Origin of the sequence: Vibrio injensis, assembly GCF_001895205.1 — a bacterium.
Classification (GTDB): Bacteria; Pseudomonadota; Gammaproteobacteria; order Enterobacterales; family Vibrionaceae; genus Vibrio; species Vibrio injensis.
On the sequence record NZ_BDJF01000017.1, the window covers coordinates 1 to 57,671 of the forward strand.

Sequence of the window (57,671 nt, forward strand, 5' to 3'; positions counted from 1 at the left end):
AATAACGTGGCGATGATGTCGGGAGCCGTCTGGAGCTGAAAGATGCGGCTGTTATGGCGCAGCAATAAACGCTCTAAAGCGGGTACCAGCGTTAATCCATAAAAGGTATGGCGATGGCCAATGTTGCCTTGGCTAAATTGACGGACAATACCATGCACCCGCTGCACGAGTAAGCCATCACGCCACATTTCCAGCTGCGCCGTTTTATCAACAACGTCTAGCGCGGTTAAGTCTGAGCGACGACTGGCAAGCTGGATGTGGTAACGAAAACCATAACAGTGCTGACCATCCTGCTGGCTGTCCGACAGCGATTCGACACCTTGATATTTACGCACCATCAAGACATCGTCTGCCAACCCATCCACTTTTAGCCGAAAACGTAACCTTGCCATTTTGTGTTCCTTTCTTTTTTATTGTAATGTTAGATAAATTACTATTTGATAAAAGGTGTTATTCAATCATCTGAAGCTTCTGTTCAAGCTCAGCCATTTTCCAGGTCAAATTATTTAATCGATATTTTAAAATCATAAATTCTTCACTTGCCTGAGTTATCTGACCTTTTTTTATCAGATCCTCTACATAAGCCACTCGACCATAGATGGGTGATAAGCTGACTGCAAAATCTTCTAACGATTTGGTTTTTCTTTGCAATTCAGACAATCTCCCTTGCTGAGCAAGTAATGAGATATTGGCCATTTTAGTTCGTGTTTCACTAAACTGTTCAATAAATCGCTCAGTTTGTCGCAGAGCCTCTTGTTTTGTTGCTGAAAATTGTTGTTCAATTTCTATCACAGTATCTACATTTGGATAAACTCGTAATAAAGTATCTAATAAAGCTCTCGCTTCAACACGAGCCGCCCCAAAAGGTAAATCCATATTTTCTTCGATAACCTGTCGGTATAAAGGTACGATATCAATAGATAGTTGGTTAATTTTTGCGGGTGAGTTTTCCTGTTCGAATAGCATCACTTTTTCACTACTATTTAATATTGGCATTAACCTAGATTGCGCATAAGACTGAGCTTGAAGATCCGGTAAATAGGCGACTAAACCATACAGCAGTGCAGAGATTAAAACCCCTATAGAAAAATAGATGGTATACATAACGTACGAACGTTTTCTATACTTCTCCTGAACAACCAAATCAGTTTGTTCGTGACGTTTAAGTAAGGACTGATATTGCGTTTCTAAACGATCAATATGCTCAAAAATAGCAAATCCTACGCCATCAAAATCAACTAAATTATCTGGCTGTTGAGATTCTAAAATAGCATAAATACGCTCAAGAAATCGCTCACAACGATAGAGATCTCGTAAAGATTCATAGTTTGGATATAAATCCTTTAACTCTCTAACAACACGAGCATTAACCCAATCTAACACTTCTTTACGCATTTTAGCTGATTTTATATCTGGTTCTGATAAGTTACTTAAACAACTATTAAGTAACTCTAATCCATTTGCATAACCGACTAATCCTTGTATTTTTAAACAAGCAACGGTGTAATAACTACATAATAAAAGATCAATACCTGGACCTTTCGCTAAGGTTTCACAGGCATCTTTTACCAATGACCAATCAGTTCCACCAGAGAGAGGGTTGTTACGACGGTTGATCTCATCTCTGATCTTTTGATAAAGATCGATATTCCGGATACCAGAAGCATCATCTATTAAATGAAAACGAACTTGATCAGTAAATACAAAAATGGACATAGCTACAGCGTCCTGAGTTATTTGAGGAGTAATTCATCATCACTCCTCATAAAGGTTTAATATAGTGTTTTAGAGAGTTTAAATGATTTAAACAATCGTTCTGTAAATGGATTCACATCGGCTTCAGAATTCAGTCGGTAGATCATTTCTCCACCATCCACGATGAATTTGAAATCAACCGAAGTAGGGCTAGCTCCGACAACATCCCCTTGATCAAGTAAACGAAAGAACGCCCATGGTCCTTGAATATTAATACTCCGAGGAGACATGTTATTTTGAGTTGGTATCAGTGTAACTCTAGATACGGCTGATTCACGTAATGTATTTGGCCAAATTAGTTCTACACTCTCTCTAGGACCATGACCATAAGCCAAATATTGACCATCAACATTGAGTACACTGCGACGTTTATTATTACTGAGGCGTAATGGCTCAATTGAGAAGCTAACATCAACAATTCCTTTACGATTAAAGAATGCCTGCTGTATCTTTTTCGCTTGTTTGAGCTGTTCAAGGACATCTTTACGAATGATAGACTGGGCACTGTCATCATCGTGAACAGCGATATTTTCCTCAACAAACATTCTTAACTGATTATTGTAGAAGCTATCCAATGTACCGTTAGGCGCGAAGAAAGCCTCAAAATCAGATAATGAGCTATCTTTACTAGAATCGGAATTAAACGGATATCGCCCAGCCAATTTTTCTTCAAAGACTTTGTAAACATCATCATGCCAGCGAACTTCTAAATGCTTTATGGCTTCTTGTTTGACAACATACCAACTTTCATCAGCCAGTTTGGCTATCATGGTGTCTAATGGTTTAGGTAAACCAGAAGCAACCCGCTTAACCGTGTAAATAGGGTCAGAATTGACTAATCTAACACGTGCTTTAGTGGCATCAAGAGCAGCCATTCCAACATCAGGAGCTTGTTGAATGGCTTTTAGGTAGTTTTGCAACTCTTCAACCGCAAGAAGAACTTCGTTAATATAAGCAGGTCGATCACCAACTGGTTTGAGTAGCGTGTTAAGTTCAGCGAAAGGCGCATAAATCAAAGAAGCAACCTGATAACGAGGATTTCTGAGTAACTCTCTTTGTGCGGCTTCATCTCTAGGAAGCGTAGTATACATTTGTGTATTACTTTCTAATGCACGCAGTAAACGCTGCATAGGTTCAATATTACCGGTCAAGTTTTCTAATACCGATACAGCATCATTAATATCACGGAAATATTTTACGTTAATTTCATTTAACGCCGTTCGCCACGTATTCGCATAATCGGCCACATATAGATTTCTTATTTTTTCACGTAATGCTTGTTTATCTGCTTCACTAAATTGAGCTGATTTAGATTGACCTAGTACCCAACTATCAATCAAAGCTAGCTCAGATACTGATTCAGACTGAGGCATAAAGTAGTCTTCAAAGCCTTTTTTGGTAAGCATTTGTGGTATATATAAGGCGCTGCTATTAATGACTCTTTCTTCAAAAACGACATCAAATACTGGGCCAATAAGATTACGTAAATTTACCGATGGACCGAGCACCGTCTGTGCATTTAATTTTAAATTACGATAGACCCGTTGATCATTAGGCATAGAGCCAAGATCGTTCTGAACTTGAGCGATCACCCGATCATAGGGCTTCATCACCATATCAGCATTATGATCCCCATTCTCCCTGTGACCAGCAAGATCAGTATGCAGCATGGCATAATCTAAGTGGCCAAGTAGCTCCTCTTGAATTGAGCGCTGTCCTGCAAACTCTTGTTGCCAATACTTAGCAAAATAATCAAGGACATAGTCTTTATAGCGACCACTTTTATCAACCATCATCCTATAAACTCTTAATATTGCCAACTTTTCTTCATCCGTTGTTGCCTTATTAAGCTGGACAACGACGTCGGCCATGAGTAAAGGTAAAAATCGACTTTCTAATAAATTAAGATAAGTCGCCTCAACCATAGGTCCAATAGTATGACCTTGATATAAGCCAAAATCGGAAATGTACTTCGGTTTATCTCGAAAGAAACCAAACTCTAAAGTCGCTTGACGAATTTTATTTAATGGCTGCAATACATCTTGTTGAGATGATAAATAAATATTCGATGGGAACTCATTTTTATACTCATTAACTTTAGTCAATACTGCATCGGATTGTTTTACGTTATTTAGATAATAACGATGCCAATTGCCAATTAATAAAACGGTTGCAATAGAACAAGCTAACAGTGACAAACCAATTAAACGACGTTTTTGCTTAGCTACTCGAAAATTATCTGACGCCAAGCCTGCTTCAGGATAAATAATGTTATTAAATAGTTTCTGAGTAAAATAAACGGTTGAGTTTTTTGCTTGTTGAGCCTTATTAATAGCATGTTCTAAGCCATAACGGCGTGATGCTGCATCATCAAAAGCATTAGTCGGCACCCCTTGTTGATATACAGAGGTAAAGTAAGCTCCACGAACTAAAGCAGAGGTAGAAAACTGATCGCTGGCGAGAGCATCATTAAAAAACTGCAATAAAATATCTTTCAGACCAGAGATTTGGCGAGTAAAACTGTAAATAGCATTACGTTCATCCAAACTCATTGGAGTCGATACTGCATGAGGTAAAGCATCATTAATTCTTTCTATAAATTGGCTATAATCATCGGTAAACTCATTGAGCCAATTATCTAAGTCATTGATCGAATCCAACGAGAAGGTAAAACCTAATACATCTTCACGCTGACTGCGTGAATAGTTTTTAAAGAACGGTTCAAAACCATGCAGTAAATCTAATTTGGTTAACGCAATGTAAACTGGTAAACGAGTGGAGAGTGTCTCCATTAATTCACGCAAACGCGCACGCAACAGGTTAGCATAAGCTTTGCGTTCCGTGGCGGTTGCAGTGGCCAAATGAGAAACATCTAATGTTAATACGATACCGTTGAGTGGTCGACGACTGCGTGTTTTTTCCAACCAATTAACAAAATGAAGCCATAACCGGCGTTCCATAACACCATCATTTTCATCACTCTGCTTACCTTGTGTCAGTAATTCACCATCAGGATCAATAAGTACAGACTCATCACCGATCCACCAATCAAATGAGTACGGATTCTCACTTTTTTTACCCGATGCTCTCATCACGGAAGAAAAAACAAAGTTTTGTCCAGAACGGTTAATTAAGCTAGTTTTACCTGCATTTTCTAGTCCCAACACCAAATACCATGGTAAAGCATAGAGGTAATTACGTTTATTAAGGTTTTCTTTCATGCTAAGCATGACTTGATTTAATTCAACCTCTTGACGCTCTTCATAAGCTTTTATAGGGTCTTCGCGTAACTGCTCTTCACGTTTTTGTTCTGCTTTAAAACCCTGCAGTTTCTGCCACTGCCAAATGCCCCATATAGCCAGAGAACCTAGAGTAAATAAACTACTTGTCACCGCTCGCGCTGCTACTGAGTCAAGTGGCTTATTACCCGAAATCTCCACCCAAGGGCCCATCCACCAAATGGCCACATTCAACAAAATAAAAATACTGAATAACAAAATAGGCATTGCAGCTGCGATACCAGGCTTTAATTTTCTCGCGATCCCAACAATATATTTCCACATGGGTTTTTGTCCTTCGTTTACTCTGACGTTGTGTATCGTTCTAATTGCTCAACTAATGAGGGTTCCCAATCTGTCACACTCATTTTTGTAATTTGAGTGTGTAATGTTTGGTACTGCTCTTTCGCCATCGCATCTAAATTATTAGTATTTAATAAATCAGCAGATAATAGTCGCCAATAAAACTTATCTCTTGGTTCACTAGCGCTCACTAAGCCATCATTTAGCATAGACAGGGCGACAGCAATGCCCCCCTCTTTCGCCAATGTCAGTGCTTCTTTTCGCTTTTCTTGCCAATCACCAGCGACTTGCCCTTGAGTAGTCGTTTGTTGCTGACTCAATAACCATTCTTTTACACTATGATTAACAAAAGGCTCTCCACCTTTAAACTTCAAATCGATTAATGTGGGCAAACGAGCGATAAATTGCTGAGTTTCCGTCAAAATCGCCTCACACCACTCTTTTTTACCCAAGCTATGCGCAATCTGATAGCTCATCATCTGTCCTTCGAACCAATAGGGTGCCATCGTCAAACTTTGTTCGACTTTTCTCCATAGTGCTAAATCCGGACTGCGCATTTGATCGTGGTATTCTTTTACTCGCTCTTGTGCCATCGCGCGGAGTAAAGTCTCACCATGCACATCGTGTTCAGGTAAAGAGGTTATCGACGACCATACCGCATAACGTCTGATACGTATTGCCAAGGCACTTCCAAACTCCTGTTCCGAAAGAAACTCTGCCACTTTAAGTAAGGTTTGCTTTGTTGCTTTATCACTTGAGCTATCTATGGAGATCACACTGGGTGTCGTTACCGATTTTCGCTCAATATCCTGAGTTGGTTGAACGGTTTTTGTTACTTGCTCTCGCTCAATAGTACGCTGCAGCTTGCTATGAATTTGGCTCATAAGGCTATCGATACTATCGGACATGAGTCCAAGTCTCGTGACTGACGCTTTCCATGACTCCAGAGCCACCGTTAAATCATCACGTTCTTGCATATCAAATTGAGAAAAATCTAATTTATCAATCACTAACGATAAGCGTTGAACAATTTGACTAAAGAATTTACGGCGAGGCAGCGCCCCTCTTTTTCCTGGCGCAGGAAAACACTCCTCCCAATATAAAGTCATAAAGTCGTTTAGGATTTGTAGTGAAACGATAAAACGCGCAGGAGAAACTCGATAATGAAGGCACTGCAATAAATAAATAAGCAGTTTAAGATCTTTGCTTCTCTCACTGAGTAATTTAAGCGAACTGTGTTCAACTTCATCCCATTGAACGCTGGCATGAGAAAGTGACCCTACCTTCATCATTTGATCTTCAACAAAGTCAAACAATGGATCGTCAATCAATCTTTCACCAACAGGGTTAGCCTCTTGGATTGGTTGAGTGACACAACGTCGATAATCAGTTAATTCCATTTGGGCTCCTTACCAACCACAACGTGTTCTTAATGCACCCAACGATTGCGAAAGCTCACTAGTATCAAATCGCAAACCATCGATAAATGGAGAATTAGAACGTAGCATAAGCATTTTTCCACTAGCCATGGCTCTCATCATATCAATAGCTGGCATTCCTCTTCCTGATGAAAATAACAGCCCCAAATCGTCACTGCGCCAATACTGGACTTCCGTATTAGCAATAGAAAGTTGGATACGAGGATCATCAATCGCACTTGGCAGAGCCAATTCTACTCGACTTAAATTATCGATACAGCTCATCAGCAATACTGGTTTAGCATTATCCGGAAAGTGAGTGGTTTGATTTAAGGCGAGCAATGTAATCCAGGCGTTCGTTTTCTCACCCTCTCCTTCGGTTGTCAGATGATAAGCATCTCCCTCTTGATATTCACTCAAACTATTAAACGCACGCTGCCATGACAATGGCGTATTATTTTCTATCACTCTAGGAAGCATTTGATTCACTGGTGTCGCAAATAAGGAGTCAAAACAATTAAGCCTATCCAAACGTGAGGTAATGACTGTACAGGCATTTGCTTGCTCCAACACTTGATTAGATGCACTGACAGAGGTCATCGAGAGACTAAAAAGCACACTGATGAAAAATAGGAAACGTATTTTACTCATGGGGTTTTAATCTCCAATTTTTGGCATTTGTAAGCCAATGTACGTTTAGGAATACCCAGACTTTCCGCGACCTTAGCTCTATCACCAGAAAAATATTGTAATCTTTCACGGATGATTCGAGATTCAAACTCATTAACAGCTTGCTTTAGATCTCCAATGGCGACATGATTTAATTTCTTGCCCTCATCCTCAATAATTTCTTGTGAAGAGAACGAATCCTCTGACACAGTAGTCATGCTCGATAAACGATGACTAAAACACGGTTCTTCTATTTGCGTACCATCAGCGGTTTGTGCACAAGCAAACTCAATAAGATGCTTCAGCTCTCTAACATTGCCTGGGAAGTCATAAGACTTAAGGCAGTCGAGCGCTTGGTAATGTAACCCTCGAATATTAGTTTTATGTCGCAAATTAAAGCCATCTACAAAATATTGACTGAGTAACTCAATATCATCGAGCCTAGTAGCTAAAGGAGGCAAGATAATAGGATATTGAAATAAACGGTAATATAGATCCTGACGAAATGCTTTCTTACGCACTTGATCCAGCAGGTTGACATGGGTTGCAGACACTAGACGAAAGTTAGAAGACTGCTCTTTCTTACTTCCAAGAGGCCTGAATAACTGCGTTTCAAGGACACGTAGTAACTTAGCTTGCAGCGTAAGTGGCATATCACCTATTTCATCTAAAAACAGGGTTCCGCCATTGGCTTGCGCGATTAAGCCTTGTTTATCCTTATCAGCACCAGAAAACGCCCCCTTACAATAACCAAATAATTCACTCTCTAATAAATTTTCAGGAATTGCAGCGCAATTAATCGCGATAAAAGGCGCCTTATTTCTAGTAGAGAACTGGTGTATTGCTTGAGCAACCAATTCTTTTCCTGTACCTGTTTCCCCTTGAATCATAACTGATAGCTGTGAGGGCGCTGCATTAATAACCTGTTCACGTAATTTATGCATTACGGAACTGTTTCCGATCAATGTGGTTGCTAAATTAGCAAGCAATGTGCGATGAACATGATCATTACGTACATCAGACAAAGACTCTGATAGTTCATAACGACTTTGTTCCTCACGTAGAATTTTATTCAACAATAACCATTGATGATTAAATACCTCTAAATATTTAATAAATGGTGGCTGTTCAAACAATCCTCTCAACACACTATGCTGGCCAATTAAGAACAATATGGCATGAACTTGATTATCATCATTCATTAGTGGATGTATGACGACGCTATCTTGCCTACCGACTCGATCAGTCAGTTGACTAAAATAATGGTTAGAACGCCAAAACACCAATTCATTGATGGTCAAATGCATTCGCTTAGCTGATTGTAAAACATGCGCAAAAGGACACTCAAAATCAGTGACAGACCAACTGAAATTGAGTGAATCATTTTGAGGCACTAAAGTGCGACCATCTGCGCTAGGAGCAAGAAAAAGACAGGTATCTAATCCTTGCTCTCGCTGGATTATTTCCACGAATAGCGCGGCTAATTGGCTAGTTTTTTTGGCTACAATAAGCTCGGTTGCAAAAGCTAACCAGTGGTTCATTATTACTCAACCTCTCCAATAAACTCACCATTTTCGGCAGCTAAATAGATACGTTGAACTGGCTGCTTGTCAGCAAGTTTATTTAATAAAGCTAATGAAATGGGCGGTAATAATTGCCCTTCGATAATCGCTTCAAGCATACGAGCTCCATTTTCAGAACGTGTCGCACGATTTAAGATCTCTTCGATCAAGCTATCTTTAATCACGACCTCTGCTGAGTACCGTTGTTTAAATAGTTGTTCGAGTCGAGTCAATTTACCTCGTACAATCTGTTCTAAAACCTCTTTATTGAGTGGTAAGTAAGGAATAATTTCCATACGAGCAAGTAATGCAGGTTTAAAAAATGCAGCTAATTCAGGATATAGCTGTTCATCCAATAATTGAGGTTGCTGAGCATAATCAACAATAGTTTGATAACCGAGATTGGAAGTAAGGAAAAAGACAATATTTTGGCAATCAATTAATCTACCTTCACCGTCAGCCAATTCACCTTTATCAAATGCCTGATAAAACAAGTTGAGCACTTCGGGATGCGCTTTTTCTACTTCATCTAATAACACAACAGAATAAGGCATTTTACGAATGGCTTCGGTAAGAATACCACCTTCACCATAGCCTACATAACCAGGTGGAGAACCGATTAAACGTGAAACCGTATGTTTTTCCTGATACTCAGACATATTAATTGTGGTTAAAAATTGCTTTCCACCGTATAATTGTTCAGCAAGTTGGACAACCGTTTCTGTTTTACCCACACCGCTAGGACCAACCAATAAAAAGGCTCCTTTGGGACGTCCAGGGCGACGCAAATCTGCACGAGCGGTTAAGAGATGGTGATGAACTCGCCCTATAGCCGTGTCTTGTCCTTTAATGACTTCACTTAAAATAGAGGTGAGATGAGTAATTTTATGTAACTCATCACTGTTCATTTGATCAACAGGCACACCTGTCCAATCAGCAATCACTTCTGCGATCTGTTGGGCATCAACTTGTGGATGCATTAAACGTTCCGAATGCGGAATATTATCTAATGTTTGGTACTCCGCTCGTAGTTGGCTCAATAACTCATCACGTTCCACTTGAGTTTCTTCACTCTGACTACCCGAGTCATCAAGAAGCTGTTCGCGCAGTGTAATAATCCGACCAATGATCGTTTTCTGCTCTTGCCAACGTTGCGTTAACTCTGCTTTTTCAGCTTCATCGCTGGCTTCCTGATTACATAACTCGTCTAAACGATGCGTATCTACAACTTGGCCTAAGTATTGAGCACGCTTAAGCATATCAATTTCTAACTGTCGTTGATGACAGGCAGTTTCAAGTTGGGCTAAACGCTTAGGAGGAGTGGTAATATTAATAGCAATACGTGCACACGCCGTATCCAACACGTCAATGGCTTTATCCGGAAGTTGCCTACCTGAAAGGTAACGAGCTGAGAGCTCCGCGGCAGCTTTCAATGCATCATCAGTAATCAATACGTTGTGGGCTTTTTCGTAAACACGATTCAATCCGCGTAGAATATCGACGGCTTGCCCAATGCTTGGTTCTTCTAATTTCACCAATTGAAAACGACGAGTCAGAGCTGGATCTTTTTCAAAATATTTTTTGTACTCTTTCCAAGTGGTCGCTGCAACGGTACTCAGCTCGCCTCGAGCAAGGGCTGGCTTAAGCAAATTAGCCGCATCACTCCCACCTTCTTGATTACCAGAACCAATTAAAGTGTGGGCTTCATCGATAAATAGAATGATGGGTTTCGGGGAGGTTTTGATAGCATCAATAACGCCTTTGAGGCGCTTTTCGAATTCACCTTTTACCGATGCCCCTGCTTGTAGTAAACCCAAATCAAGCGAACACAACTCCACGTTTTGCAGTTGCGTAGGTACGTTACCTGAGGCGACACGAAGTGCAAGACCTTCAATCATCGCACTCTTTCCGACACCAGCATCGCCGACCACAATAGGGTTGTTTTTACGTCGACGGCATAAAATATCAATCATTAAATTGAGTTCGTTTTCACGACATAAGACTGGATCTAACTCACCATTACGAGCTTGCTCAGTAATATTGGTACAGTATTTATGTAAAGGAGAAGAAGATGCCGAATCCAGCGGCATCACCCCCTTAGAACCTGATTTATTTTTATCAACCACCGATTCTGCAGAATCTTGTAATAAGGTATCAAAGCCTTTTTTTAGGCTCTCTTTGTTAATATTGTCAAAAATACGGATCAAATTTAGTGGTAGATAGCGATCCGCCCGCATTAACGCGGCCAAAAATATCACACCGGAACGGAGTTGATTTTGATTAAGCTCTGTCGTGGAAAGTAGCCAAGCTTCTTGCAATAGCTCAACCAAAAGTGGGGAAAATGCCGGATAAGTATCCAACACTTGCTCACGAGCATAACTAGCACTAATCGCATGCTTAATCGCGTCCACATCTAAATTAGCTTGCTTAGCTATAAGACGTACATCTGAAAGTGGGTTTTCAAGCAACACATGCAAAAAGTGCTCATAAGTCACCTCTGGATGCTGACGTTCAATACATAAAGACGCAGCTTGCTCCAGTGCTAGCTTACTTTGTGCATTAAGTTTTGAAATTAACGTGGGTAATTCAATACGGATCATTATAATAACCTAGCCTTTATAATTAGAGTATTTGGTTTAATTGATTTAAAACATCAGAGGATTTAGTATGTAACAAATAAGAATAACCTAAAAACACACCCCCCCAAATAATTAAGAAGCCGAGCAAAACTGACCAAATAGGCAACTGTCGACTTAACTTATATTTAGATTTCACAACATGCTCAGTCGCAGAGGTTAATTCTTTTGGCTCATTATCATCAAGAGAGTTAATAATATTATGTAAACGACTGATCACTTTTTCACGCTCATTACGACCATTATCCATTACACGATATTTACCTTCAAAACCTAAAATCAAACAATGATAAATAAACTCTAGTAACAGGCGGTAACGTTCAGGCTCACCTTCTAAACGGCTGAGAATAGTAAATACCTTTTCACCTCCCCACGTTTCATTGTGAAAACGCGATAACATTGAATGCTCAGCCCACAAGCTTGAAGATCCCCAATCAGTTCCCATAACCGCTTCATCAAGAACAGCACACAAAATATAGCGATAAGCCATCAATATAGCGTGATCAAAGCCTTGTTCAGTCAATTCAATCTCAATAGCCTTGATCTCTTCAATTGCCTGTTTATAAATTTGCTCAATATTGGCACACTCAGTCAAGCTTCTTACACGCAACGCTAGACCAAATAAAGGAGTCGCAGCATCAATTAAGCTATTTGAATTATTGCCTCGTAATTGAAACCAATAATCTTGGTCATGATTCATTTGTTCAGCACTATCGAACAGAAGCCCACTATATTGAGTATTTTTTTTATTCACTTCCATGATTAGTTCCTAATTGCCCAAAATTGAAGATCAAGATCATCGAACGCTCCCGCCACATGGAAAGCAAAGCCACTTGAATGGGCCAACATCGCCCATGCCGAACTCGTTTTATCCAACTGATAATAAGTATAACCAGCGTGATACGGCAATTGTCTAGGAGCGACAGGCAATGCTGTAATTGGAATACCTGGCAGTTGAAGAGAAATAAGCTCACGGATTTTTTCCACCGATGATACTTTCGTCTGCTGGGTAAATAATCGACGTAATTCATCAAGTGGCATGCGAGCTTTCACCGCAATAATGAATTCAGCACTTTCGATCAACTGAGGGTCATGAATTGGGGCAACCATTAATCCATACTTACGCTTGTCTAGTTGAATAGAAACCGCTCTCGGTTCTAGAACAATGCTTAGGCTTTGTCTTAAACTACGAATTAAAGGTTGAAAAGACTGACTCGGCATTTCATGATTATAACTTGGAATCGTTGGTGGTAATCGACTTTCATCAGTGAAGGTTGCCAATTCTCCACAAACACTCGCAAGGCATTCAAACAAACGTTCAGGATGTAAACTACGTAGCTCAGCTAAGTGTTGCATCTGTGGTTGTAAACGGTTTAGTGCTTGTAACAACATAAAATCCGAAACATCAGCCACACCACCTTGTGATGGTGCACTAATACGTTGTGCAATATTTTTGGCACGCTCTCGCATTAATCCTGAGATTTCATTAATAAAACGGTGAAGTGACGGATTACTTGCTACATTAATATGACACGGAATAAAATCAGGGTCTAAAACAATACTTCCATCAGGACGTTTCTCCATAATACGCGCAACCGCAATAGAGGCATAAGAGCTACGATCTTCTTTTTCGAGCATTAGCTGAATACGAACTGGAGAGACATCTAACGTTGTCGTATCGCCTCTAACGGTATGCACATCACGCACTTCTAAACGGCTGCTAACAAATCGGCCAGTCCCTCTTTCTTCAGGCCAATTAATCTCCATCAATGAATCACTGCGTAATGGAATAGCTAGGTAGACGAGTTGGTTAGCAAGAGAAGCATCTTCAATTTCTAAAGCATCAGGTAATACGTCTTCTTGAGGAATACGAAAAACCGTCCCATCAGGCATAATACCAACTGCACGTTCAATAGCGATACGACCGAAAGAGAGATACTCAGGGTTAAGTGATAACTCAGAAACACCATGTAAATAGCGACTTACGGATAAAATTCGCTCATCTATATGATATTCTAAAAAACGTTGTTGCTGCTGGAAATGCTGGGGCTTAATAAACAGTCCTTCATTCCAAATGACACGATTACGCGCAAACATCTTGTTACTCCACTCTTTTCAGTTTTACATCGTAGTCTTTGAAATACATCAAAAGATGATACTCCCTACCCTTATTCAATACTTTTACTGCTTTTTTCCATTCACTTAATTCTGGTTCAGAAAAATGCGCCATCACTCCGATATAATTAGTATTTTCATTAATTTCAAAAGAGTTAACGAATTTAAATTGATCGGGTGTCAACACATAATCGTAAATAGCAATAAAATTACTACGCAATGCTTTTTTATAATCTGCTTTAATTTGGTCATAATCTGCTGACATAAACATTGAGTCATCTCTAAGCTCAAATACTTGTATTTCTACCGGGGAAGCTTCTCCCCAAATATTTGGATTAGTTCCTTCATCACTAACCAAACTAAATGTAACCTTCGTAGGCTGTTTAGCCGGTTCATATTTTTCTGATGAACTACACGCGCTTAACATCGTCAATAGTATCAACAGAATAAAAGACCTTTTATTCACACTATAGCTCCAATTGCTTTTCGCGAATTTTCTTATCGTACGACTGCTCAAAGATTTCCCAAAATAACTTTTCAAAACCCTTCTGACGATGAGAGGTCAACTCTTGGTAATAATGGCAGTACATATCCCATGCCCATGAGTCTGATGTTTGGTTTTGCTTATCACTATTTCGTTTATAATGCTCAAAACGACGTAATAGTACTTGTGGGGAGAATGCATTAAGAATTTGATTTAAAGCTTCACTGGTTGCGTGTTGCATTGCTTCATTGTGATTACGAATATTTTTTAAACTCTCAGAAATAGCGGCAGGTGCAGATAAATGGACTAAGCTTTTATCTGCATCATAGAGTGTTCGAATAGTTTCTGCATAAGATAATCCTAAGCGAAGTGGGTTGTCCTCTATCGGTTGCAAGTTACGGTTCATCATACCGAAGCGGCTTTCACTGGCTTGTTGATGCAACTCTAGCAAACCTTTCACACAAGCTTGTAATGATTGTCCAAGTTCTTCCGATAACATATGCATTCTAGCCATATCATGGCTGTTCGCTACTTCCACCCCCAATCCTGTTAACATCGGACCGGTGAGTAAATGATTCACGCTCGTTGGCTGTGCACTCTCTACTTCTTTTTGGGGTTGATAATTTTTAGCGACTTCTTCTTCTAATAAATCTAATACATTTTCGTCCATATTTAAGCCCTCTGATGCGTTTTCATTACTGTGGTTAGCATTAAAAGATGTTGATTGCTGAGAAGCCTCATCCACTGATGCAACATTTTCAATGCGATTCTTTTTACCTAAACCAAGAATTTTCTTTAAACGAATGGATGATGTCATTTCGTACTCACTATCTGCTTGTGGTGTAAATTGAAGCGATGCACTTCCTTCATCATAATTAGATGCTAACCATTCTTTTTTTTCAGCGTTCTTTGGTAAGTCATCTAATAATGATTGCTCTTCATTTGTCTCATTTATTAAATTATCTAGAGCAATTAGAGGGTCTACAAAGGTTGTTTGAACATCAACATCAATACTACGCATTTCATGCCAATCAGCGTCTTTAAGTAATTCTATCCCATTATTTTCGAACAATTCCTCAAGAGATCCATGAGCTAATAAATCACTCTCGCCAATAGACTCCAAAATGATTCGAATTAAATAAGATCCAATCCTAACCTCATCTTTATGCTCTAACTTGGCAAACGATCCTCTCCCTAAAGGCATGTGAGAACCATTGATATAGGTATGACCACATAAATCCTGAAGACAGAAAGCACCATCTATAACACTAACACCACAGTGTCTAGGATGTATTTGACCTTTTGAATCAATCAGATACCAATCTACATTATTATTTTCAGATCCAATAATTCCACCTTGCGTTGTAAAAACACATTGTGCTGATAGTCCCGACTCAAGTAATTGGGTATTGGTAACTATCATAGAAAGCGTCCGATTCTTCTGCATGTTTTACTGCCTTACCTGTATAAGCACATTCTTGTCAGAGGCTTCACTACCTAGAAAAGATGACCAACCTAGCGCTACCCCACTATCACGAGATAAACTCATCACCGGAACTTCACTTTCATCCATCGTTAATTCAAGATCGTACGCCATTTGCTCTCGTAAAATAAACTCAACTAATTTACATAGTGGCTGATACTCTTTACCTGACGGTAAAAAGTCTGCGAATCGTTCGCGAGTTAAGTTTTTTATACAAATAATGAATTTACCATTACAGTCCATTACTGATTCACCTAACATAGTATTAATACCCAACTCACCATTCTGCTTACCTAGACTCATTTGCTGATCAGTTGCTATATTGACTTTTCTTCTTATCCACTGGCGAATACTAACCTCTTTTAAATCGAAGCAATGAGCTATGATTCCCGCCACAACCTGAGGAGAACGACTTCGTCCAGCCAAAGTACCCGCATAAGCGAGCATCTTGCACCAGTTAATCGGAGTTTCTCCTCGAAGATCTGCATCACCTAAGCCTACTAAAGAGAATAACTGTGATGAAAATTGATCCTGAGCTCCAACTTGAAAACGCACGTAATAGCGATATTTCCGCCATACTCGATAAACTAAGCTAATCAGTCGATTATTAAAAAAATCTAAAAACGGACGTTTAAATCCTCCGGGCTCTTCTTCCACTAATTGCTGTAAAAAAAAACCAGGGAGAGGAGACTGTGCACCAGTTAAACCAAAAAAATTTGTTTGCAGAATTAAGCGATCATCTTTTCGTTCATATAGCTCTGTTACATCCGAAGGTGCAAAGCCTAAACTCGGGTTCGCACTGAATACCAATTGACAAGTTCGTTCCCAATCTTCTGATTCCGGATTAGAAGAGTAAAGTTTTTGAAGTAGCTCAACCAATTGATAAAAATTATACACTCTTACATCATTAGGTAACTGAGCAGAAGACTCTTGCAACATCGGCATCTCTATATTAATGGCTGCATTCCTGTTTGTGTTCCCCATGTGTACTTCTCTTGATTAGATGCATTAATAACTATTAACTCATGAAAAGAGTTAATACTGGCATAAAGAGCAAAAAAGTGACTGAGTACCGTACCAAACAGGTATAACTCTCCCTCTGAACCAAAGCAATTTTGATCAATGTGAATCGTAGATTGCAAACCTCTTACAGGTAAGCCGCGCAAGATTTTATCAACGGGCTGTGATTCAATTTTTTGAATACCCTCAAGGCGTAAACGCGCAACTCGTTCTGCTTGTCGATCAACCAACGCTCTAAAGTCGTAAGCACGAAGTACACTACTTAATGCATCTTTTGAAAGAAGAGAAAGATAATTGAGCGATAAATTAGAAATCAACACCCATAGCAAGCTACCATCAAGCACCGGCCGTAGTGATTGAGATGGAATAGTAATATTACTGAACGTTGCAAATGGTGGTGAGCTATCGGTCGGTTGACAGATATCGCCAATACCAAGTTCTAATGGTAGTAAACGATTAGTGCAGGTCAGTTTGATTGATACCGCTTCATCAATCTGCATGGATTGAGTTTCATCACCACGAATAAATGAGATAAAATTGTCAAAACCGTCTCCTCGAATACTATCCTTAACCCGAGTTCGGTAATACAGCGCTTCACGATGGCGAACACGTTCAACTTCATGTTGAAAGCTTTCAAATGCAGAATAAACACGTTTTTCACCACGAATTCTTTGGCTATCCTGCGTTTTATCTTGCCATCCATAAACACTATCAACACTAAATACTTCATAATGTGAAGGATAACGACTGGATGGAACAATCCGGTATTCTGAACGTTTACCTGTTAAATCTATAGGATCTGCATCGTGGTCAAATAAATTGATCACTGGGGTACAATATAATTGAAAGTTCTCTTGTCGTACTCTAACGTCTGCAGGCAGAGTTTTAGAAAAACAAATCTTTAATTTGAACGTTCCTGATACTGACTTAGGTACCACACTCGCTAAACGCGTGATATCAAAAAAATGGAAGGCTTCAGGAAAAGCAAGATACTCTTGTAATATTCGATAGCCTTCATAGACATTCGATGGATAGGGCAACAATGATTGCTCACTATTGAAACCAACTGTTTTGAACGTATTTGGGGGAAGAGTAAACTCTGTCCCTGCAACGTCAATTACGATTTTATCGAGATAATGATTAAGCCATAAATACAGCATTTGAGAGCTATATTTATCTCCTCCTAAATAAAAACGCAGATCATTGAGATGAGCATCACCAACACTCACCTCATCTATCATATTGAGAGAAACTTCAATAACCGTTGCCTCACGGGTATGGTGTGCTGTAACTCCCATACATTCCAACGGATAAATCTCCACATCACGACATGTTCTAAAATGGCATTTAGTCTCAAATACTGGCTTACTATCTAACTGCGTGCTGCGTGCCACGTGCGATCGTTTGTTTCTCACTAATACTCTGCGGAGTAAAAGAAACAATGCTCATACTTGGCACTGGACGCAAATAATTTGGCCATAGCATATTAATAATTGAGTGGGTTAGCTCTGGAAACTCATCTTCTACTTTTTCACGCAGACGAGCAGTCAGGAAGGCAAACCCTTCTAATAGTCTCTCGACATCAGGATCTGTGTTTCTACCGTGCAAAAAACGAGACAACTGAGGATGAATTTCAGTAAAGTGTTTTCCCTGTTCTTTAAGGAAAGCAAGCTCTTCTCGGAAATACTTATCTTGAGCCATAATTATCAATACACTCGGTATTTTCTGTTTTGATCCAATAGCAGATTAAACTGAACTTTATCATGTAACGCATCGCTGTTAATTTCAGCTGTTATATAAAAGCGTAGCGTTAAAGGATGAAACGTATCTACATCTGTACTGATCACAATATTTCGCAAACGAGGCTCGTACAGGCTTAAACAACGCTGTATAGAGAGTTTTATCCGTAAAGATAAATCCAGTGTCTCTAATGTCGCGTCATTAAAATCTACTAGCCCTAGGCTTGGCGCACTCTGTGCCTCTCCCATGCGAGTATTTAAGATATTGGATACATTACGCTTAATTGACTGGAGTACATCCCATGCATTTGGCCCTTGGGTTAAAGACATAGGATTAGTGCCAGCTTCTAAACGTTCAAAGAAGCTGACACCAAATGCACTCTCTTCAGGTGCAATATAAGTCATCGTTATGCTTGATCGAGCCGGCCAACTAGCGACAGTTCAAAATTCGCACCCATATATTTGAAATGAGGTCGAACAGAAAGAGAAACCTGATACCAACCTGGTTCTCCTTCAACGTCCATCACTTCAATTTTGGCAGCTCGAAGAGGTCGACGGCTGCGAACATCTGCTGGTGGGTTTTCTTGATCGGCAACATATTGTTTAATCCAGCCATTCAACTCACGCTCAAGATCTTGACGCTCTTTCCAAGAACCAATCTGCTCACGTTGTAATACTTTTACGTAATGAGCAAGACGATTGATGATCATCATATAAGGAAGTTGAGTGCCTAACTTATAGTTAGTTTCTGCCTCTTTGCCTTCCTTAGTATTTGGAAATATTTTCGGTTTTTGAATGGAGTTTGCAGAGAAAAATGCTGCATTATCACTGCCTTTACGCATTGTTAAGGCAATAAATCCTTCTTCCGCAAGTTCGAATTCTTTACGATCAGTCACTAAAACTTCAGTGGGAATCTTACTTTGTAAAGCACCCATTGATTCAAATACATGCACAGGTAGATCTTCAACAGCACCACCGCTTTGTGGCCCGATAATATTTGGGCACCAACGGTATTTAGCAAAGCTATCTGTTAAACGGGTTGCAAAAGCAAAAGCCGTATTACCCCATAGATAATGCTCGTGTGAACGACTCACATTTTCTACATAATTGAATTTTTTAATTGGATTTTCTATTGGATCATAAGGAACACGCAACAGGAATCGTGGCGCAGTTAAGCCGATGTAGCGAGCATCCTCTGACTCACGAAGAGAACGCCATTTGGTATATTTTGGACTTTCAAATGTCGACTTAAGATCTTTAATATTTGGTAGTTCTTCAAAAGAATCAATACCAAAAAATTCAGGGCCAACACTGGAAATGAAAGGAGCATGAGCCATTGCACCAAGAGCACCCATATACTGTAAAAGCTTCATATCCGGTGTAGATGGAGTAAAAGCAAAGTTACCGATAATTGCCCCTGTAGGTTCACCACCAAACTGACCATAACCTGATGAATAAACATGTTTATATAGGCCAGACTGAGTTGTTTCAGGAGCGAATTCAAAGTCTTCCAATAATTCACTCTTAGTTACATGCAGTAGCTCAACTTTATTATTTTCACGGAAATCGGTACGATCAATAAACAGCTTCAGACCACGCCATGACGACTCCATTTGCTGAAAACGCTCTTCATGTAAAATCTCATCCATTTGAGCACTGATTTTCTTGTCAAGCTCAACAAGCATTTGATCGACAAGTGATTTATTAACTGGTTCTTCTGTTTGGTGTGAACCAATCAAATTTTCAATAAAAGCAGCGACGCCCTTCTTGGCCAGATCATAGCCTTCTTCATTTGGCGCAATACGCGTTTGTGCCATGATTTCATCAAGTAAGCTACCTTGACCTTGGGTAGTACCTTGTCTTTCTAATACAGCCTCTGTAGTAGACATCGATTTCGTTCCTAAATTGAATTAAATAACAATACTATTGATTAAGCTTGAGGCGCTTCTGCATCACTGACCAAATTTAGTTCGGACAAAAGCTTTTCACGTGACTCTTCTGAGTTAAGGAGATCTTGTAAACGCTCTCGAAATGCAGGGATATTTCCCAATGGACCTTTCAAGGCTACAAGAGCTTCACGAAGTTCAACCAATTTCTTTAATTCTGGAACTTGAGTCGCTATAGAGTCTGGTTCAAAATCAGTAAGAGACTTGAAACTGAGTTCAATCGGCAATTCAGCATTTTCATCATCACTCAACTTATTACGAACTGTGGTCGTCAGTTTCAAGTCACTTTCACGCATTACTGCTTCAAAATTGTTTTTATCAATAGAAACCGTTTGTCGTTCTTCTACCGGAATATCTTCTGAATGACCTTTAAAATCACCAATAACCAATGTTTTTAACGGCAATTCAACTTCAGCCTGTGCATCTCCTGTTGCTGGAATATACTTAATATTAATCCGCTCTTTAGGAGCTACACTTCCTTCTTTAGACATATTACGTCTCCAATACCTATACCAATCATTGTCCAAACCACTGAATAGAAAAGAAAAAACACCATCTCTTCCAGTGATACATAACGTTGTAAAAACTATTTCTATAAATTATTGATCTTTAAAAATTAAATGAATGTTAATTTCTCACGCCACCATCCTAATTGATAGATGAAACAATAAAATCAATTAGCTTAGCCTAATTAAATGATAACTAAAATACATCCTATCTTATAAGATCATCCTATCATTCGGCTAGCGTCAGTTAGCCACCATAAAATTTTAAGTTCCATATTCTATTCAAATTTTAAACAATTCCATGTAAAAAACTATCAAATTATGACATTGATTCCAAAAAGTAAGCGTATCATAATGCTAATGTATTGATTAGTTAATATCCCAAAAAATATCGTAATGGAAAAGTGTAGGTATATTTTTATAATCACCGACCAAGGTTTCTGCCTCTCTATCCATATCGAAAATTACCTGACTAAAAATATATTGCTGATCTAATTCAAACATCTCATAGACAGCTTGCATTCGATCTTTTCCAGCAGAAGCAAGGTACAAATCAACATAAGCTTTTGCTTGAATAGGATTAGGCGTAACAAACTCGTATGAGGCGCGTTGACCAAGTAAAATTTTGGCCACACTCGCTAATGAGATCAGATCCCCCTGGTTTAATGCAACCAAACGCCATTCGTAGGCTTCTTCAAAACGGCCTTTACTCTCTAGCAAACCAATATAATGTCTGATCGCAGGAATGTACCCTGTCTTAGCGGCAGCTAAATATAGCTCCCTTACTGTCGTTTCTCTTGCCCCTGGCATAAGAGAAATACCGTGTCCCTGCTCGATAAGTAACGCTTTATCCATCAGCGCTCTAGGATGTTTAAAACTTACGGCGAGATCGAGATAGTATAAAGATAAAGTCCTATCATTATCTCTGTAGTAACGCGATAGTTCGTAGGTCGCTTGAGATGGATTACTGGCTCCCAGTTGTATCAAGCTTTCGTAATATTTATTTCTCCAGTAATCAATTTCACGGTCACTTAACCACTCAGCATCACTATACAGTTGGTGCATTGCTCGGCGGTTACCCAATTCAGCAGACTTGAGTAAATACTTTCTTGCGGCAAGGGGGGTTCTGATCGTCGTTTTGTAGTTAGACAATTCCATTGCATACAAAAATGCCGCCGCTGGTATATCGTTATCCGCTGCGTATTGAAGGTAAGGACGTGATTCTAGGTTTTTATACTGTGCACGGAGTAACCGCCCTGTCTCATAAGCCTCTTCTGGAGACATACCACGTAGCTCATATCTCTCTAACTGCGCAAAAACCGCCGTTGAAGACATTGAGAACAATAAAATTAATAAACTAGCTTTCACTTTACACCACATGAATAGAGCCTCTTATCACGTACTATCCTTTCTATTTATCTATTTACTCAATAACCAGCACAGGTTATCAATCAGCTGACTTGCTCTAGAGTGAAATAATGCTTCATCCAATGTTAACCGTTGAACCACCAATAATCACACCACCACAGTCTATCGGGTCACCCACTCTTGCTGCCGGTTTACCATCGATCATTACGCTGCCAGAGCCCCCTTTAATGGCTCTTGGATGGCTAGGATTTTTCGGTTTATCATGAGGTTCTAATGGGTCACCCTGCCTTGCGACAGCTTTGCCATCGATTTTTACCGTCGGTGAACCTGCGATGATCGGGGTTGGAGGGAACCCATCATGCTCCGATCCTAGGTCTCCCACTAATGCACCTTTTGCCATTGCTTTCTCCTTGTCAGGTTTGTTGATTACATCAATAACAGATGAGCGATTACTTAGCGCCAGCTACCCAAGGCTGTTTAAGCTTATTCTCTTTATTTATCCAATTTGTCCTTATGCCAAGCAACTTAACGTCGTCGCTAAATAACATGCAAGTAAACAAACACAGTGATAAAACGGCGCATTTATTTCACCGGATATTGATCAGTTTTCGGTTGCGCCGCACGATAGGCATCCATAATAGGAGCCCATGCCATTCCGCTAGGGATCGGGTATTGTTGATAAGCATCAGCAAATTCGGCCCAAAATTCATCAATCGCATATTGCCGATTTAATGGCATCGTCTCATCATACCAGTAATCCGTCACCTCATGGGCTAATCCTCTGGCTAACAAAATATCAGGGCTAAGATAGGGGGAAGAATCCATCAAAAAAACCTCAACATACCCCCCCGTCGCCAAACCTAAACTAATATTATCTCGACGAGTCTCCCGCCATTCATTACCTACTTTGACGCGATAAACTTGACGCATCTGCTCAGCCAGATCGGCCGGCAAGTCTAAACGAATCGCATAACGTTTTTTATCATGAAACGAGACCCACTCAATCTCCACCAAATCGGGAACAGGTTGATTATAAAGCCCTCGGCCTTTACCAACCCGCCAGCGATAATCTTTAGCCTTTAAAGCCTTGGGACCAACAAAACCAGCCGAGCCATTTGATGAACCATGAGCAGCCTGCCCTTGGCGATAGAAATTCGCTTTGGTATGCCAAATTTTGTCTGCATTAGAGCCAACCATATAGCTCCAATCCATGCTAGTGGCTGTGGTTGATGCCGAGCTTTGACAAGCGCCAAGCAGCAACGCACATAGAGCAAGTAGAAAACGGCGCATTTATTTCACTGGATATTGATCAGTTTTCGGCTGCGCCGCACGGTAGGCATCCATAATAGGTGCCCATGCCATTCCGCTAGGGATCGGGTATTGTTGATAAGCGTCAGCAAATTCGGCCTCAAATCTTGCCCATCGATTTTTAAATTGACTTGATAACGGATCTCGAAGACCTGAAGGGTCATACTCCTCATCCGTCACCTCATGGGCTAATCCTCTGGCTAACAAAATATCAGGGCTAAGATAGGGGGAAGAATCCATCAAAAAAACCTCAACATATCCCCCCGTCGCCAAACCTAAACCAATATTATCTCGACGAGTCTCCCGCCATTCATTACCTACTTTAACGCGATAAACTTGACGCATCTGCTCAGCCAGATCGGCCGGCAAGTCTAAACGAATCGCATAACGTTTTTTATCATGAAACGAGACCCACTCAATCTCCACCAAATCGGGAACAGGTTGATTATAAAGCCCTCGGCCTTTACCAACCCGCCAGCGATAATCTTTAGCCTTTAAAGCCTTGGGACCAACAAAACCAGCCGAGCCATTTGATGAACCATGAGCAGCCTGCCCTTGGCGATAGAAATTCGCTTTGGTATGCCAAATTTCATCGGCATTAGAGCCAACCATATAGCTCCAATCCATGGTAATGGCTGTGGTTGATGCCGAGCTTTGACAAGCGCCAAGCAGCAACGCACATAGAGCAAGTAGAAAACGGCGCATTTATTTGCCTCCTTGTTGGTTATCTATCTGGCGGCGCACCTCCTGACCTTGGCGCTGATTAGGGGCATTAACAATCCCCGCATCAGCACTATGGTGCAAGTAGTCACGGCGTAAAGCACGGTATTCATTATTCGATAATTGACGAGTGAGATCGATAATTTGCCCCGCCTGTTTCGCACTGGCGGACCAGAGTACATCTAACTGTTGTAAATTGAAATTGGGTCTTGGATTAGCGACACTGTTTAATTTTAAAGCATCATCGGAAGTATCCCACTCTCTAAATGGTACGCCCACATCGCGCGCCGCTTCCACTAATATATGCAATGGAATGCGTGAGTATTCCCCTTCCACAATACGATGTAACCAAACACTAACCGTGATGCGTTGGCTGTCTTTTTCTCGGCTCGTATGGGTATCCGTCCGTACTGCTAATGTTAATTGGCCGGCAACTGGCTCAGCTCTACGCGTATGTTGAACGGTGATACCGCTCGCCCAACCTTGAGCAAGTTTCTGTTCAGCATAGGCAAGAGCACGGCGATAAGCCTGACTGCGTTCAGGTTGACTTGTATCATATTCAATGCTGGTAAAACGCTTAAGGCGTTTTTTTTCCGTTAACAATGGCGTGGCTTGATGGGGCTGTGACAGGCTCCAACGGCTATAATACCCACCACCGACGTCCGAATGGCTACCGGGAACAATCACTTCAGTAAAGTTAGGCGCAATGGTCTGTTGATCACTGATTTTGGTCAGCGCAAAGTTGACTCGCCACTCATCATTGGCGACCAATTGCACCACGCGCGCGGCTTGCTCGGCCTGTAACGTCACCTGACGGCGATTAAATTGCGAAGTGACCACAGTATCAAAAAGGCCGACAAACTCAACTCGTACCTCATCGCGGCTCGCCCAGTTAAAGCCTGAGGTTAAGCGAATACTTGGCTCATTGGCGAGGGCTTCTGCTAACGCATGTTCAGCATTGGCATCTATCAGATTAACAAACTGCCGCGCAGCCGAAGCGCCGCGGCTAAAGCCAAACACATCAAATTCAATTCGATGAATCAATTCAACTTCGGCCAGTAATCGAGCTAATTGCCTTTTGATCTCACGTACAATTAAAGTACGGCAGGCTCGTTGCACTTGACCTAAGCTGGAGGTATCGCCAAGGTCAAAACCTTGGCCCAACATAGCATCACTCCCTTCACGCGTGGTGCCAATTCCATCTATATATACCGCAACGGTTAATGCGCCTTCGGTTGCTGGACTGTAGAGCGAATGGGCTTTACCAATATTGGTGATATCGTTGCCTTGGCTATTATCTTCGACTGGGATCTCCCCAGCTTCACACTGACGCCGCAAGGCTTCACGCTGCTCTGGGTCATCGCACTGTTCTAAAAAGGCTTCAATATAGTTTTTGCCTTGCAAGTGGTTAAAACTGTTATTGGCTGTACCATCAAAAAATACCCCTATCCGCAAGGTGCTGATTTGATAGCCTTGCACTTCTAACACATACGAGTGGTTGGTAAAAAGCCGCAGCTCTGCTTGCCCAGCTTGATGGCGCTCCGGTAGTGGCGAATCGGGCTCGGTGAGACATAGTTCACCAGACGTCACCTTAATATGCTCACGCACCACTTGGTTATAACCCACTTGTATCACATACTCAGCGAGTGGGCTGACTTGATCGGCAGCCAATGCGGCCCGTGATTGCGCCTCTTTCAACCAAGCTTGAGTCGCCAGTTTGACCGTGACGGGGCCAACCGCTAAATCGGTAATCAAACTGGGCTGGTCACTCAATACTACGCTGACTTCTTTACCGGTTGCATCGGTCACTAGCGCAGTTTGCCCAGCAAAAGAGCGATTATGCTCGTCTCTAAGATCAAGCTCTATCCAATTTTCATAGCGCTCACAAGAGATACAATGAGGATTTGCACCAATACTGCTCATGCTAGCTTCTCCTCAATATGTAAAAAGGTTTCATACTCTGCTTGGGTAAAACGAAAAACCGTCACTAGCTCATCCTCAGCGGTTAAGGTATGTTTTTGTAACGTGCGTAACACAAGCATCTCCGCTTGTTCGGCTGTTAATCCATGCTGCTGAGCAGCGGCTAAGCCTTCGATGATCATCGACTGTGGTGCAACCACTTTTTCCATCATTGTCGGGCACATTGCCCATAAACGGCGTTTGATACTAAAGGCATGTTGTTCCACCTTATAGAGATCGGCGAGATGCTGAGGCTGTATTTTCCACCAAGGGGCAGGCTGATAGATAAACTCGGCACTGCGCGTATTTCCCCATTCCTGAAATACTCCTTGCTTAACGGCGGCTAACCGTTCTACCGGCCCTAAAAAGTCGTTACGTTCCAGCTCTCGCATCGCATCCAACATAGGCCAAATAACGTCGGTATCATAAAAACGAAACAGCACCTCTTCGCCTTCTAGTGCGGCAATCAAAAGGCTTTGAAGATGATTTAATAATTCAATCGAGGAACGATGACTGGTTAAGAAAATGCCTTGCTGTAACAGCTCATCCGGTAATGCCAACACCTTATCTGAGACAGGAATTAGCCAAGGGGACAAACTCATCACAGGAGCAAAGGTCTCGCCGTGAAATAGAATCTGAGTGCAGTCAAACACTAACCCATTATTAGCCGCAATAACTTGTTTAAAGGCTTGCTGATCTAATAACCAAAAGACCGGTGTGGTTTGCTCTACTAACCACTGTTGAATCATGAGTTTGCTCCCGCTAAAGGACACACCTTCACCGCAGCAACGTTAGCTTCTTCGGCTTTGAGCAAAGCTTGATAAGAAATAGTTTGCGGTGGAGCCAGAGTTACCGCGGGTTCTAAGCCCCCAGGCAATGCTGGTATTTCACCACTAAAGCCACTGCCGCTACTAGGGCTGCCTCCTGAGTTAAGATTAACGCCCGCCCCCACTAGATGCACACCCGCCGGATCGACTTTGACAAAACTGCCCCCCGCTTTAACGGTAATTTCAGAGCCAGCTTCAATCACCACTTTTTGACCCGCTTTAATATGAACTTCATCACCCGCTTCGCTCACCCAGACTTGACCCGATTTTATGTATAACGAGCCATCGACTGTCAGGGTTTGGTTACCTTTTACCGACTCGTAACCATTGCCATCCACCGTTAAGTGCTGATGATGGTGGATATGGCTAAACTGGTCGTTCTCTACCGTCAGATGCTTATCGTGTTTAATGTGCATCGTCGCATCATTAAGCACCACCCCCTCAACATCCTTTTGTGCATGCAGGTAGATTTTCTCTTGCCCAGCTTGGTCTTCAAAACTCAGTTCGTTAAAGCCTTCCCCTTGGTGACTTTCACTGCGCAGCACCGTTTTGGTTTTGTGCTCTGGCAAAGGGTAAGGCGGTTGGTTGGTCGCGTGATAGGTGCGACCGGTGACGATAGGCTGGTCTGGGTCGCCGTTTAAAAACGAAACTATCACCTCATGACCCACTCGCGGAATAGCCATCATGCCGTATTGACTGCCCGCCCAACCTTGTGACACTCGCACCCAACAAGAGCTGTGCTCATCACCGTTCGAATATCTGTCCCACGGAAAATGCAGCTTAACGCGGCCATGTTCATCACAGAAGATTTCTTCGTTTTCCGGACCGACCACCATCGCGATACACGGACCATCCATTTGCGGTTTCACTTGAGGCGTCGCACGCCAGTTCACCTCGGCTGGAATAAGGGTAAATTGGTTGCTGTAAGTGGTCGCGCCGCTGCCCCCTTCTTCTTCCAACACTTGGGGCTGATGCCCCTCATGCTGCACGTGGACCACGACCCAATCACGGTTCACGCTCTCATCGAGATGCTCTTGTAAATCAAACTTAGCGCCTGCTTGTAAGGCTGGATGGTTACTTTTTCCCGTTGCGGTGCGCGCGTCTCGACGTAGGTACTCTAAACGTATCTGGTTAAAGGCTTTGCCACTGACATCGTCTTTAAAGCGCCCTGGCGCATCAAAGTGTTCGTAGGTGTCGCGCTGATAATCTATCCCTTGCCCGTGTGCTTGCTGAGCAAAGGAATAACTCGGCTTTTTAAAGCTGTAATCTTGTAAGGCGGTGTGACTGACGTGACTTTGGGTGTGTTGCTCAAAAGCAAAAATATACGGGCTGTCTATCACGCCCCCCGCGAGTGCATTAAAAGGGATCGGCGTATCCAGTTTGGGGAGCCCTTGGCTGTCGTCGGTGAACAGTAAGGTGTGCTTCTCGTCTTCATGAATAAAGTGGTACACCAGCCCCTCTTCCGCCGCTAAGCGATGCAGAAAAGCCAAGTCGGTTTCTCGATACTGAACACAAAACTCACGTTGAACACAGTCACGCTGCAAGGAAAAGGCGTAATCGGTAATGCCCATCTCTTCTAATAACGTGGCGATGATGTCGGGAGCCGTCTGGAGCTGAAAGATGCGACTGTTATGGCGCAGCGATAAACGGTCTAAAGCGGGCACCAGCGTTAATCCATAAAAGGTATGGCGATGCCCAATGTTGCCTTGGCTAAATTGACGGACAATACCATGCACCCGCTGCACGAGTAGGCCATCACGCCACATTTCTAACTGCGCCGTTTTATCAACAAAGTCTAGCGCGGTTAAGTCTGAGCGGCGGCTGGCAAGCTGGATATGGTAACGAAAACCATAACAATGCTGACCATCCTGCTGGCTGTCCGACAGCGATTCGACACCTTGATATTTATGCACCATCAAGACATCGTCTGCCAACCCATCCACTTTTAGCCGAAAACGTAACCTTGCCATTGCTCTTTCCTTCCATCTACATCATCAATGTCGAAAAACCTTAAGCACAACACCGCCACCACTCGGTATTGTGCTTAAGGTTTTTAAAACGGGGCGCTCACCCCAAGGATATGAAATACGGATGAGCGCCCCACATTACTTAGCGTGATTACGCTTCAACTGGCTTACGCCAATCGTCAGAGCCTGACGTGCCTGCGTTCACATGATCCCATAGGATTTTGCGGTAAGACATAGAAACCGTCACGTTTTGAGTGAAATCAGAATTCGTTGGATCTTGGCAGTGCGGCATCTCACAACGAATATCAACAATAGAAGCACTTTCTAGTTTGGTGGTAAAGAAGTTCTCTTGTTTGCCTTCGATAGAGGTGCGGTACCATTTAAGCTCGACCGACTTCATCTTCTCACCAGACGCCAATGCGTTGTACAGAAGAGGAACCGCTTTGTTCAGTGCTACCGTAAATTTGAATGGTTTGTGGACACGTTGACCTGAAGGCTGACCTGATTGTGGGTCAGTCGGTACCGTCACCACGTGGTCAAATTGTTGAACCAGCATTTGGTCTTCATGACCTTCAACAAATGCATCACCGATAGAATCAGTAGACAGAGCACCCGCTGTGATAAGACCCTGAGTTTCGCCTTCGATAGAGATATAACATGGAGTTGGCATTGCAAATTCCTTATTGTGTGAATAAACGCGACGCACATCGTCGCAATATGCAACACCAACAAAGCAAGGAGCATGCCAAAAATAAATATCAACAATTTCAATTAGTTAAAAATAGCCCAATTTAAGCTGAGCAAGATCTTGCCCAGCTGGGCAACTTTTTGCTCGCCCGGGCAAGATCTTGCTCAAGCCATATTCGTTATATCACGGTAATATTAATATTCTCTTTCTTCAATAACGCTCTGAATGCACTCTGTACTTGTGGTTCACCGTGAATCAAATGTATTTCCTTTGGTGGCTGGTCGATGCCTTTAATAAATGCCAGTAATTCAGATTGATCCGCATGAGCGGAATAGCCCGACATCACATGAACATTGGCTTTAACATCAATCTCTTCCCCATCAATACAAATCGATTTATCGCCTTGAGCAATGGTTCGACCTAGGGTGCCCTCCGCTTGAAACCCTGCAAAAATCACATCGGTACGCTCATCTCCCAGCAACGCTTTTAAATATTCAACAATTCGTCCACCTTGGCACATTCCTGATGCGGCAACCACAATCGCGGGAGCACCGGTTGAGGCTAAACGATTCACTAACGCCTGATGAGTACGATAATCACTAATTTGTACGCACTGTTCGAAAGCTAAAGGATGACGATGCATCTCTAAACGCTGCTTTGCCTCCTCTCCCCATAGGGTTTTAAAACGACGGTAAGACTGAGTAACTTGTTGAGCCATTGGGGAATCAAGAATAATCGGCAGATCGGCATCAATTTTATGCTCAAAAATCAAACGTTCAATATCAAACAGTAATTCTTGCGTACGACCAACACTGAAGGCGGGAATTAGAATCGTGCCGCCATTTTCTAATGAACGTTGGATGATTTCGCGTAACTTCTCAGCACGACCTGCCACATCATCATGGTTTCGGTTGCCATAAGTCGTCTCTATTACTAGATAATCCGCCCGCTGAGGCGATTGCGGATCAGGCAGTAATGGCGTATTGCTTGGCCCTAAATCGCCTGAAAACACCACCACTTCACCGTTAGCTAAACGAAGCTCAACATAAGCGGAACCTAAAATATGCCCTGCTGGTTGAAAACGAAGTTCAAGAGTAGCGGACTCCGGACGATGGCACTCGACCGTTAACCACTCGCCATAACAAAGAGGACGTAACCGTTGTTTTATGGCTTGTAAAACTTGCTGAATTTGCCCGCGATTCAGGCCCAATTGCAATTTAAGCCCATCTTCTAACATTAATGGGATCAGCTCTGCACTGGCTGGCGTACAATAAATCGGCCCCATAAAACCCGCAGCAAGCAACCACGGCACGCGGCCAATATGATCAATATGGGCATGAGTCACAATCAGTGCATCGATATGCTCAATGGGAAAATCCAACTCAACGTCTGTTGCATCTTTACCTTGGAACAATCCACAATCGATTAATACCGCCATACCGTCAGCACGAAGTTCATGACAAGAACCGGTGACAGTATGTTTACCGCCATGATGAAGTATTTGCATATCCTTTGCCTTATTCACAGACTCAATAAGTGCACACTAGCACAGCAAATAAAAAGCAAGGTGGAAGGGGGAGGGAAAATTCGAGGCAGTTGGCAGGAAAGGGAGGGGAGTGAGATATTGTAGGGGCTAGATCCTAGAATCTCGATTTTAAAGAACAGCAAAACTTAGATTCTAAACTCTCGCCCCAGCTAAAAAACTAAACTTGATAAAACTCGCGATACCAAGTGATAAATTCCGCAACTCCTTCCTTCACACCGATACGAGGGCGATAGCCAGTGGCAACGAACAGATCTTCAGTGTCAGCATAAGTTTGATACACATCGCCCGGCTGCATACCTCGGAAATTTTTCTTAGCTTCAATCCCCAGTTCATCTTCAATGGCTTTCACGAATTCCATTAAATTAATCGGAGAACCATGACCGATATTATAAATCGCGTAAGGTGCAGAGCTAGTGGCTGGCGTACCAGATTCAACGGTCCATGATGGGGTGCGATTCGGTAATACATCAGCAATGCGCACTACACCTTCAATAATATCATCGACATGGGTAAAATCGCGCCACATATCACCGTGGTTATTAATATCGATACTTTCACCCGCTAAAATCTTTTGAGTAAAGATAAATGGAGCCATATCAGGACGCCCCCAAGAACCATACACGGTAAAAAATCGCAGGCCAGTGGTAGGAATATCGTAAAGGTGAGAATAACTGTGTGCCATTAGCTCATTGGATTTTTTAGTGGCGGCATACAACGAAACAGGGTGATCGACCGAGTCAGAAGTAGCGAAGGGGACTTTAGCATTTAACCCATACACTGAGCTGGATGAAGCGTAGACTAAATGGCCCACTTTATTTTGTCGGCAGCCCTCGAGGATATTAAGATGTCCGACCAAGTTTGAATCAGCGTAAGCGTGAGGGTTTTCGAGTGAATAACGCACCCCAGCTTGAGCAGCGAGATGGATCACACGATCAAACTTCTCTTGTTCGAAAAGCTGCGCTATAGCATCACGATCAGCGATATCTAGTTGGATAAAACGAAATAGCGGGTGCTCAATACGCGCCAGTCTGGCATGTTTTAGATTAACATCGTAATAATCATTAATATTATCAATGCCAATCACCTGATGGCCTTGCTCAGTTAATTTTTTAACAGTGGCGCTACCAATAAAGCCCGCTGCTCCGGTGACTAGATATTTCATGTTTAAGTCTCGAAAAAATTTAAGAGAAAACCTAGGTATTAAGGGATACTAGGCTAGGAAAAATGGGAGTGGACCTTATGTTCTTAAATCCTCTCCCTGCATTGGTGGGGATGACGAAAGATAATAGAAATAATCGAAAAAAGTAGTAATTATTGAGGGTAAAACCCATTTCATCCTACTTTATGTATGTTGATCACTTTAGGCAATCTGTGTCGTTTTCAGTGTTACAATATTCGATTGTGCTTGGTCTTTTTTTTGTTTTTCATTCCAGACCAAATCACCAATACCATCCGTGGGGTCAAAATCTGTTGGTGCGTCTAATAAAATTTGGCGAATCGCTTCATGATCAAAGTGATGGCAAGCCTTATCAAGACTGTCAAGGATAATCGCAAACTCATTTAATGGTAAGAAACGCTCATTCGCTGTCATGATCCGCTCATGTTCCGTACCTTCAACGTTATCGCCGATCAAGAGTTCTTCATAGAGCTTCTCACCTGGACGTAAACCAGTGAATTTAATTTCAATATCACCATTCGGGTTTTCAACACTTTTCACTTCTAATCCGGATAAACGAATCAAGTTTTTCGCTAAATCGACAATTTTAACTGGCTCACCCATATCCAGAACAAACACATCACCGCCTTTCCCCATTGCGCCAGCTTGAATGACTAGCTGCGCCGCCTCAGGAATAGTCATAAAATAGCGGATAATATCCGGATGAGTTACAGTGATCGGCTTACCCTCCGCAATTTGACGTTTAAATAATGGGATAACAGAGCCAGAAGAGCCCAATACATTACCAAAACGAACCATACAAAAACGCGTACCACGGGCTTTTTGCGCTTCTTGCTGAGCTAAGGCTTGCAATGCCAGCTCAGCCATTCGTTTTGTGGCACCCATTACATTAGTTGGGCGCACTGCTTTATCGGTTGAAATCAACACAAAAGATTCAACGTTGGCTTCAATTGCTGCTGTCGCGCAGTAATAAGTGCCAAAGACATTATTACGCACTCCCTCAACCACATTGTACTCAACTAAAGGAACATGCTTGTAAGCCGCAGCATGATAAACCGTTTGTACATCAAAAGCCTTCATCACCGTAGATAAGCGATTAATGCGTTGCACAGAGCCAAGTAGTGGGATTATCTCTACCGCCAACTGCTCTGTTTCTACAAACAGAGATAACTCTTTATCAATTTGATACAAAGCAAACTCTGACAGTTCAAATAAGATCAACGATTTGGGTTTTTGCATCACGATCTGACGGCAGAGCTCGGAACCTATAGAACCTCCAGCCCCTGTCACCATCACCACTTTATTGTAAATATTTGACTTCATTAAACACACATCTGGAGTAACCGGATCACGACCCAGTAAGTCTTCTATTGCGACATCTTTTAATTCATCAACGGTAGCGTGCCCCTCAACGATATCGGTAAAATCAGGTACAGTCAGAACCTCTACTGGCAAATGCAATAGCTCATCAATAATCTGTTTTCTTTGTGCTCGTGAAGTACGAGGGATAGCCAGCAAAATCTTATCAATTTGATATTTCGTAACTAATTTATCCGCTATGTGCGCAGGATAAACCGTGACCCCTTGAATAATAGTATTGGCCAGCGTCAGATCATTATCTAAAAATGCTTTAATTTGATAATGAGGTGAGTTGCGCAGTGCAATAGCAAGTTGCCGCCCCGTGCTACCTGCACCGTAAATTAACACTTGGGCGCGATCATTATTGCGGCACTGGGTTTGTACTATCATTGAACGCACCAACATTCGAGCACCACCACAAAGCAACACTAAAAATGTGAGATAAATCAGCGGAACGGTCCGAGGAATGGCAGCATTAAGATAATAAGAAAATGATGTTAACGCCAATGAGGATATCAATGCACCAGCGAAAATTACCATCAGCGCATGGAAGGTTAAAAAGCGAAGCACCGCACGATACAGCCCCAAACGAGTAAAAACCACTAACGTGACAACAACAGTACCGAGTAAAACCGACGTAGTTGAAGATGAGGGAGGTATAACGACTTCACCTAACCTTGTCCACAGCGCCGCAAAAAAAGACACTGTGATTAACAGGGTGTCAATCGCTAAGCTAATTAAACGTTTATAAGCTCTGGGTAAGGACCAAAGGTAAGCCAACTTGTCCATAAATACTGATCACTTTTATCGTAAGTTAAGATTTTTTGATAGCGTCACCCGAACCACTACCAGTTACTGTCATGATTATATACTTAAAGTAGTTTTTTATGGTTAAAGTATCAATCATTTCACGGTCTATTTGTGCCAGTAACGCTGGGGTAGACATATCGATATTTTGTACTTGTGCTAAGCCTGTAATACCGGGCAGTACGTCATACACGCCTAAAGCATCACGCTCTTTAATCAGTTCTTCTTGGTTAAAAAGATTGGGACGTGGACCCACTAAGCTCATTTCACCTTTCAGCACATTAATCAATTGTGGTAGCTCATCAATCTTAGTTTTGCGCAAAAACGCACCAAACTTAGTGATGGAACTGGTACTGGCCAAATGCGAAGCCACTGACTGGGTATCTACTGACATAGTGCGAAACTTGATCAGTTTAAATGGTTTTTTATTTCGACCAACACGCTCTTGGACAAAAATCGGCGAGCCGGTATCGAACAGACCAATGAGAGTGACGATAAGTAAAACTGGCCATAAAAAAAATAAACCGAAAAAAGCAGCTAAGAAATCTATTAGACGAATCATGACATTATTTATCCGAGTCTTTTAATGTAGCCATGGCTTGTTCCATGGTGAATGGTGGAGTCCAACCCAAAACTTGTTGGATATTTGAAGAATCCACTTCTAAATTACCAAATAACTGTTCAATCATCGCTGATTTACCGGTTACTTTACCAATTAAATGCATTAGACCAACTGGGATTGGTAGTTGAACCACTCTCTTACCTAATCCTTTAGCCATGGCATTGGTAAATTCTTTAATAGAAACCGTTTCACCATCGGAAGCTAAAAAAGTATGTCCTGCTGCATCTGGATGAGTAGCACATGTTACCAGTAAATCCGCTAGGTTTTGCACTGCAATAAAATCACGACGATTATTCGCAAGCCCAAAAGGTAAAACAGGCAGCTTTCTTACTAGCTTAGTCAGCATACCAAAGTTACCCGGTGCCTTAGGGCCATAAACTAATGTAGGCCTAACAATAACCACCTCAAGCCCTGTTTCCTCGGCAATTTTTTTTAAACCAAGTTCAGCTTCATATTTTGATTGAGCATAATGATTGTGCGGCTCAACTTTCATATTCGAGGTAAAAGGTTTATCTTTGGTTGATGTACCATTTACACCGATTGAACTGACAAAGACAAAACGATGAACACCAGCCTCAGCAGCTTGACGAGCTAGGTTTAAAGTGCCTTCGGTATTAACGACTCGAAACTGCGCTAAAGAATCAACTGTAGCATGATTTTCTACATGGGCACGTGCTGCACAGTGAACAACAACTGTGGTATTTTTGAGGGGAAGCTCAAAATCAGTTGAAGCGTTAATATCACCAACTTCAAACAATAACCCATCATCTTTATTTATAGCATGACGCACAGCAGACTTAACAATGTAATCCGACTTCAATGTCAGTGACTTTACTAGATTAGTACCAACAAATCCTGTTAAGCCTGTCAGTAAAATTGACTTAGGCATTTTGCTCTCTCTGTATATTTATATTAAAAAAATTAACGAATTAGCGCGTAAGTATATCAGCTAAAACAGGATTTATTTTATGTACATCAAAATGCTCTGTGGCAATACGATAGCTTTCATCCCCCATTCGTTGTATTTCATCAGGATGCTCAATCAAATAAAGCATTTTTTCGGCCAAGATAGCAGAATCAAATGGAGGAACGATAAAACCATTGACGCCGTCAATAACCGTTTCCCTACAACCGGGTACATCCGTCGTAATCACCGCTCGACCAATGGCCATAGCTTCTTGTGTTGAACGTGGATAACCTTCTCGATAAGAGGGTAAAACAAACACATGAGCACTAGCTATCCACTCTGACACATTAGAAACATGACCCGGATAAGTGATAATACCTTCTTCGATCACCTCATCCAACTGGGCTGAAGACAGTGCCGCTGGATTATCCGGGTCAAGTCCACCCAGCACAACAAACTCGGTATTTGGATGACTTTTCTTGACTAACCTCGCGGCTTGTAAGTACTCAAAAATACCTTTTTCAGCAAGTAGGCGCGCGATAAAAATAAAACGTATCGGCTCAAAAGTGATTATAGGTTTATAAGGATAAGCTTCTAAATCTAACCCAATCGGCCCTAAAACCTGACACTTTTCACGATTTAGCAGTGATTTTTTGGCTAAATCATCCGGATCGTCAGGATTCAGAAATAGTACCTTATCGGCAAAAGCATAACCTATAGTGCACAAGCAGCCATGCACGAGTTGCAATAGCCGTTTTTTTAGAGAGAAACCAGACTTGCTCGGCGTATGGATATACCCCAAACCTTCAAGCATAGCGATACGCCGTGGCACACCAGCTAACTTTGCAGCTAACGTCCCATAAATAGACGGTTTAACGAAAAAACTAAAAACCACATCAGGCTGAACAGCTTTAAGTTTTTTAGCCAGTGCCAGTGTGTCTTTTAAATCACGGATAGGGTTAACACCAGTTTTACTCAACGTATAATCTACAGGAATCGCCCTTAAAGCAAAAACGGCAGCTTTAGCCTCTGGTGTATAATCTAAAGCAAAGGCATAGACAGTATGACCTTGGTTTACTAGATACTGAATAAAATCACGCCTAAAGATTAAAAGGCCTGGAGAATGATTTTGAGAAACAAGTGCAATATTCATTAATTAAACCAAACCTGATGGTAACCTTCTACCATCTTCTTAATACTAAAATTATTTACAATTCGCTCGCGGCAGGCCTTTTTTCTGGCTTGCCACGCTTGCAGGTTGTCTTGTTGTTCTTCCATAGCTGCAAACATCGCTTTCGCTAAGGCTTGTGGATCTTTAGGTGGCACAACCCAGCCGGTATCACCGACAATCACTGCTGCATCACCTACATCGGTAGTAATACAAGGGGTACCACAGGCCATGGCTTCATTTAATACATTAGGAAAAGCTTCACTAACAGAAGAAAGCACGAAAAGATCAAACCCATTCATCACCGCTGTTATATCATTTCTTCTGCCGAGTAACGTGATACGTTCAGTACATATATTATCTTTTATCAACTGATTAAGTTGAGTGTTATCAGTGGTTAAATCCCCTCCCACCATTACCACTTTTAAGGCACTCTTTTCTTTAGTTAACAAACTGACAGCGTTTACCAATGTTGGATAATCTTTAAATGGGTGATACCGCCCAACATGACCAATTAAAAACTTCTCGTCCGCTAACCCAACTTCTTGGCGAAAAGCCACTCCCGAATTAAAGTCGGGCTTAAAATTATCAATATTGTAACCATTCGGTACAACGTGCCCAATCTTGGGGCTGAAACCAATCGACTCTTGCACCTGACGTGATTTTTCTGCGCAGTAAATAATTTTACGAGGAATAAAAGAAGAGATTAAGGCGTTGATTTTTGCAATTAGGATCGTAGAACGCTTAGATTCACCTTTTACCAAAGTGGTATGATGCACCCCCCAAACGATGTTTTTTACCCCAGCCAGCCTTGCAATTATCCCACCGATTAAGTCAGCATGATACATCCACGTTTGCACCACATCAGGTTTAAGCTGACGAATAAGCTTGTATAGCTTAATTAATGCTGAAAACCGTATTTTCCCGGCTGGCATATTTAAACAATAAACCTGAACACCCATATCTTCTAATAACGGTCCATATTTTCCTTTATCCATTAAAGAGATAACAATATGTTGATTTTCCTTATCGTGATGACATAGGCGATATAGGACAGCTTCTGCGCCACCGTCACTGAGCCCGGTGATAATGTGTAGTATTTTTTTCATAAATAAGGAACGTTAAAGTATATAAAAAAGTCACAACTGGAATAAAAAAGTCTCCAATAGTCCAGCCCCCTAGAGTAGCAACAATGATAAATATTATTTTTGTAATGGCGTCTAACGATGTGTTGAACAACAAGTAAAAAAAGTAACCTAAAAATACAAATAGAAGCAAGATCCCACTTTGTGCTGCTATTGATGTGAATGCAGAATCACTTATCCAACTGGTGTTTTTTAATCCCCAAAATAGACTTCCTGGCAACTCTGATAATAATCTATCAAAGACTGCCCCTGTAGTATTACTTCTTCCAGTAAATGAATCATCTGCTTTTATAGTAAATGCACGATTAACGATTCTTCCAATACTTGAATTTAGCATCCAAATTAATGTTGACATAAAGAAAGGAGCCATAAAAAATAAGGATAGGCATGTTTTCTTTGATAATCTCAACCGCCAAAAACTCCAATATTTTGTTAGTGACACGAATAACAATAAAACAAAAAGAACCGTTCCTGTCCGTGAACCTGTTAAAATTATGTAAATAAAAGTAACAAGCAAAAACGGGATGTTTTTTCTGACTAAGGAAAAGTAAAAAGCAAAAAAAATACCAACAGCTGAAGAGCTCAAAGATGATCCCCATAAAACTCTTGTTCTTAGCACATCAAATCTTCTATCTCCATAGTTTTCAATAAAATCAGAATAATAACTAAAAGACAGTATATTCAACTTTGTTAAAATTTCAAACAAAGAGAAAAGAATAAGGAAAATAATGATAAACTTCAACAAAACATCAAAAACTGTTTTTACCTCTTCATTATCCATACTTCTGTAAAGTATTGTATATGAAAAATAAGATAAAACTGGAAACAAAAGCAACCCATTAACACGTTCGCCATTAATTAAGAAAATTAATAGCAATAAAAAAACAGATAGCGAATAAATTATAATATGCCATTTCAACTTGGGTTTAATAAAAAGCACAAAGAAAAAAAGAGAGAAAACAAAAACCAAGGGGAAATAAAAAACCCTGGACATGTATGGAAAAAATTCAGTACACGATAAAAATAATACGAAAAGTAAAATAAGATAGCGATTTAAGTAGCTTTTATTACTGCTGATGTTTTTCATCATAAAAACCATTAAAGCCCAATAATTAGCTTATGATATTCCCCTATGATATTTTTACCAAAATAATCATAAGCAAACATATGAACTGATTTATTCTCCGATAGATTTACTAGTGCATTTCGACATGTTTTCTGTAAATCCTCCACTGACAAATAATCAGCCAAATACCCATTCACTCCCTCTTGAATAATTTCTCTCGGTCCACTTGGGCAATCAAATGCAATTACAGGTGTACCTAAGGTGATCGATTCTATCAATACGTTTGGAAAACCTTCATAGAGTGAAGTGAGTAATGTGACTTTTGCATAAAGATAATAAGGGATCATATCAGCTTGAAAGCCTTCAAAATCAACCCTATCGGTAACACCAAAATCTATCGCACATTGCTTTAGTGACTGCTCTAAACTTCCTTGACCGACAATTTTTAGTCGTAGATTGGGAAAATCATTGGCAATGCCGGCAAAGCTCTCGATGGCATAATGAAAGGCTTTTTGTTTTTCTAACCTTCCGACACAAAGCAAATAATCTTTTTTTTCCACTTGGGTTAAATCGTGCGCTTTTGCGTAATCCTCAACATGTTTTGCGACTGGATTATAAATCACGCTAGTTTTATCTGCCAAATGTGGAAATACCGAGATTAAGTCATCGCGCATTGCTTGGCATTGGTTGATTATATGGTCACATTTATTATAAAAATAATTAATCAAAGGTGTAACAATATAACGCCGCCATATTCCTTGTAGCTGAGTTGTGTTTTTTGAAAAGGTATTAATATTTCTAGCAATAATTTTAGTTTTAAAACGAAATAGGCTACGCAACATAACCGCTAACACAGCCAACTCGTAATTAAATACCAGCATTTTTTCTGGTTTATGCTGACGGATATAGCGTAATAATGGCAACGGTGCATGGCGAGCATGGTTAATCCCCAGCACGACTAAGTTTACTTTTGGGCTAACACGCTCTAAGTAAGCTACATTATTGGTGTGTAAAACAAGCAAATTAACTTGCCAGCCATGATCAGCCAAACCATTAGCGACGTTAACACAAACACCTTCAGCACCACCACCAGCAAGAGAACTGATAAGTAGGGTTATTCTTTTTGATTCAAACATTGATATATTTATTCTTATTATACCACGCGGATAATAGATAAATCCTATATATAAGACTACCCGAAAAATCTGCGTATTTATGGTTAGTTTGCATTTTATTTTTCAAACGTTCACAGACAAGAAATACATTTTCATTATCCCATAATTTACATGATCCTATTTCCTCCATCATCCATCGCCAATTATTCAGGACTACATTTGAAGAATCATAAGTCCACCCCATCTTTCCAATTTCATCTGAATCTAATTGCAATCGTTCTTTAAGTATTTTCCTTAAAATAAGTTTGTTTTTCAGGCGTTCTCGGTCAAATAAATATTCTTCTGGCATATTAGAAAAATAACTTGCGATTTTTTCACTTGCAAATGGCAAGATTAACGATGAATTATTTACATCAACAAAATTATGCAACTTTCTAATCATCCTTTCAGTAATAGCCCTGGTAGAATATATATCTGATTTATAGTCAAAAATATCCCAATGCTTCCTTATCTTGGATTCATGAGACCAGTATGAATAAACTGAAGTAGACGAACTAAATATTTTCTTACTATCTTTAAATGAAAAACCTGACATACCAAACCATTCTGAGGGAGTTCGAATAACAGCATTTAGTTTATTCTCAGAATTAATCATAGATCTCAAAATATAGGCTTTCGAAGTCCATTTCGAAGTTGGTATAACAGATCTCTGTTTTTTATCAGGTGGCGACATCATATGGCTATCATTTCCATCACCAAAAATTATATTAGCATGCTTTAATGATGGTACTTGATAAGTGTATAAAGGGTATGCCAGCGTTACAGCATCAGTACACGGAAAAGGGGCATTAATAAAATATTCATCTATTGATAATTTATGCTCATGTTTTAATTGATCTACTTCATTCAAGATATGATGCCGAAAGCCTAGTTTTTTGGCTACTCTTGCACTAATTTCACTTTCATCGGAGTAGCCTTTTGACTTTTGGGTAATTAAAGTAACCTTATTTTGCCAACCCGCTTCTGCTAAAGCTAACGCAATACTGTTGCTGTCTTTCCCTGCGCTGTGAAACAAAAAGCTCGGCTTGGATTCATCAATACGGCTAATGGTCGCTTCGGCTAGCATTTGTAGGATTAAATCTTCATCTGGTTGCATCTCATCGGCTTTAAGTCGATTAGCATTCATAAAGGGAAATTGATGACTAAATTTGACTTCAATCTTCCCATTAATAGATGAGACTTTTGCAATATCACCGATACCTATAATATAAATATCTTCATAAATAGTTTTCGGTGGTGGAACTACGCCACTTTGCAATAAAAATGATAGCCCCTCATTATTGACTTTTAATGGTTTAACTATTAAATCATTATTTAACAACTCGGTTATAGAATCTGAGTAAATAAAGCTCAATTTATCTTTCGACCAGTATAGGTATAGTGGAGACTCACCAGCCAGATCCGACTTAAGATTTAAATCTAGGTCTCCAATCGCATAATTATTAATCATACATAAAGTACTCTATTATTTTTCCGTCATACAGAAATAATATCTCTATCCGTTATTTTATAGTTTCACAACCTAGAACTTGATTTATAAAACTCATAAAAAACATATTTTTATTATCGTTAAATATTCCTAAAATCTTCGAATTGAGTTCGTCTAGGGTGCTTGCTGTTGAACTTCATATTTAATCTATCAAATACTCTAGAGAGTTCATAAATCCATTGATTAAATTGAAATTTTTTTTCTGGCATTTCAATGTTTTTTAAATTATCCATTAACTGTTGACAGCTTTCATTTGTAAATTCATCAATACAATCAAGATGCTTTTCTTTTAAGCGTTTTCTGTCAACATTGGACATGCGGATGTATTCACATATGATATCTTCAACATTAAAAAGCGGTAGCTCTAATCCTTTCAAGTTATACTCATGCTGGTATATATCACAAAAATACCCATATGTTTTTGGTTCTATCATATTCTCTACACCAGTAATACACGGTACTCCTAATGATGAGGCTTGAATAATTGCCGTACCACTACCAATAAATAAATCATAGTGCGATACAGTTGAGTCAAAACTTGAATAGTCTAAGGTTCCTTTTAAAAAAAAGTTGTCTTGCAAGTTGAATTTATTTATTTTTTCTTGAATTTCCTGCTTTAAAGGACCGTCTCCATAGACATCAAACTTAACATCAATTCCTCTCTCAATTAGATTTTTGATAACATTTACCATATAAAAATTATAGGTTTTAAATTCAACCAATCGTCCAATAGCTACAATTTTCAGTGGCACTATTAAATTACCTATAAGCGTTACCTCCTTTTTGTCGATAACACCCAGCCTAAATGTATTAGATCTATCAAATGATTTTTTTTTATGCTTTCTGTAGAGATTACGGTTACCTTCAGAGAAGAAAAGTAACGACTCATCGGGTAGATAGTTAAATATAAAACTTCTATTTACTTTTTCATGCCAAGCAACTTTATCACCACCCCATAAATACTTTATGTAATGATAAAAACCAATAGTAATGGGAATATTTCTATTAAGTTCTTTAGAGATCTTATAGCCGAGTAATGCATGCATTCCGTCAAATACATGTATTTGCTCAATTCTTTTCAGCCTATCTAAGATTATTTTTTGTTTTAATGGTAAAAGAAGTGGGAACCTACGACAAAATAATGAAGGACCATAGAAAACATCCTCAGGGAAAATCACATTTGCGTATTTTTTTATTTCTGAAATCAACTCATCATTACTCTGCTCTGCTTTAGACAATAATAAAATGGAAGTGGGTAAGTTTTTTTTAAACCGCTCTTTTGCCATTCTTACGAAAAAAGTTTCAATACCACCGACTGGTAATGCACCATAAATGAATAACATATTATAAACCTTTGATAACTTTTTTTATTTCGAATGAGACTAGTTTTAACCTATTACCATAACAAATTAATGTTAATAAAAACAATAAAATCCAAGCAACCATTAAATGTTTAAAGTGAGACTTATCGATAACCATAAAAATAGTCAATATTATATAGCAAATAATAATTAAATATATTTTAACTCTAGGGAAACGCCACCAAAGCCTTGTAGTTGCTTCTGTCCTTACAACAAAATAAGTAAAAAATGCCAGTAGTGTCGAAATTGCGGCACCAGATGCCCCAAAATCAGGTATTAAGATATAATTTAATATTGCATTAACTACAAATGCTGATATTGATGCAAGCATAGAAAAAGAAGAACGGCGAGTTATACCAATACCAACACCTGTCGTTTCTGATAACATAATAAAGAGTGGCATCGCAATACAAGCGACGATTAAATATTCAATAGTCGAATATTCTGGTGGTAAAAAATAAACCAAAACAAAAGAGAACATTCCAACTAGAGACCAGATTAAACACACAGTAAGTAACATACATTCAATGACGTTTAACACCTTGGCTTTATCAACGCCGTTTTTTACCCACTTATAGAGAACTGGATGCCAAAGATTTGAAAATACTGTTGATATAACTGATACTGCTCCAGCAAGTGATACTGATAGAGCATAGACTCCTAGCTCCTCAAAACCAGAAAAACTACGTAAAAAGAACCTGTCCATAGTTGTCAACCCCCAGTAAGCAATACCGCCAGCAACAAGTGGTAAGCTAAAGGTTAGCATTCGATATAAGAGTTCACGATCAAGAGGTTTTAGTATAGCGGGTAACCACGTTGATCTTGTCCACCATGCAAAAATACCGGCCGAACTTCCGACGGCAAGTATATTCATTAGCATCAGTGTTTGAAATTCAGCGCGTAAATTAAGTAAAAATATAAAGCCAATAAAAATAAGTAACAATAGTTTAGGGAGAATTTGGGTTGCTGAAAAAACTAAGCCCCGCTCTTCCATACGTACAACATGAGCGAAAAAGTTAATAAAGTAGCTGCAATATATGCCAAGAATTAGTAACCAAGTCAGTAAAGTTGAATCAACATCAAATAACAATTTAGAAATTGACCATGGTGAAAGCAGTATGGTTAATAAGAATAGAGTTAAAACAACTAAACCAGGTAAAGCTGCATGTTTAAATAATGCAGCTTTATCATCCTCTTCATGATACTCACGTACATAAGCTTGATGCATGGCTAGGCTAAATAATGACACGCTTAAACCCAACGTTACTTGTAGCATGGTTAAACGGCCAACATCCTCAACACTAAAAAACCACGCTATAAAAGGTAACGTGATTAAGCTTAATGCGGCAGATCCGATAGGACCTACCGAAAACTGCATAATTTTTTTAATATTCAAAATATTAAACTCTTTATATACCCTTGATTAATAAAACCGCTCATATTTAAAGAGTTTGAACAAAGTTTGAAATTATACTAGAAACATAATCAACCTGTTGATCAGTCAACTCATAAAACAACGGTAGCCTAACCAGGGAGTCTGTAAATCGGTCAGAGTTTGGCAAATTACTTCCACTATATTTAGTTTGATAATATTCACTTTGATGTAATGACAAATAGTGGAAAACAGCATGTATGCCATTATCTTTCAAAAATTGAATTAATGCGCTACGTTGCTCAAGGCTTTCACACACCAAATAAAACATATGTGCATTATTGGTAGAATAATCTGCAACTGACGGTAACTCAATACCTGAACCAGTTAACACTTGGCTTAATCTGTCATAATATCGCTGCCAAATCGCTTTACGTCTTGCTTGAATATCATCAATATTCTCAAGCTGAGCATAAAGATACGCGGCAATAATATCGGATGGTAAAAATGATGAGCCGATATCTACCCAACCATATTTGGCTACTTCACCACGGAAGAAAGATGAACGGTTAGTACCTTTTTCACGGATTATCTCAGCACGCTGAATATATTTTTCATCATTAATAGCGAGAAGACCACCTTCCCCTGCAATGATGTTTTTAGTTTCGTGGAAAGAAAATGTACCAAAGGTGCCAATGCTACCAAGGGGACGACCTTTGTAATAACTATCAATCGCTTGCGCAGCATCTTCTACTACTGGTATGTTGTATTGCTTAGCTAAAACCATAATGGAGTCCATATCACAAGCAACACCGGCATAATGAACAACAACAATGGCTTTTGTTTTGGGCGTAATCAGCTTCTCGATATGCTGAGGATCAATGTTAGGATGATCGGCATAGCTATCAGCAAAAACTATTTTTGCACCGCGCAAGGTAAAGGCATTTACGGTAGAAACAAAAGTGTAAGATGGCGCAATTACCTCATCATCAGGCTGAATATCTAGTAAAATAGCAGCCATTTCTAAGGCATCAGTACACGATGTAGTCATTAATACTTTTTTGAAATGATAACGTTGCTCAAAAAATGCATGACATTTTTTGGTAAACTCTCCGTCCCCAGATATTTTTCCTGTAGCGACAGATTGTGCAATATTAACTAACTCTTTACCATGCAGGTATGGCTTATTGAAGGGAATCATATTTATTTAAACCTTGTTCTCATTTTGGTAATTGTTATTTTTTTTCCATGGTTATTTTCAATTTCATCCAATCTTAGAAGGCCTTTTCCGCAGACAACCACAGGATTCCCATCAGCAAAGAAAATTATTTTTCCGGGTATTCTATTTTCTATAAGAACATCATTTAACAGTGTGCTTTTTTTAATTCTAACCAACTCATTATTTACAGTGGTTGATGCACCTAGGTATGGGTAGCCTAAACTATTAATTTTTAATTGTATTCCTTCTGCGGTTGATGACCAATCAATTAAATAATCTTCTTCATCTCTCCATAAACTATAAGTAGCGTTATTATCATCCTGGGGAACACCATTTAATTTATTTTCAACAAATAATTCATAAATTATTTTTGCGACATCATAATAAGCATCACTAACCTTATTAATCGCATCTTCAATTAAAATTGGATATGATATGGGAATTTTAACTTGATATAGTATATTACCACAATCATAGCTTTCAGCAGCAGTTAAGGCTGTAAGACCTATATAATCATCTTGATTTAATAATGCTGTAACTAACGGATTAAATCCTCTATATTTAGGTAATAATGAATCATGGAAAACAATTAATGAATTAGATGGTATATTATAAATCATTTTCTGCCAGCCTGCTGCTATCGCAAGTCCAAAATCCAGATCATGATCTAGTGATTCATATGTGTATTGAATGTTGTTTTTTTTACAATACGATACAATCTCTTCTGAATAATCATTTAATATTTTTGTATCTTTACCAACAACAACTATAACATTTCCTGTTTTTTCTCTAATTCCGTGTACCGTTTTTAAACCTTTAAGCCCAGTTGCAAAAACTTTAATTACGCTTGAATTTTCCATATACATATTATTTCTATTCTACATTATTTTTTATTAATGATTGTAAATACTTCCCATACCCATTGTTAGCCATTAACTCTGCACGTTTTACCATTTGAAGAGTGGATAACCATTGTTGGCTGTAGGCTATTTCTTCTAAACAAGCGACTTTATAACCTTGGCGTTTCTCTATCGTTTCTACAAACTGTGCGGCCTCTAACAGGCTTTCATGAGTACCAGTGTCCAGCCAAGCATAACCACGACCAAGTAGTTCAACATTAAGTTGATTACGTTTTAAGTACATCTCATTAAGACAAGTAATTTCTAGCTCACCACGCGCTGAAGGCTGCACCTCTTTGGCAAGTTTTACTACTTGATTATCGTAAAAATACAGCCCAGTAACAGCAAAATTACTTTTCGGTTGGCTTGGTTTTTCTTCAATTGAAATAGCGCGTTTATTATCATCAAATTCGACCACGCCAAAACGTTCAGGGTCTTTAACTTGATAGCCAAACACCGTTGCCCCTTGGCCCTTATTAGCATTAATAACTGCTTGTTGCAACTTAGGTCGAAAGCCTTGCCCCCAAAAAATATTATCGCCCAACACTAAACATACCGAGGAATCGCCAATAAACTCTTCACCAATAATAAAGGCTTGGGCAAGGCCATCGGGTGATTCCTGCACTGCGTATTCAAGGGCAATACCAAACTGGCTGCCATCTCCCAATAAACGTTGAAAACTGGCTTGATCTTCTGGGGTGGTGATGAGCAAAATCTCACGAATGCCCGCCAGCATCAATACCGACAGTGGGTAGTAGATCATCGGTTTGTCGTAAACCGGTAGCAGCTGTTTAGAGACTCCCATTGTTATGGGATAAAGGCGAGTGCCGGAGCCGCCGGCAAGAATAATACCTTTCATAAAAAATAGGTCCTAGGTTTCTAGGTTCTAGGTCCTAGGGAAAAGCTAGGGCATAGAACCAGAGATTTGAAAAAACTTGAAAGCTAATTTACGCCTAATCGTTCACGTTGGTAACTACCATCTTGCACGCTTTGGCACCATTGTTGATTATCTAGATACCATTGCACGGTTTTTAGTAGTCCGGTTTCAAACGTTTCGAGCGGTGTCCAACCGAGTTCTTTTTGCATTTTACTTGAGTCAATCGAATAGCGTCTATCGTGCCCTGGGCGATCTTGCACGTAAGTGATTTGCTCAGCATAAGATGTCATTTTCGGCACTAAAGCGTCTAAAATGGCACAAATTGCTTCTACTACTTCAACGTTTTTCTTTTCATTGTGGCCGCCAATATTGTAGGTCTCACCGACTTTACCTTCCGTTACAACTTTATATAACGCACGGGCATGGTCTTCGACATATAGCCAGTCACGAATTTGATCGCCTTTACCATAAATTGGAAGGTCTTTACCCTCTAGCGCGTTCAGAATCACCAAGGGGATCAGTTTTTCAGGGAAATGGTATGGACCATAGTTGTTAGAGCAATTGGTTACAATCGTTGGCAAGCCATAAGTACGTAGCCATGCACGAACTAAATGATCGCTCGATGCTTTAGATGCGGAGTAAGGACTTGATGGAGCATATGGTGTCGTTTCTAAGAACAGAGGAAGCTTAGAACCATCGGCGACTTCATCTGGATGTGGTAAATCGCCATATACTTCATCGGTAGAGATATGATGAAAACGAAATACGGCTTTGCGCTTATCCTCTAAGGTATTCCAGTAGCTACGAGTGGCCTCTAATAGTGTATAAGTACCTACAATATTGGTTTCAATAAACGCGGCTGGGCCATCGATAGAGCGATCAACATGGGACTCAGCAGCAAGGTGCATGACTGCATCCGGTTGATGCAAAGCAAAAACGCGATCCAATTCAGTGCGGTTACAAATGTCCACTTGCTCAAAGGCATAGCGTTCACTATCTGTAACCAACGCTAACGATTCTAAATTACCTGCGTAAGTCAGCTTATCCAGGTTGACCACGCTATCTTGAGTATTTTGAATAATATGGCGAATAACGGCAGAGCCAATAAAACCAGCGCCACCGGTGACAAGAATTTTCATTATTAATCCTATAAGACTAAGAGCGGGCTGCGCCCTACTAGAGCGTCGCTGCGCGACTGCGAGCAACTAGATTCTATAAAAGCGTAAAGGCAGTTATAGATTCTAGCAGGCCGTTAGGCCGCTCTAGCTGCTCGATTCAACTTCTTCTTCCCTTCTAAACGCAAAACGCACCAAAACCATCGCCACGCCAAGCATACCGCCGAGTAAGGTGCCTAGCACAACGATTAGTGCTCGTTTCGGTTTGTCTTTTAGCTCTGGCACTACAGCTGGGTCAACGACTTTAAATACAAACTCATCTTGCACTTCAGCCAGCATCAGGCTTTTGGTTTGTTCTTCTATTAGTTTATAAAAGGTGGCTTGCATATCCGCTACAGAGGTTCTTTGTAGCTGTTCTTGCAAGTAATTGAGGTTTTGAGTGGTTTCGGCAATCGTGCGCTCACGCATCACTTGATTAATTTCTGCCACTAACCATGTAGCCCACTGTTGAGCAATAAAAGGGGAGTAGTGTGAAACACTAACGGTATATAAACCGCTGGTTTTATCGGTAGAGACGGTGAGTATATTATTAATAAACGTTTCATGCGCTTCTTGAGCGGTCGGTTTTGCACCACGTAGCCCTTTCGGTTCACGCAACCATGTTTGGGTTTGCTCATCGTATACCGTATCGTCAATAATCAATTGATTGGTGGTTAAATCCCACCCTTTAGCCGCCATTAGCGGGACCAAAATATCGTACTTTTCAATAAAATGTTCAATAAAACGGCGAGACTTAATCACTTGAGCAGCAAGCTCGGTTTGACTGCTTTCACCACTACCAAGGTTTACCCCCGCTAAAGCAGCTAAGCCCCCAAGTTGCCCAGCCATTTTTGCTAAACCACCACCGCCACTGCTTTCAGCAGGAGCTAATAGTGTATCGGCTTTATAAATATTTGGCTGACTAAGCGCAAATAAGACCGAGCCAACAGCAAATACAAAAGTAGTGCCGATGATGATCCATTTGCCTTTCCAGAGGGCGATGAAGAGTTCGCGTAAGTCGATTTCGTCTTCGTGCCGCGGCAGCGGCGCGAATTGCGCGTCTGATTGGTATGGCGGATTGTTTTGGGTTATTTGTGTGTTCATAGGTTCTTCAGGTTTAGGGTCTAGTGAAGAAAGAGCGGGCTTCGCCCTGCTAGAGCGTCGCTGTGCGACTGCGAGAAACTGGATTCTATAAAAGCGTAAAAGCAGTTATAGACTCTAACAGACCGTTAGGCCGCTCTCGTCTCTAGCTGTTCTCGTCCTTACATCTTTCTTTGCTTTTGTTTAATTATTGCGCCCAAAATTTTGGCTAATTCTTTTGCTTCTTGGACCATACCTAAGGCCGGGTCTTTATCTAAGTAGCCAATCTCAATACCGATATAAAGTTGAGTGACTAACTCACCAAGTGAACCTTTGGCATAGTACAAAAAGCGAATTTGATCTTTTAGAGTTTCGCGCTCTTCACCCTCTGCAATATTAGAAGGAACTGAAAGTCCAGAACGAGTGATTTGGTCTTTAAATCCCCAATTACTGACTGACTCTGTCATTTTATATATTTGACATGAGAGTCGTGATGCTCTTTTCCAAACATCCAGTTGCTCAAAGCGCATGGGTGATCCTTATGAGATATAGAACGGGCTGCGCCCTGCTAGAGCGTCGCTGCGCGACTGCGAGAAACTAGATTCTATAAAAGCGTAAAGGCAGTTATAGATTCTAGCAGGCCGTTAGGCCGCTCTAACAAGTTGCGATAGCAACGCTCTCGTTTCTAGATTTAGAGCGGGCTGCGCCCTGCTAGAGCGTCGCTGCGCGACTGCGAGAAGCTAGGTTCTATAAAAGCGCAAAAGCAGTTATAGATTCTAACAGACCGTTAGGCCGCTCTAACAAGTTGCGATAGCAACACTCTCGTTTCTAGATTTAGAGCGAGCTGCGCCCTGCTAGAGTGTCGCTGTGCGACTGCGAGAAACTAGATTCTATAAAAGGTGTAAAGGCCATTATAGATTCTAGTAGGCCGTTAGGCCGCTCTAGCAAGTTGCGCTAGCAACGCTCTCGTTTCTACTATTTTAACGCATTCACCGCTACACCAGTTTGATAAAGGATTTGCGTCGCAGCGGTCCAGACGTTAAGCGCATCGCGGTAATCGGTATCCACTGGAACGACAATAGTATCACCTGGTCTGAGGCTTTCACCGCGGCGCCCAAACCAAAAACCGGTGTTGGGTTTAAAGACAGAACCATCGGCTCGCACCACAAAGATACGGTCATCATCAGCTTGCTTTTTCATACCACCAGCGCGATTAATGTAATCTTTCACTGTCAAACTTGGGTCAAGAAGATAAGTGATCCCCACTTGCACTTCACCCATCACCGAAATGGTATTGCGGTACATTGGAATAAATAAGAAATCGCCATCTTCCAACATAAAATTGGCGCTTTTATTACCATCAATAATTTGATCCAATTGCACAACCATACGCCCTAATGCGCGACTATTGGTTGCTTCTTCGATAAACGCTAAGGTCTTATCAGGGTCACTAATAACACTGGAAACTCGGCTATCAACATTAAAACTTTTTTTCGCCACTTCACGGCGCATATCTGCCGCGTATTGAGTCAGTAGTTTTTGTTCCTGCAAACGTAAGGCTTCGCGAGTAAAAATCGCGCCTTGTGGATGAGCAAACTCAGTTAAGCCTCCCGCCCTTTCTAGAAGTTGGGCTAGTGTTTCTCCACGACGTAACGTATAAGTACCAGGAAACTTCACTTCGCCTTGCAGTACCACGGTATTTTGTTGCTTAATACCTGGTTGCTCAAACACATTTAACCGGTCTCGCGGCTTTATCTCTCGATTAGCTTGGCGGTCACCTTGTATCACAGCACTGAGATCAATATTTTTGATCTCCGTACGTACCCCATTACCTAATGATTCTATGCGTGCTAATTCTGCATTGGCACTAAAAGCATCGGCGCTTAATCCGCCCGCAGCAGCGAGCAACCCCTGCACAGTATTGTGCTGAGAAATAGGATAACGCCCAGGGTATTTTACTTCACCAAACACTTCGGCAATCATCGCTGGCTGACCATAACTGGATTGTTGTTGTAAACGAACCAGTAATGAAGCGAGCAAAAACTGTCGCGAGTTTTCTTGTAATGCTTTAGCTTGCTCTTGAGTAATCATTTGGCCTTGGAAGAAAATAGGCTCATCGGCTTTTCTTTTATCAAATTCGTTAGTTCCATTTGGCAGAAGAGACTGACGTTGTTGCTCTCTCTCTGCTTCAGAACGAGCCAATGCTTGAGCCTGCTCTAAACTTTTCACCTGAGTTTGTTCAATCTCACGGCTATCGTCTTTTGGTGTCAGCAACTCTTCTAAATCCTCAGCACTTAAGCGGTTAAATACCAGTACTTGATCTCGTGGTTGTAATGATAAATTGTCTGCGCTGTTTGGATTAAGTAAGGCATTCGCTAAGCTAAACTGATAGACCACCACATCACGCTGCAAATTAACTTCACGGATAACCAACGCATAATTTAAATCGGCGGTAGCATTAAACGCACTATCGGCAGAATGAAAGAGATCGCTGATGCGTAAATTATCACGCCACTCTGCATAACCCGCATGAGCCACATCCCCCAGTAATTGCACATAATTTTGTAATAATTCACTGCGCTTAGCGACGGTAATATCATCGCCATTACGCACGGGTTGTTGGAGTGCTTTTCGCTGTGTTAAGTCCAGTGAATGAACATCACGAGTGCCGTGAGAACTCGCTCGCTTAATGGTCGCTCTTTCTAAATAAGCATGAGCAGTCACTCCGCCAGATAGCGTCAAAATATCTTGATAGGTTTCACCGGGTTTGATCTCATAAATGGCTGGGCGCTGCACTTCACCTTGAATGCTGATGGTTGCTTGCACTGGCGCTATCCAAACCACATCACCCGGCATTAAACGTTCATCATTACGACTATCGCCTTTTAACAGCAGGTCGTATAAATCAAGCGTACGCACCACTTGGCCATTTCGCTTTAACTGAACATTACGCAAAGCCCCACTTTCACTAAAGCCACCACTGTAGTATATGGCCTGCGAGATGGTTGTTAATGCGCTGACGGTATAAGCGCCAGGTTTATAAGCATCGCCCATGACAAAAATTTGCATGCTGCGCAGTTCACCTAAGGTGATATCGCTGCGCACACCAATCATCTGCTCTTGTACCCGCTGCATTAGGCTGGTACGAACTTCACTAAATGATAAACCCGCCACTGAAATAGGACCAAGAGAAGGAAAGTTAATCACGCCTTCACGATTAACTCGTAAACGGTGGGTGCTGTTATCTTTGCCAAATAATTGAACAATAATTTCATCATTCGGACCCACCCGATAATCGCTAGGTACAGGGACATCACTGACTGGTGCAAAGGTCGTTGGGGAAGCTGAAAAAAGATCTAATCCAAAACGTTTTAGTTCAGGTTCTTTCTCTTGGTCTTGTTTATTAAACGAGTCTAACTCGGCCTTATCGGGACGAGGAGTACGAATATCGGCGGTAGGAAGTGGTTGGCTAGCCCCACTATTATTCATACTTGGTAAGGTTATCCCATATTGCCGAGCTAAGGCTTGCTGTTGATCGGCAGGCAAGTTTTGAAACATGCGCAACTGCTCAGGTGTTGGACTTTGAGCATTAGACGAAAAAGCAAAAAGGGCTAACAACAGCGAAGAAAAGAAGATAGAGCGTCCGTGAAACATGGTGTTTTCCGATAGTTGAATGGGAAAGTGGTACGTTGTAGGTTCTAGGTTTATAGGTCCTAGGGTCTTTTAAAACCTAAACTGCATACCAAATTGTAAAGCGGTCAAGCGTAGGTCATCACCAGCAAGATAATTCACAAACTCGCCCGTAATCGCTGTTTTTCCACTGAGCGCATAATGCAACCCGACGCCAAAAGTTGCGCCGCTATCATTGGTCGTTTGGTGCTGATAATCCGCTCGAACATACGAATAACCCGCTAAAGCGTATAAGGCGAGCCGATCGGTGACTGGCATATTGGCTTTAATTAATGCACTGGCTAGGCCATCAATCGCCAAATCATCACTGCGTTTAACACTAGTGGCATAGCGACCTTCAATAGCGACATAATCGGAAAAAAAATACCCAAACTGAATTTGAGCAAGTACTGGAGATGAGTCTAACCACCCCGTAGAGGCTCGGTATTCACTATCGCTATACGCTGCGCTCACTCCGGCATAGCCATCAGATTGTGCCGAGAAAGCCACTAGATTGAGGGTTAAACAAAAGGCACCAATAAGTGGTTTTTTGGTTACTTGAATCACTGAGTTCATATTAAGTTTCATTTTATTGAGCATAGTAGTGAAAAACCATCCTTATCATGTAGTTAGCTTACTCCGCTACAGAAGCCATCACAACATTAGGCACGCTACCGCCCTACGTAATACAACGCATAAGCCGATTAAAAGCAAACGAATCTTTGTTAATGATGATCCGCTTGCTTATATTAACCGGAGATTATGCACACATAGTAATGCGCTAGCAACATTCGAAACGTTATGCTTTAAGTCAATGTTTGGATAATTGACATAACCTTTAAATTTTAATCGTAGAGACTCTTCAACTATGATAAAAACATTTGATGAGGTCTCTCTAAAACAAGCTAATCAGTTGCATAAAAAGCAGACCATCAGTTACTCTGTATTTAGGCAATAACTTGCATTAGATATTTACATTGTTGAATTTTTCCTCTTACAATAGGTATGAAGTGTCAGACATTTCATACATCGATGTAAATAAGAAAAACCCTAGGGAGTATAGTTATGAAAAAAACAGCAATGGTTTTGCTGGCAGCATTTGCAATGGCACAAGGTGCAATTGCAGCTGAAACAACAGGTACTGCAGGTAGCACAACTGGTACTACAGCTACTACTGGCGCAGGTTCTGCAGGCGCTGCAGGCGCTGGCGCAGCGGCTGGCGGCGTGGCAGCGAGCACCGCGGCTGCGGTAATGGCAGCAGCCGTAGCAGTAGCCGCTATTGCAGCAAGCGATAACGATACAGTGACAACCACAACGGTTACTGCACAGCAATAATTATGATGTGTTATCAGTAAACAAAGCCGCCCTGTGCGGCTTTGTTTTTATTATCTCTACCAAGATATTAGTGATGGTGTATAAATTGTGTAAGTATCCCTCTGATATTGTTGATTAACTCACCACATTACCGTTATTCTCTGTCGACTTGCCTGTATTAAGGATTGTGATATGCGCTTAGCCCATCACGGCTTGCTTATTGTTACGCTTGTGCTTAGCGGCTGCGCGCCGCAAACGCAACATATTTCAGAAACACTCTCAGTGGCTTTATTTGGGGTCAGTGATGAACGCGCCACCGTGGATTACGCTCAAACGCTGCCTTATGCGTCTTTATTTGCTAGCTTAGATAACGCGCCTCATGCTCTATTAGTGTTAGCTTGGGATGAACCTGGTCAACATGATGCACTAGCTTTAAAATGGATTTCCGCTCAGCAAGAGCTCATTGTTACTGAAGCGGGACGCATTACCAAAACGGTTAATTTGGTGGTCGGTAATATTCAGCACCTCTACGCCAATGAACCCGATCCGCTAAGTCAAAATCTGTTGCTCGATAGCACACCGAAAACTTGGCGTTATCAATTGAGCTGGCAAGATACTCAGCGCCATCAGCAACCCGCAGTTTCGACGTTTACTATCCATCCGCAACAAGAAAAAACCTTACCTAATGCCACTAAGTCTCTGATTTGGGTCGAAGAGCAGGTTTCATTGCCACTCGCCAAGCAACGCTACACCAATCACTATTGGCTAGATCCAACGAACGGCAAAGTGATTGCCAGTGAACAGCGTTTGGGACCAAACGGGTCTCAACTGGCCTTATCCATTGCTAAACCTTTTGCAGGAGAATAAACCATGCGCTTTGCGTTATTGTTCGTGCCATTCTGGCTTCTGGTCAGTCAATCTAGCTTGGCAAGCACATCGGTTTCTTATCCTATTTCAGGCTCTCGTAGTAATGATTCAACCTTTAGCGCACAAGTGGCAATTTCAACCGCTCCACCGATGCTTAATTTGGTTGCCGAAGGCCCAGTACGTTTAGAGGCGATGATGATGGAGGCACTGCACGCCCAACACCCTATCTTAAGTACCTTACAGGTCGATTGGCCGCGTGCAACCCTATTTTCGCTCCATGCTTCTTTTACTCATAAAGCGCAAGTATTAAAACAACTGGCCCTGCAACAAGACAATATATCGGCGGATCAAGCTCGAGCTTGGGAGCAGTTACGTAACCAATTGCGACGCAGTGAATTTGCTCAGCGTGAGTTTATCCCTCTTGATCCGGATGTGATTCGTGTTGTTGATCGGCACAACCCATTATTGAAGGGACATTTTGCCCTTCATTTACCACTGCTCAGCGACCAAACGAGTGTCTCAGTATGGGGAGCGGTTAACGAGCCTACCCGTTTTGAATGGCAAGCCAATTTCGGTGCCAAAGATTATGCCCAGCAGGCACAGTGGATAAACCCAAGATTAAGTACCTTGGTGGTGATTCAGCCAAACGGCGATGTGCAATCTCACCCTGTTGGTTATTGGCAATCACAGTCTCTGCCCATTCAACCTGGTGCGATTATCTACGTTCCCTTTACACGCAGCCTGTTCGCTTCTCTGTCACGCTCAGAGTTAGATCAAACCAATCAGCAAGTGGTTGAATTGCTTCGCCACCTTTTGCCCACTGAGTAACCATGATGATATTAACTAACGGTTTCTTTAAATATTTAAGCTACACTGGTGTTTTATTGTTGGCCCTCCCCACCACCGCGCATCAGTACACTCAATCGAACTTTGGTGGCACTGGATTAATGCAAATGCCCAGCGCGCGCATGCAGCCAGAAGGGGAATTTAGCGTTGGTTTTAACCATAACGATGTCTATGATTTTTATACCGTTACTGTCCAGCTCTTTCCATGGTTAGAAACCACCGCTCGTTACGCTCAAGCGCACGATCTGTTGTATAGCGAAGACCCCTCTTTTAGCGGCAATACCAAATACACCGATAAATCGTTTGATATGAAGGTACGCCTGCTGGAAGAGAGCTACTGGCTACCTCAAGTTTCCGTTGGTTTTCAAGACTTTGCAGGCACAGGACTGTTTGATGGTGAATACCTTGCGGCCAGTAAACGCTGGGGACCTCTTGATGTTACCCTTGGTATTGGCTGGGGATATGTCGGTAACCGAGCCAATCTACGCGGTGATAAATCGTTATCGGCTGACTGTGGACGAGATACCAGCTTTAAAACCGGTGGCGGCGATTTTAATATCGATCGTATGTTTAGCGGTTGTATGGCTCTGTTTGGTGGCATTGAATATCAAACCCCTTATCAGCCGTTGACCTTAAAAATCGAATACGATGGCAATGATTATCGCAGTGATTTTCCGGTCGAAAGGGGTAAAACCTCAATGACCCAATCAACACCATGGAATTTTGGGCTTAATTATGCAATGACCGATTGGGCCAGCCTTCGTCTCAGTTATGAGCGCGGTAATACGCTTAATCTAGGGG

General features: G+C 41.1%; 47 protein-coding genes and 1 pseudogene (1 of these 48 running past the window's edge). 4 read left to right on the plus strand and 44 right to left on the minus strand.

The features are described from left to right. The 44 genes and pseudogenes from BSR11_RS08940 to BSR11_RS09155 form a co-directional block, all read right to left on the minus strand. The coding region (locus BSR11_RS08940; protein WP_259741281.1) for a contractile injection system protein, VgrG/Pvc8 family at positions 1-392 on the minus strand (392 nt) is incomplete at its 3' end. A 58-nt stretch (positions 393-450) separates the two neighbouring features. After that, positions 451-1,716: a type VI secretion system ImpA family N-terminal domain-containing protein gene (locus BSR11_RS08945; RefSeq protein WP_072670076.1), complete on the minus strand. Its 1,266-nt coding sequence runs from the start codon at positions 1,714-1,716 to the stop codon at positions 451-453. Positions 1,717-1,772: 56 nt separating this feature from the next. After that, positions 1,773-5,318 (minus strand): type VI secretion system membrane subunit TssM, encoded by a 3,546-nt coding sequence (tssM, locus tag BSR11_RS08950; protein WP_072670077.1) that lies wholly within the window; start codon positions 5,316-5,318, stop codon positions 1,773-1,775. A gap of 17 nt (positions 5,319-5,335) precedes the next feature. Then, entirely contained in the window at positions 5,336-6,736 is a 1,401-nt protein-coding gene (gene tssA / locus BSR11_RS08955; RefSeq protein ID WP_072670078.1) for a type VI secretion system protein TssA, read from the minus strand. Positions 6,737-6,745: 9 nt separating this feature from the next. Next, positions 6,746-7,354, minus strand: coding sequence for a type VI secretion system-associated protein VasI (vasI, locus tag BSR11_RS08960; protein WP_110168317.1), 609 nt, complete (start codon positions 7,352-7,354; stop codon positions 6,746-6,748). Positions 7,355-7,401: 47 nt separating this feature from the next. Continuing rightward, positions 7,402-8,964, minus strand: coding sequence for a sigma-54 interaction domain-containing protein (locus tag BSR11_RS08965; protein ID WP_072670080.1), 1,563 nt, complete (start codon positions 8,962-8,964; stop codon positions 7,402-7,404). A gap of 2 nt (positions 8,965-8,966) precedes the next feature. After that, entirely contained in the window at positions 8,967-11,585 is a 2,619-nt protein-coding gene (tssH, locus tag BSR11_RS08970) for a type VI secretion system ATPase TssH (protein ID WP_072670081.1), read from the minus strand. A gap of 22 nt (positions 11,586-11,607) precedes the next feature. Next, complete coding sequence (gene icmH, locus BSR11_RS08975) at positions 11,608-12,381, minus strand: type IVB secretion system protein IcmH/DotU (RefSeq protein WP_072670082.1); 774 nt, start codon at positions 12,379-12,381, stop codon at positions 11,608-11,610. A gap of 2 nt (positions 12,382-12,383) precedes the next feature. After that, positions 12,384-13,718 (minus strand): type VI secretion system baseplate subunit TssK, encoded by a 1,335-nt coding sequence (tssK, locus tag BSR11_RS08980; protein ID WP_072670083.1) that lies wholly within the window; start codon positions 13,716-13,718, stop codon positions 12,384-12,386. A 4-nt stretch (positions 13,719-13,722) separates the two neighbouring features. After that, positions 13,723-14,202, minus strand: a complete 480-nt coding sequence (tssJ, locus tag BSR11_RS08985; RefSeq protein ID WP_072670084.1) for a type VI secretion system lipoprotein TssJ — start codon at positions 14,200-14,202, stop codon at positions 13,723-13,725. A gap of 1 nt (position 14,203) precedes the next feature. After that, entirely contained in the window at positions 14,204-15,667 is a 1,464-nt protein-coding gene (gene tagH / locus BSR11_RS08990) for a type VI secretion system-associated FHA domain protein TagH (protein WP_072670085.1), read from the minus strand. Between the two features lie 3 nt (positions 15,668-15,670). Next, the gene (gene tssG, locus BSR11_RS08995; RefSeq protein WP_167363656.1) at positions 15,671-16,687 is read right to left on the minus strand and encodes a type VI secretion system baseplate subunit TssG; all 1,017 of its coding nucleotides are present in this window, start codon (positions 16,685-16,687) and stop codon (positions 15,671-15,673) included. Next, positions 16,651-18,424 (minus strand): annotated as a pseudogene (gene tssF, locus BSR11_RS09000) (type VI secretion system baseplate subunit TssF). The gene tssG and the pseudogene tssF overlap by 37 nt, the downstream one beginning before the upstream one ends. A gap of 5 nt (positions 18,425-18,429) precedes the next feature. Beyond that, a complete protein-coding gene (gene tssE, locus BSR11_RS09005; RefSeq protein ID WP_072670087.1) occupies positions 18,430-18,867 on the minus strand; it encodes a type VI secretion system baseplate subunit TssE in 438 nt (145 codons plus the stop codon). Between the two features lie 2 nt (positions 18,868-18,869). Beyond that, complete coding sequence (tssC, locus tag BSR11_RS09010) at positions 18,870-20,351, minus strand: type VI secretion system contractile sheath large subunit (protein ID WP_072670088.1); 1,482 nt, start codon at positions 20,349-20,351, stop codon at positions 18,870-18,872. 41 nt (positions 20,352-20,392) lie between these two features. Beyond that, entirely contained in the window at positions 20,393-20,899 is a 507-nt protein-coding gene (gene tssB / locus BSR11_RS09015; RefSeq protein WP_072670089.1) for a type VI secretion system contractile sheath small subunit, read from the minus strand. Between the two features lie 384 nt (positions 20,900-21,283). Beyond that, positions 21,284-22,294, minus strand: a complete 1,011-nt coding sequence (locus BSR11_RS09020) for an SEL1-like repeat protein (protein WP_072670090.1) — start codon at positions 22,292-22,294, stop codon at positions 21,284-21,286. A 103-nt stretch (positions 22,295-22,397) separates the two neighbouring features. Continuing rightward, on the minus strand, positions 22,398-22,682 hold the full coding sequence (locus BSR11_RS09025; RefSeq protein ID WP_072670091.1) for a type VI secretion system PAAR protein: 285 nt from the start codon (positions 22,680-22,682) through the stop codon (positions 22,398-22,400). Between the two features lie 182 nt (positions 22,683-22,864). Further along, positions 22,865-23,572 carry a DUF2931 family protein gene (locus BSR11_RS09030; protein WP_072670092.1) on the minus strand — a complete coding sequence of 236 codons (708 nt, stop codon included), beginning with the start codon at positions 23,570-23,572 and terminating at the stop codon, positions 22,865-22,867. Continuing rightward, on the minus strand, positions 23,573-24,295 hold the full coding sequence (locus tag BSR11_RS09035; RefSeq protein WP_072670093.1) for a DUF2931 family protein: 723 nt from the start codon (positions 24,293-24,295) through the stop codon (positions 23,573-23,575). After that, positions 24,296-26,233, minus strand: coding sequence for a phospholipase effector Tle1 domain-containing protein (locus BSR11_RS09040; protein ID WP_208604778.1), 1,938 nt, complete (start codon positions 26,231-26,233; stop codon positions 24,296-24,298). Beyond that, positions 26,230-27,018: a DUF4123 domain-containing protein gene (locus tag BSR11_RS09045; protein WP_072670094.1), complete on the minus strand. Its 789-nt coding sequence runs from the start codon at positions 27,016-27,018 to the stop codon at positions 26,230-26,232. Before BSR11_RS09045 ends, BSR11_RS09040 begins: the two co-directional genes overlap by 4 nt. Continuing rightward, entirely contained in the window at positions 27,015-29,066 is a 2,052-nt protein-coding gene (locus BSR11_RS09050; protein WP_072670095.1) for a type VI secretion system Vgr family protein, read from the minus strand. Before BSR11_RS09050 ends, BSR11_RS09045 begins: the two co-directional genes overlap by 4 nt. Before the next feature lie 148 nt (positions 29,067-29,214). Continuing rightward, the gene (locus BSR11_RS09055; protein ID WP_072668989.1) at positions 29,215-29,733 is read right to left on the minus strand and encodes an Hcp family type VI secretion system effector; all 519 of its coding nucleotides are present in this window, start codon (positions 29,731-29,733) and stop codon (positions 29,215-29,217) included. A gap of 196 nt (positions 29,734-29,929) precedes the next feature. Continuing rightward, positions 29,930-31,258, minus strand: a complete 1,329-nt coding sequence (locus tag BSR11_RS09060) for an MBL fold metallo-hydrolase RNA specificity domain-containing protein (protein ID WP_072670096.1) — start codon at positions 31,256-31,258, stop codon at positions 29,930-29,932. 196 nt (positions 31,259-31,454) lie between these two features. Beyond that, positions 31,455-32,459: an NAD-dependent epimerase gene (locus BSR11_RS09065; RefSeq protein WP_072670097.1), complete on the minus strand. Its 1,005-nt coding sequence runs from the start codon at positions 32,457-32,459 to the stop codon at positions 31,455-31,457. Positions 32,460-32,657: 198 nt separating this feature from the next. Next, the gene (locus BSR11_RS09070; protein WP_072670098.1) at positions 32,658-34,622 is read right to left on the minus strand and encodes a polysaccharide biosynthesis protein; all 1,965 of its coding nucleotides are present in this window, start codon (positions 34,620-34,622) and stop codon (positions 32,658-32,660) included. 25 nt (positions 34,623-34,647) lie between these two features. After that, entirely contained in the window at positions 34,648-35,202 is a 555-nt protein-coding gene (locus BSR11_RS09075) for a sugar transferase (protein WP_072670099.1), read from the minus strand. Between the two features lie 4 nt (positions 35,203-35,206). Further along, positions 35,207-36,151 carry a UDP-glucose 4-epimerase family protein gene (locus BSR11_RS09080; protein ID WP_072670100.1) on the minus strand — a complete coding sequence of 315 codons (945 nt, stop codon included), beginning with the start codon at positions 36,149-36,151 and terminating at the stop codon, positions 35,207-35,209. 40 nt (positions 36,152-36,191) lie between these two features. Next, positions 36,192-37,322: a glycosyltransferase family 4 protein gene (locus BSR11_RS09085; protein ID WP_072670101.1), complete on the minus strand. Its 1,131-nt coding sequence runs from the start codon at positions 37,320-37,322 to the stop codon at positions 36,192-36,194. Continuing rightward, positions 37,322-38,446 carry a glycosyltransferase family 4 protein gene (locus tag BSR11_RS09090; protein WP_072670102.1) on the minus strand — a complete coding sequence of 375 codons (1,125 nt, stop codon included), beginning with the start codon at positions 38,444-38,446 and terminating at the stop codon, positions 37,322-37,324. Before BSR11_RS09090 ends, BSR11_RS09085 begins: the two co-directional genes overlap by 1 nt. Next, entirely contained in the window at positions 38,409-39,569 is a 1,161-nt protein-coding gene (locus BSR11_RS09095; protein ID WP_240004059.1) for a hypothetical protein, read from the minus strand. Before BSR11_RS09095 ends, BSR11_RS09090 begins: the two co-directional genes overlap by 38 nt. Positions 39,570-39,580: 11 nt before the next feature. Next, positions 39,581-40,684 (minus strand): glycosyltransferase, encoded by a 1,104-nt coding sequence (locus BSR11_RS09100; protein WP_072670103.1) that lies wholly within the window; start codon positions 40,682-40,684, stop codon positions 39,581-39,583. Then, positions 40,677-42,173, minus strand: coding sequence for an asparagine synthetase B family protein (locus BSR11_RS09105; protein ID WP_072670104.1), 1,497 nt, complete (start codon positions 42,171-42,173; stop codon positions 40,677-40,679). The genes BSR11_RS09100 and BSR11_RS09105 overlap by 8 nt, the downstream gene beginning before the upstream one ends. 119 nt (positions 42,174-42,292) lie before the next feature. Then, complete coding sequence (locus BSR11_RS09110) at positions 42,293-43,555, minus strand: glycosyltransferase (RefSeq protein ID WP_072670105.1); 1,263 nt, start codon at positions 43,553-43,555, stop codon at positions 42,293-42,295. 1 nt (position 43,556) lies between these two features. Continuing rightward, positions 43,557-44,969, minus strand: coding sequence for a lipopolysaccharide biosynthesis protein (locus BSR11_RS09115; protein ID WP_240004060.1), 1,413 nt, complete (start codon positions 44,967-44,969; stop codon positions 43,557-43,559). Between the two features lie 46 nt (positions 44,970-45,015). Next, positions 45,016-46,146 carry a dTDP-4-amino-4,6-dideoxygalactose transaminase gene (gene rffA / locus BSR11_RS09120; protein ID WP_072670107.1) on the minus strand — a complete coding sequence of 377 codons (1,131 nt, stop codon included), beginning with the start codon at positions 46,144-46,146 and terminating at the stop codon, positions 45,016-45,018. A gap of 2 nt (positions 46,147-46,148) precedes the next feature. Beyond that, positions 46,149-47,030, minus strand: a complete 882-nt coding sequence (locus tag BSR11_RS09125) for a methionyl-tRNA formyltransferase (RefSeq protein WP_072670108.1) — start codon at positions 47,028-47,030, stop codon at positions 46,149-46,151. A gap of 7 nt (positions 47,031-47,037) precedes the next feature. Next, on the minus strand, positions 47,038-47,922 hold the full coding sequence (gene rfbA, locus BSR11_RS09130; RefSeq protein WP_072670109.1) for a glucose-1-phosphate thymidylyltransferase RfbA: 885 nt from the start codon (positions 47,920-47,922) through the stop codon (positions 47,038-47,040). Between the two features lie 83 nt (positions 47,923-48,005). Next, complete coding sequence (gene rfbB, locus BSR11_RS09135; RefSeq protein WP_072670110.1) at positions 48,006-49,079, minus strand: dTDP-glucose 4,6-dehydratase; 1,074 nt, start codon at positions 49,077-49,079, stop codon at positions 48,006-48,008. 123 nt (positions 49,080-49,202) lie between these two features. After that, complete coding sequence (locus BSR11_RS09140; RefSeq protein WP_072670111.1) at positions 49,203-50,198, minus strand: Wzz/FepE/Etk N-terminal domain-containing protein; 996 nt, start codon at positions 50,196-50,198, stop codon at positions 49,203-49,205. Positions 50,199-50,356: 158 nt separating this feature from the next. Next, a complete protein-coding gene (locus BSR11_RS09145) occupies positions 50,357-50,704 on the minus strand; it encodes a four helix bundle protein (protein WP_072670112.1) in 348 nt (115 codons plus the stop codon). A gap of 445 nt (positions 50,705-51,149) precedes the next feature. Next, entirely contained in the window at positions 51,150-53,828 is a 2,679-nt protein-coding gene (locus BSR11_RS09150) for an SLBB domain-containing protein (RefSeq protein ID WP_072670113.1), read from the minus strand. Between the two features lie 69 nt (positions 53,829-53,897). Then, positions 53,898-54,419: an outer membrane beta-barrel protein gene (locus BSR11_RS09155; protein WP_083544938.1), complete on the minus strand. Its 522-nt coding sequence runs from the start codon at positions 54,417-54,419 to the stop codon at positions 53,898-53,900. A 489-nt stretch (positions 54,420-54,908) separates the two neighbouring features. Here BSR11_RS09155 and BSR11_RS09160 point away from each other — a divergent pair, with 489 nt between their 5' ends. From BSR11_RS09160 to BSR11_RS09175, 4 genes are all read left to right on the plus strand, one after another. Continuing rightward, the gene (locus BSR11_RS09160) at positions 54,909-55,178 is read left to right on the plus strand and encodes a hypothetical protein (RefSeq protein WP_072670114.1); all 270 of its coding nucleotides are present in this window, start codon (positions 54,909-54,911) and stop codon (positions 55,176-55,178) included. 171 nt (positions 55,179-55,349) lie between these two features. Further along, positions 55,350-56,024: a YjbF family lipoprotein gene (locus BSR11_RS09165; RefSeq protein ID WP_072670115.1), complete on the plus strand. Its 675-nt coding sequence runs from the start codon at positions 55,350-55,352 to the stop codon at positions 56,022-56,024. Between the two features lie 3 nt (positions 56,025-56,027). Continuing rightward, positions 56,028-56,852 (plus strand): capsule biosynthesis GfcC D2 domain-containing protein, encoded by an 825-nt coding sequence (locus BSR11_RS09170; RefSeq protein ID WP_083544935.1) that lies wholly within the window; start codon positions 56,028-56,030, stop codon positions 56,850-56,852. A 2-nt stretch (positions 56,853-56,854) separates the two neighbouring features. Continuing rightward, a protein-coding gene (locus BSR11_RS09175; RefSeq protein WP_072670116.1) for a YjbH domain-containing protein crosses the window boundary here: on the plus strand, positions 56,855-57,671 show its beginning. The gene runs 1,346 nt beyond the window's last position; the window shows 817 of its 2,163 coding nt (coding positions 1-817); its start codon is at positions 56,855-56,857; its stop codon lies beyond the right edge, outside the window.

What these genes read in the sequence shown, in the direction of transcription:
- BSR11_RS08945 (WP_072670076.1), bottom strand. Translation starts at nt 1,716, where the DNA reads ATGTCCATTTTTGTATTTACTGATCAAGTTCGTTTTCATTTAATAGAT.
- tssM (WP_072670077.1), bottom strand. Translation starts at nt 5,318, where the DNA reads ATGTGGAAATATATTGTTGGGATCGCGAGAAAATTAAAGCCTGGTATC.
- tssA (WP_072670078.1), bottom strand. Translation starts at nt 6,736, where the DNA reads ATGGAATTAACTGATTATCGACGTTGTGTCACTCAACCAATCCAAGAG.
- vasI (WP_110168317.1), bottom strand. Translation starts at nt 7,354, where the DNA reads ATGACCTCTGTCAGTGCATCTAATCAAGTGTTGGAGCAAGCAAATGCC.
- BSR11_RS08965 (WP_072670080.1), bottom strand. Translation starts at nt 8,964, where the DNA reads ATGAACCACTGGTTAGCTTTTGCAACCGAGCTTATTGTAGCCAAAAAA.
- tssH (WP_072670081.1), bottom strand. Translation starts at nt 11,585, where the DNA reads ATGATCCGTATTGAATTACCCACGTTAATTTCAAAACTTAATGCACAA.
- icmH (WP_072670082.1), bottom strand. Translation starts at nt 12,381, where the DNA reads ATGGAAGTGAATAAAAAAAATACTCAATATAGTGGGCTTCTGTTCGAT.
- tssK (WP_072670083.1), bottom strand. Translation starts at nt 13,718, where the DNA reads ATGTTTGCGCGTAATCGTGTCATTTGGAATGAAGGACTGTTTATTAAG.
- tagH (WP_072670085.1), bottom strand. Translation starts at nt 15,667, where the DNA reads ATGCAGAAGAATCGGACGCTTTCTATGATAGTTACCAATACCCAATTA.
- tssG (WP_167363656.1), bottom strand. Translation starts at nt 16,687, where the DNA reads ATGGGGAACACAAACAGGAATGCAGCCATTAATATAGAGATGCCGATG.
- tssE (WP_072670087.1), bottom strand. Translation starts at nt 18,867, where the DNA reads ATGACTTATATTGCACCTGAAGAGAGTGCATTTGGTGTCAGCTTCTTT.
- tssC (WP_072670088.1), bottom strand. Translation starts at nt 20,351, where the DNA reads ATGTCTACTACAGAGGCTGTATTAGAAAGACAAGGTACTACCCAAGGT.
- tssB (WP_072670089.1), bottom strand. Translation starts at nt 20,899, where the DNA reads ATGTCTAAAGAAGGAAGTGTAGCTCCTAAAGAGCGGATTAATATTAAG.
- BSR11_RS09020 (WP_072670090.1), bottom strand. Translation starts at nt 22,294, where the DNA reads ATGTGGTGTAAAGTGAAAGCTAGTTTATTAATTTTATTGTTCTCAATG.
- BSR11_RS09025 (WP_072670091.1), bottom strand. Translation starts at nt 22,682, where the DNA reads ATGGCAAAAGGTGCATTAGTGGGAGACCTAGGATCGGAGCATGATGGG.
- BSR11_RS09030 (WP_072670092.1), bottom strand. Translation starts at nt 23,572, where the DNA reads ATGCGCCGTTTTCTACTTGCTCTATGTGCGTTGCTGCTTGGCGCTTGT.
- BSR11_RS09035 (WP_072670093.1), bottom strand. Translation starts at nt 24,295, where the DNA reads ATGCGCCGTTTTCTACTTGCTCTATGTGCGTTGCTGCTTGGCGCTTGT.
- BSR11_RS09040 (WP_208604778.1), bottom strand. Translation starts at nt 26,233, where the DNA reads ATGAGCAGTATTGGTGCAAATCCTCATTGTATCTCTTGTGAGCGCTAT.
- BSR11_RS09045 (WP_072670094.1), bottom strand. Translation starts at nt 27,018, where the DNA reads ATGATTCAACAGTGGTTAGTAGAGCAAACCACACCGGTCTTTTGGTTA.
- BSR11_RS09050 (WP_072670095.1), bottom strand. Translation starts at nt 29,066, where the DNA reads ATGGCAAGGTTACGTTTTCGGCTAAAAGTGGATGGGTTGGCAGACGAT.
- BSR11_RS09055 (WP_072668989.1), bottom strand. Translation starts at nt 29,733, where the DNA reads ATGCCAACTCCATGTTATATCTCTATCGAAGGCGAAACTCAGGGTCTT.
- BSR11_RS09060 (WP_072670096.1), bottom strand. Translation starts at nt 31,258, where the DNA reads ATGCAAATACTTCATCATGGCGGTAAACATACTGTCACCGGTTCTTGT.
- BSR11_RS09065 (WP_072670097.1), bottom strand. Translation starts at nt 32,459, where the DNA reads ATGAAATATCTAGTCACCGGAGCAGCGGGCTTTATTGGTAGCGCCACT.
- BSR11_RS09070 (WP_072670098.1), bottom strand. Translation starts at nt 34,622, where the DNA reads ATGGACAAGTTGGCTTACCTTTGGTCCTTACCCAGAGCTTATAAACGT.
- BSR11_RS09075 (WP_072670099.1), bottom strand. Translation starts at nt 35,202, where the DNA reads ATGATTCGTCTAATAGATTTCTTAGCTGCTTTTTTCGGTTTATTTTTT.
- BSR11_RS09080 (WP_072670100.1), bottom strand. Translation starts at nt 36,151, where the DNA reads ATGCCTAAGTCAATTTTACTGACAGGCTTAACAGGATTTGTTGGTACT.
- BSR11_RS09085 (WP_072670101.1), bottom strand. Translation starts at nt 37,322, where the DNA reads ATGAATATTGCACTTGTTTCTCAAAATCATTCTCCAGGCCTTTTAATC.
- BSR11_RS09090 (WP_072670102.1), bottom strand. Translation starts at nt 38,446, where the DNA reads ATGAAAAAAATACTACACATTATCACCGGGCTCAGTGACGGTGGCGCA.
- BSR11_RS09095 (WP_240004059.1), bottom strand. Translation starts at nt 39,569, where the DNA reads ATGAAAAACATCAGCAGTAATAAAAGCTACTTAAATCGCTATCTTATT.
- BSR11_RS09100 (WP_072670103.1), bottom strand. Translation starts at nt 40,684, where the DNA reads ATGTTTGAATCAAAAAGAATAACCCTACTTATCAGTTCTCTTGCTGGT.
- BSR11_RS09105 (WP_072670104.1), bottom strand. Translation starts at nt 42,173, where the DNA reads ATGATTAATAATTATGCGATTGGAGACCTAGATTTAAATCTTAAGTCG.
- BSR11_RS09110 (WP_072670105.1), bottom strand. Translation starts at nt 43,555, where the DNA reads ATGTTATTCATTTATGGTGCATTACCAGTCGGTGGTATTGAAACTTTT.
- rffA (WP_072670107.1), bottom strand. Translation starts at nt 46,146, where the DNA reads ATGATTCCCTTCAATAAGCCATACCTGCATGGTAAAGAGTTAGTTAAT.
- BSR11_RS09125 (WP_072670108.1), bottom strand. Translation starts at nt 47,030, where the DNA reads ATGTATATGGAAAATTCAAGCGTAATTAAAGTTTTTGCAACTGGGCTT.
- rfbA (WP_072670109.1), bottom strand. Translation starts at nt 47,922, where the DNA reads ATGAAAGGTATTATTCTTGCCGGCGGCTCCGGCACTCGCCTTTATCCC.
- rfbB (WP_072670110.1), bottom strand. Translation starts at nt 49,079, where the DNA reads ATGAAAATTCTTGTCACCGGTGGCGCTGGTTTTATTGGCTCTGCCGTT.
- BSR11_RS09140 (WP_072670111.1), bottom strand. Translation starts at nt 50,198, where the DNA reads ATGAACACACAAATAACCCAAAACAATCCGCCATACCAATCAGACGCG.
- BSR11_RS09145 (WP_072670112.1), bottom strand. Translation starts at nt 50,704, where the DNA reads ATGCGCTTTGAGCAACTGGATGTTTGGAAAAGAGCATCACGACTCTCA.
- BSR11_RS09150 (WP_072670113.1), bottom strand. Translation starts at nt 53,828, where the DNA reads ATGTTTCACGGACGCTCTATCTTCTTTTCTTCGCTGTTGTTAGCCCTT.
- BSR11_RS09155 (WP_083544938.1), bottom strand. Translation starts at nt 54,419, where the DNA reads ATGAACTCAGTGATTCAAGTAACCAAAAAACCACTTATTGGTGCCTTT.
- BSR11_RS09160 (WP_072670114.1), top strand. Translation starts at nt 54,909, where the DNA reads ATGAAAAAAACAGCAATGGTTTTGCTGGCAGCATTTGCAATGGCACAA.
- BSR11_RS09165 (WP_072670115.1), top strand. Translation starts at nt 55,350, where the DNA reads ATGCGCTTAGCCCATCACGGCTTGCTTATTGTTACGCTTGTGCTTAGC.
- BSR11_RS09170 (WP_083544935.1), top strand. Translation starts at nt 56,028, where the DNA reads ATGCGCTTTGCGTTATTGTTCGTGCCATTCTGGCTTCTGGTCAGTCAA.